The organism is Tenacibaculum mesophilum, assembly GCF_003867075.1.
In the GTDB taxonomy this organism is placed as follows: domain Bacteria; phylum Bacteroidota; class Bacteroidia; order Flavobacteriales; family Flavobacteriaceae; genus Polaribacter; species Polaribacter mesophilus.
Genome location: NZ_CP032544.1, coordinates 1,337,501 through 1,394,546, shown reverse-complemented (window position 1 = coordinate 1,394,546; position 57,046 = coordinate 1,337,501). Strand labels below are relative to the sequence as shown.

Annotated in this window: 63 protein-coding genes, 1 tRNA gene and 1 pseudogene (2 of these 65 cut by a window edge); 29 read left to right on the top strand and 36 right to left on the bottom strand. The window is 30.7% G+C overall.

The annotated features are described in order from the left end of the window. The 9 genes from D6200_RS06440 to D6200_RS06390 form a co-directional block, all read right to left on the bottom strand. Nucleotides 1-257, bottom strand: partial view of a hypothetical protein gene (locus D6200_RS06440; RefSeq protein WP_073184776.1) — the 5' portion only. 241 nt of this gene lie to the left of the window's left edge; 257 of the gene's 498 nt are visible here — the first part of the coding sequence; its start codon is at nucleotides 255-257; its stop codon lies off the left edge, out of view. 145 nt (nucleotides 258-402) lie between these two features. Then, nucleotides 403-1,053: a hypothetical protein gene (locus D6200_RS06435; RefSeq protein ID WP_073184779.1), complete on the bottom strand. Its 651-nt coding sequence runs from the start codon at nucleotides 1,051-1,053 to the stop codon at nucleotides 403-405. A gap of 146 nt (nucleotides 1,054-1,199) precedes the next feature. After that, on the bottom strand, nucleotides 1,200-2,477 hold the full coding sequence (locus tag D6200_RS06430) for a hypothetical protein (protein WP_073184781.1): 1,278 nt from the start codon (nucleotides 2,475-2,477) through the stop codon (nucleotides 1,200-1,202). A 148-nt stretch (nucleotides 2,478-2,625) separates the two neighbouring features. After that, nucleotides 2,626-3,015 (bottom strand): hypothetical protein, encoded by a 390-nt coding sequence (locus tag D6200_RS06420; protein ID WP_073184783.1) that lies wholly within the window; start codon nucleotides 3,013-3,015, stop codon nucleotides 2,626-2,628. 225 nt (nucleotides 3,016-3,240) lie between these two features. Next, entirely contained in the window at nucleotides 3,241-3,699 is a 459-nt protein-coding gene (locus D6200_RS06415) for a hypothetical protein (protein WP_125064383.1), read from the bottom strand. Nucleotides 3,700-3,902: 203 nt separating this feature from the next. Continuing rightward, the gene (locus tag D6200_RS06410) at nucleotides 3,903-4,355 is read right to left on the bottom strand and encodes a hypothetical protein (RefSeq protein ID WP_073184788.1); all 453 of its coding nucleotides are present in this window, start codon (nucleotides 4,353-4,355) and stop codon (nucleotides 3,903-3,905) included. A gap of 494 nt (nucleotides 4,356-4,849) precedes the next feature. After that, on the bottom strand, nucleotides 4,850-5,437 hold the full coding sequence (locus D6200_RS06400; protein WP_073184790.1) for a 2OG-Fe(II) oxygenase: 588 nt from the start codon (nucleotides 5,435-5,437) through the stop codon (nucleotides 4,850-4,852). Between the two features lie 380 nt (nucleotides 5,438-5,817). Then, nucleotides 5,818-7,338 (bottom strand): TlpA family protein disulfide reductase, encoded by a 1,521-nt coding sequence (locus D6200_RS06395; RefSeq protein ID WP_073184792.1) that lies wholly within the window; start codon nucleotides 7,336-7,338, stop codon nucleotides 5,818-5,820. Nucleotides 7,339-7,408: 70 nt separating this feature from the next. After that, a complete protein-coding gene (locus D6200_RS06390) occupies nucleotides 7,409-7,636 on the bottom strand; it encodes a hypothetical protein (protein WP_047790487.1) in 228 nt (75 codons plus the stop codon). A 625-nt stretch (nucleotides 7,637-8,261) separates the two neighbouring features. Between D6200_RS06390 and nadC the strand changes: the two genes are divergently transcribed. From nadC to folE, 7 genes are all read left to right on the top strand, one after another. Continuing rightward, a complete protein-coding gene (gene nadC, locus D6200_RS06385) occupies nucleotides 8,262-9,122 on the top strand; it encodes a carboxylating nicotinate-nucleotide diphosphorylase (protein WP_073184794.1) in 861 nt (286 codons plus the stop codon). A gap of 84 nt (nucleotides 9,123-9,206) precedes the next feature. Further along, nucleotides 9,207-11,309 carry a M3 family metallopeptidase gene (locus D6200_RS06380; RefSeq protein WP_073184797.1) on the top strand — a complete coding sequence of 701 codons (2,103 nt, stop codon included), beginning with the start codon at nucleotides 9,207-9,209 and terminating at the stop codon, nucleotides 11,307-11,309. Next, nucleotides 11,310-11,879 carry a pentapeptide repeat-containing protein gene (locus D6200_RS06375; protein WP_073184799.1) on the top strand — a complete coding sequence of 190 codons (570 nt, stop codon included), beginning with the start codon at nucleotides 11,310-11,312 and terminating at the stop codon, nucleotides 11,877-11,879. 103 nt (nucleotides 11,880-11,982) lie between these two features. Further along, nucleotides 11,983-12,360 carry a four helix bundle protein gene (locus D6200_RS06370; RefSeq protein WP_073184801.1) on the top strand — a complete coding sequence of 126 codons (378 nt, stop codon included), beginning with the start codon at nucleotides 11,983-11,985 and terminating at the stop codon, nucleotides 12,358-12,360. 137 nt (nucleotides 12,361-12,497) lie between these two features. Further along, nucleotides 12,498-13,433, top strand: a complete 936-nt coding sequence (locus D6200_RS06365; protein ID WP_047790482.1) for a YihY/virulence factor BrkB family protein — start codon at nucleotides 12,498-12,500, stop codon at nucleotides 13,431-13,433. A gap of 124 nt (nucleotides 13,434-13,557) precedes the next feature. Then, nucleotides 13,558-15,243 carry a histidine--tRNA ligase gene (gene hisS, locus D6200_RS06360; RefSeq protein ID WP_073184803.1) on the top strand — a complete coding sequence of 562 codons (1,686 nt, stop codon included), beginning with the start codon at nucleotides 13,558-13,560 and terminating at the stop codon, nucleotides 15,241-15,243. 47 nt (nucleotides 15,244-15,290) lie between these two features. Then, nucleotides 15,291-15,983 (top strand): GTP cyclohydrolase I FolE, encoded by a 693-nt coding sequence (folE, locus tag D6200_RS06355; protein ID WP_073184806.1) that lies wholly within the window; start codon nucleotides 15,291-15,293, stop codon nucleotides 15,981-15,983. A 260-nt stretch (nucleotides 15,984-16,243) separates the two neighbouring features. Here folE and D6200_RS06350 read toward each other — a convergent pair whose 3' ends face one another. From D6200_RS06350 to mtaB, 4 genes are read right to left on the bottom strand one after another with little or no spacing between them, the layout of a single operon-like run. Continuing rightward, nucleotides 16,244-17,146, bottom strand: a complete 903-nt coding sequence (locus tag D6200_RS06350; protein WP_073184808.1) for a lytic transglycosylase domain-containing protein — start codon at nucleotides 17,144-17,146, stop codon at nucleotides 16,244-16,246. A 36-nt stretch (nucleotides 17,147-17,182) separates the two neighbouring features. Continuing rightward, nucleotides 17,183-17,848 carry an alpha/beta hydrolase gene (locus D6200_RS06345; RefSeq protein ID WP_073184810.1) on the bottom strand — a complete coding sequence of 222 codons (666 nt, stop codon included), beginning with the start codon at nucleotides 17,846-17,848 and terminating at the stop codon, nucleotides 17,183-17,185. Continuing rightward, nucleotides 17,848-18,594, bottom strand: a complete 747-nt coding sequence (locus D6200_RS06340) for a DUF6438 domain-containing protein (RefSeq protein WP_073184812.1) — start codon at nucleotides 18,592-18,594, stop codon at nucleotides 17,848-17,850. Before D6200_RS06340 ends, D6200_RS06345 begins: the two co-directional genes overlap by 1 nt. Nucleotides 18,595-18,630: 36 nt before the next feature. Beyond that, on the bottom strand, nucleotides 18,631-19,965 hold the full coding sequence (mtaB, locus tag D6200_RS06335; RefSeq protein WP_073184814.1) for a tRNA (N(6)-L-threonylcarbamoyladenosine(37)-C(2))-methylthiotransferase MtaB: 1,335 nt from the start codon (nucleotides 19,963-19,965) through the stop codon (nucleotides 18,631-18,633). Between the two features lie 127 nt (nucleotides 19,966-20,092). Between mtaB and D6200_RS06330 the strand changes: the two genes are divergently transcribed. Genes D6200_RS06330 through D6200_RS06315 form a run of 4 tightly spaced genes read left to right on the top strand, consistent with a single transcriptional unit; the run spans nucleotide 20,093 to nucleotide 23,013 of the window. Beyond that, nucleotides 20,093-20,593, top strand: a complete 501-nt coding sequence (locus tag D6200_RS06330) for a GNAT family N-acetyltransferase (protein WP_073184816.1) — start codon at nucleotides 20,093-20,095, stop codon at nucleotides 20,591-20,593. Further along, nucleotides 20,590-20,910, top strand: a complete 321-nt coding sequence (locus D6200_RS06325) for an antibiotic biosynthesis monooxygenase family protein (protein ID WP_073184818.1) — start codon at nucleotides 20,590-20,592, stop codon at nucleotides 20,908-20,910. The genes D6200_RS06330 and D6200_RS06325 overlap by 4 nt, the downstream gene beginning before the upstream one ends. 2 nt (nucleotides 20,911-20,912) lie before the next feature. Further along, nucleotides 20,913-21,425: a DUF4442 domain-containing protein gene (locus D6200_RS06320; protein ID WP_047790469.1), complete on the top strand. Its 513-nt coding sequence runs from the start codon at nucleotides 20,913-20,915 to the stop codon at nucleotides 21,423-21,425. After that, on the top strand, nucleotides 21,382-23,013 hold the full coding sequence (locus D6200_RS06315; protein ID WP_083574848.1) for an ABC transporter substrate-binding protein: 1,632 nt from the start codon (nucleotides 21,382-21,384) through the stop codon (nucleotides 23,011-23,013). Before D6200_RS06320 ends, D6200_RS06315 begins: the two co-directional genes overlap by 44 nt. Here the strand turns inward: D6200_RS06315 and D6200_RS06310 are convergent. The 5 genes from D6200_RS06310 to D6200_RS06290 all read right to left on the bottom strand — a co-directional run bounded on the left by D6200_RS06310 (nucleotide 23,010) and on the right by D6200_RS06290 (nucleotide 25,723). Then, nucleotides 23,010-23,744, bottom strand: coding sequence for a YggS family pyridoxal phosphate-dependent enzyme (locus D6200_RS06310; protein ID WP_073184820.1), 735 nt, complete (start codon nucleotides 23,742-23,744; stop codon nucleotides 23,010-23,012). The genes D6200_RS06315 and D6200_RS06310 overlap by 4 nt on opposite strands. Further along, on the bottom strand, nucleotides 23,719-24,462 hold the full coding sequence (locus D6200_RS06305) for an AAA family ATPase (protein WP_073184822.1): 744 nt from the start codon (nucleotides 24,460-24,462) through the stop codon (nucleotides 23,719-23,721). Before D6200_RS06305 ends, D6200_RS06310 begins: the two co-directional genes overlap by 26 nt. Before the next feature lie 93 nt (nucleotides 24,463-24,555). Then, the gene (locus tag D6200_RS06300; RefSeq protein ID WP_073184824.1) at nucleotides 24,556-25,158 is read right to left on the bottom strand and encodes a MarR family winged helix-turn-helix transcriptional regulator; all 603 of its coding nucleotides are present in this window, start codon (nucleotides 25,156-25,158) and stop codon (nucleotides 24,556-24,558) included. Further along, nucleotides 25,158-25,421, bottom strand: a complete 264-nt coding sequence (locus tag D6200_RS06295; RefSeq protein WP_047790466.1) for a DUF2024 family protein — start codon at nucleotides 25,419-25,421, stop codon at nucleotides 25,158-25,160. The genes D6200_RS06300 and D6200_RS06295 overlap by 1 nt, the downstream gene beginning before the upstream one ends. 68 nt (nucleotides 25,422-25,489) lie before the next feature. Then, complete coding sequence (locus D6200_RS06290) at nucleotides 25,490-25,723, bottom strand: thioredoxin domain-containing protein (RefSeq protein WP_073184826.1); 234 nt, start codon at nucleotides 25,721-25,723, stop codon at nucleotides 25,490-25,492. 201 nt (nucleotides 25,724-25,924) lie between these two features. On the opposite strand from D6200_RS06290, the gene D6200_RS06285 reads away from it, so the two are divergent. The 5 genes from D6200_RS06285 (at nucleotide 25,925) to D6200_RS06265 (ending at nucleotide 30,068) form a co-directional block, all read left to right on the top strand. Continuing rightward, a complete protein-coding gene (locus D6200_RS06285; protein WP_047790464.1) occupies nucleotides 25,925-27,805 on the top strand; it encodes a sensor histidine kinase in 1,881 nt (626 codons plus the stop codon). A 3-nt stretch (nucleotides 27,806-27,808) separates the two neighbouring features. Continuing rightward, nucleotides 27,809-28,453: a response regulator gene (locus tag D6200_RS06280; RefSeq protein ID WP_047790463.1), complete on the top strand. Its 645-nt coding sequence runs from the start codon at nucleotides 27,809-27,811 to the stop codon at nucleotides 28,451-28,453. 108 nt (nucleotides 28,454-28,561) lie between these two features. Beyond that, a complete protein-coding gene (locus D6200_RS06275) occupies nucleotides 28,562-28,903 on the top strand; it encodes a zinc-ribbon domain-containing protein (protein ID WP_047790462.1) in 342 nt (113 codons plus the stop codon). A gap of 37 nt (nucleotides 28,904-28,940) precedes the next feature. Then, entirely contained in the window at nucleotides 28,941-29,360 is a 420-nt protein-coding gene (locus D6200_RS06270) for a hypothetical protein (RefSeq protein WP_047790461.1), read from the top strand. 165 nt (nucleotides 29,361-29,525) lie between these two features. Beyond that, nucleotides 29,526-30,068, top strand: coding sequence for a hypothetical protein (locus tag D6200_RS06265; protein ID WP_073184828.1), 543 nt, complete (start codon nucleotides 29,526-29,528; stop codon nucleotides 30,066-30,068). Here the strand turns inward: D6200_RS06265 and D6200_RS06260 are convergent. The 12 genes from D6200_RS06260 to D6200_RS06205 form a co-directional block, all read right to left on the bottom strand. Next, nucleotides 30,065-31,060, bottom strand: a complete 996-nt coding sequence (locus D6200_RS06260; protein WP_073184831.1) for an SAM-dependent methyltransferase — start codon at nucleotides 31,058-31,060, stop codon at nucleotides 30,065-30,067. The two genes, D6200_RS06265 and D6200_RS06260, sit on opposite strands and share 4 nt — an antisense overlap. 22 nt (nucleotides 31,061-31,082) lie before the next feature. Further along, complete coding sequence (locus D6200_RS06255; protein ID WP_240627208.1) at nucleotides 31,083-31,808, bottom strand: aspartyl/asparaginyl beta-hydroxylase domain-containing protein; 726 nt, start codon at nucleotides 31,806-31,808, stop codon at nucleotides 31,083-31,085. 157 nt (nucleotides 31,809-31,965) lie between these two features. Further along, nucleotides 31,966-32,718, bottom strand: a complete 753-nt coding sequence (locus D6200_RS06250; protein WP_073184835.1) for a hypothetical protein — start codon at nucleotides 32,716-32,718, stop codon at nucleotides 31,966-31,968. 149 nt (nucleotides 32,719-32,867) lie between these two features. After that, nucleotides 32,868-33,884: a helix-turn-helix domain-containing protein gene (locus D6200_RS06245; RefSeq protein ID WP_159432125.1), complete on the bottom strand. Its 1,017-nt coding sequence runs from the start codon at nucleotides 33,882-33,884 to the stop codon at nucleotides 32,868-32,870. Nucleotides 33,885-34,095: 211 nt separating this feature from the next. Further along, nucleotides 34,096-35,241, bottom strand: a complete 1,146-nt coding sequence (locus D6200_RS06240) for a geranylgeranyl reductase family protein (protein WP_073184840.1) — start codon at nucleotides 35,239-35,241, stop codon at nucleotides 34,096-34,098. A 55-nt stretch (nucleotides 35,242-35,296) separates the two neighbouring features. Further along, entirely contained in the window at nucleotides 35,297-36,310 is a 1,014-nt protein-coding gene (locus tag D6200_RS06235; protein ID WP_073184842.1) for an endonuclease/exonuclease/phosphatase family protein, read from the bottom strand. Further along, the gene (locus tag D6200_RS06230) at nucleotides 36,311-37,171 is read right to left on the bottom strand and encodes a rhomboid family intramembrane serine protease (protein WP_073184844.1); all 861 of its coding nucleotides are present in this window, start codon (nucleotides 37,169-37,171) and stop codon (nucleotides 36,311-36,313) included. Nucleotides 37,172-37,212: 41 nt separating this feature from the next. Then, nucleotides 37,213-37,938: a rhomboid family intramembrane serine protease gene (locus tag D6200_RS06225; RefSeq protein WP_047790454.1), complete on the bottom strand. Its 726-nt coding sequence runs from the start codon at nucleotides 37,936-37,938 to the stop codon at nucleotides 37,213-37,215. A gap of 8 nt (nucleotides 37,939-37,946) precedes the next feature. Next, nucleotides 37,947-39,800, bottom strand: coding sequence for a DNA mismatch repair endonuclease MutL (mutL, locus tag D6200_RS06220; RefSeq protein WP_073184846.1), 1,854 nt, complete (start codon nucleotides 39,798-39,800; stop codon nucleotides 37,947-37,949). Beyond that, nucleotides 39,801-40,082 (bottom strand): riboflavin synthase subunit beta, encoded by a 282-nt coding sequence (locus D6200_RS06215; protein ID WP_047790452.1) that lies wholly within the window; start codon nucleotides 40,080-40,082, stop codon nucleotides 39,801-39,803. It abuts the gene before it with no gap. Nucleotides 40,083-40,259: 177 nt separating this feature from the next. Continuing rightward, nucleotides 40,260-40,766 (bottom strand): 6,7-dimethyl-8-ribityllumazine synthase, encoded by a 507-nt coding sequence (gene ribH / locus D6200_RS06210; RefSeq protein ID WP_073184849.1) that lies wholly within the window; start codon nucleotides 40,764-40,766, stop codon nucleotides 40,260-40,262. Then, nucleotides 40,766-41,548: a tetratricopeptide repeat protein gene (locus D6200_RS06205; protein WP_073184850.1), complete on the bottom strand. Its 783-nt coding sequence runs from the start codon at nucleotides 41,546-41,548 to the stop codon at nucleotides 40,766-40,768. Before D6200_RS06205 ends, ribH begins: the two co-directional genes overlap by 1 nt. Before the next feature lie 113 nt (nucleotides 41,549-41,661). Here D6200_RS06205 and recF point away from each other — a divergent pair, with 113 nt between their 5' ends. Further along, on the top strand, nucleotides 41,662-42,741 hold the full coding sequence (gene recF / locus D6200_RS06200) for a DNA replication/repair protein RecF (protein WP_047790449.1): 1,080 nt from the start codon (nucleotides 41,662-41,664) through the stop codon (nucleotides 42,739-42,741). A gap of 37 nt (nucleotides 42,742-42,778) precedes the next feature. After that, complete coding sequence (locus D6200_RS06195; RefSeq protein WP_047790448.1) at nucleotides 42,779-43,078, top strand: DUF721 domain-containing protein; 300 nt, start codon at nucleotides 42,779-42,781, stop codon at nucleotides 43,076-43,078. A gap of 534 nt (nucleotides 43,079-43,612) precedes the next feature. Here the strand turns inward: D6200_RS06195 and D6200_RS06190 are convergent. The 3 genes from D6200_RS06190 to D6200_RS06180 form a co-directional block, all read right to left on the bottom strand. Continuing rightward, nucleotides 43,613-44,344, bottom strand: a complete 732-nt coding sequence (locus D6200_RS06190) for a hypothetical protein (protein WP_073184855.1) — start codon at nucleotides 44,342-44,344, stop codon at nucleotides 43,613-43,615. A gap of 116 nt (nucleotides 44,345-44,460) precedes the next feature. Next, entirely contained in the window at nucleotides 44,461-45,258 is a 798-nt protein-coding gene (locus D6200_RS06185; protein ID WP_073184857.1) for a HEAT repeat domain-containing protein, read from the bottom strand. Between the two features lie 169 nt (nucleotides 45,259-45,427). Next, on the bottom strand, nucleotides 45,428-46,570 hold the full coding sequence (locus D6200_RS06180; RefSeq protein ID WP_073184859.1) for a Shedu anti-phage system protein SduA domain-containing protein: 1,143 nt from the start codon (nucleotides 46,568-46,570) through the stop codon (nucleotides 45,428-45,430). 603 nt (nucleotides 46,571-47,173) lie between these two features. Here D6200_RS06180 and D6200_RS15595 point away from each other — a divergent pair. The 4 genes and pseudogenes from D6200_RS15595 to D6200_RS06160 form a co-directional block, all read left to right on the top strand. Beyond that, a pseudogene (locus D6200_RS15595) lies at nucleotides 47,174-47,334 on the top strand (IS110 family transposase); the annotation flags it as partial. A 406-nt stretch (nucleotides 47,335-47,740) separates the two neighbouring features. Continuing rightward, nucleotides 47,741-48,217, top strand: coding sequence for an Hsp20/alpha crystallin family protein (locus D6200_RS06170; RefSeq protein ID WP_047790445.1), 477 nt, complete (start codon nucleotides 47,741-47,743; stop codon nucleotides 48,215-48,217). An 86-nt stretch (nucleotides 48,218-48,303) separates the two neighbouring features. Further along, nucleotides 48,304-48,534, top strand: a complete 231-nt coding sequence (locus tag D6200_RS06165; RefSeq protein WP_047790444.1) for a hypothetical protein — start codon at nucleotides 48,304-48,306, stop codon at nucleotides 48,532-48,534. Nucleotides 48,535-48,585: 51 nt separating this feature from the next. Beyond that, nucleotides 48,586-49,053, top strand: a complete 468-nt coding sequence (locus D6200_RS06160; RefSeq protein WP_231128427.1) for a hypothetical protein — start codon at nucleotides 48,586-48,588, stop codon at nucleotides 49,051-49,053. Between the two features lie 138 nt (nucleotides 49,054-49,191). Here the strand turns inward: D6200_RS06160 and D6200_RS06155 are convergent, their stop codons facing one another. Next, nucleotides 49,192-49,611 (bottom strand): nucleoside-diphosphate kinase, encoded by a 420-nt coding sequence (locus D6200_RS06155; protein ID WP_028892988.1) that lies wholly within the window; start codon nucleotides 49,609-49,611, stop codon nucleotides 49,192-49,194. 108 nt (nucleotides 49,612-49,719) lie between these two features. Continuing rightward, nucleotides 49,720-50,727, bottom strand: a complete 1,008-nt coding sequence (locus D6200_RS06150; RefSeq protein ID WP_053056763.1) for an alkaline phosphatase D family protein — start codon at nucleotides 50,725-50,727, stop codon at nucleotides 49,720-49,722. A gap of 81 nt (nucleotides 50,728-50,808) precedes the next feature. Here D6200_RS06150 and D6200_RS06145 point away from each other — a divergent pair, with 81 nt between their 5' ends. The 5 genes from D6200_RS06145 (at nucleotide 50,809) to D6200_RS06125 (ending at nucleotide 54,789) form a co-directional block, all read left to right on the top strand. Further along, on the top strand, nucleotides 50,809-51,837 hold the full coding sequence (locus tag D6200_RS06145; RefSeq protein ID WP_047790443.1) for a DHH family phosphoesterase: 1,029 nt from the start codon (nucleotides 50,809-50,811) through the stop codon (nucleotides 51,835-51,837). After that, entirely contained in the window at nucleotides 51,827-52,366 is a 540-nt protein-coding gene (gldI, locus tag D6200_RS06140) for a gliding motility-associated peptidyl-prolyl isomerase GldI (RefSeq protein WP_047790442.1), read from the top strand. Before D6200_RS06145 ends, gldI begins: the two co-directional genes overlap by 11 nt. Next, nucleotides 52,363-53,088: an FKBP-type peptidyl-prolyl cis-trans isomerase gene (locus D6200_RS06135; RefSeq protein WP_073184864.1), complete on the top strand. Its 726-nt coding sequence runs from the start codon at nucleotides 52,363-52,365 to the stop codon at nucleotides 53,086-53,088. Before gldI ends, D6200_RS06135 begins: the two co-directional genes overlap by 4 nt. 88 nt (nucleotides 53,089-53,176) lie before the next feature. Beyond that, on the top strand, nucleotides 53,177-54,226 hold the full coding sequence (locus D6200_RS06130; RefSeq protein WP_073184866.1) for a peptidylprolyl isomerase: 1,050 nt from the start codon (nucleotides 53,177-53,179) through the stop codon (nucleotides 54,224-54,226). Between the two features lie 2 nt (nucleotides 54,227-54,228). Then, entirely contained in the window at nucleotides 54,229-54,789 is a 561-nt protein-coding gene (locus D6200_RS06125) for a phosphatase PAP2 family protein (protein WP_317039794.1), read from the top strand. 560 nt (nucleotides 54,790-55,349) lie between these two features. On the opposite strand, the gene D6200_RS06120 is transcribed toward D6200_RS06125, so the two are convergent. Further along, nucleotides 55,350-55,434 (bottom strand) — tRNA-Ser (locus D6200_RS06120). 295 nt (nucleotides 55,435-55,729) lie between these two features. On the opposite strand from D6200_RS06120, the gene aroC reads away from it, so the two are divergent. Then, nucleotides 55,730-56,791, top strand: a complete 1,062-nt coding sequence (gene aroC, locus D6200_RS06115; protein ID WP_047790439.1) for a chorismate synthase — start codon at nucleotides 55,730-55,732, stop codon at nucleotides 56,789-56,791. A gap of 211 nt (nucleotides 56,792-57,002) precedes the next feature. Next, nucleotides 57,003-57,046, top strand: the start of a protein-coding gene (locus D6200_RS06110; protein ID WP_083574849.1) for a PA0069 family radical SAM protein. It continues 1,021 nt past the right edge of the window; 44 of the gene's 1,065 nt are visible here — the first part of the coding sequence; it begins with the start codon at nucleotides 57,003-57,005; the stop codon falls past the right edge of the window.

Sequence of the window (57,046 nt, the reverse complement as noted above, 5' to 3'; positions counted from 1 at the left end):
ACATCATTCCAATGATATACAGTATCGTTACTAATTCGGATTTTCATCTCCATTAAGTTATTTTTAAATTTTTGAGAATACAAATAATATTTTTTTCCACCTAGTTCTGTTGAGTCTGTAAAAGATTCCAGGTATTTATCTTTATACCAAGTCAGTTTTTTTTCTTTTCCAATTTCAATCGGAAAATAACTCTCTGAATTTTGCCCAATTAAAATCAGAGGGAAAAATATTAATGTCAATAATACTGTTCTTTTCATATGTTTTATAACGTGTTTGTATAAGATTAGCTACGTGTTTTAAGCACTAAAGTTAGCAAATAAATCACAAATAGAAAGACCGCGAGGATTTTCGTAAGTAAGCTAGAGCTAGCAATGAATTATACAAATTGTTGTAAAACGTTTTTTAATAATTATCCACATCAATAGCATTTAAATTTTCTTTAGGAAAGCCATATTCTTTAATCAAGGTTTCTTCGTCAAATGAGAGGTCATTTGGATTTATAATTTCAAATAATAACTCGTCAATTTTTACTGCTTTTTTATATAAATCATTGTTCAATTCAGCTGTTAGGGTAATTGCAGAGCGAAACCCTAAACTACTTGCTTCTAAAACTACACTATTGTGTCTAAGAACATTATCAATTTCAATTCTATATTTCATCAGATGATTGTAGAATGTATAAACATCTCTTGGTTCGTTAAAAGGATCCGACTCGGATGATTTTCCTTTTTCTATCAATTCTTGAACTCTCGGATATTTTATTGATTCTCTTTTGAGAATGAAATCTCCACGCAAAAAAGGTATTATTTCACTTTTGGTCAATTCATCTTCTTTAGCTATTTTATTACCGCTGAGCATCGTCCATAAACTATTTTTCTGTTTTTTCGTTCTAGTAAGGCCAAATGCTTTTAGTAAGGCATTCAGTCTCCTGAAACGAATCAATCTCGGTTCATTATATTTCAGAGAACTTTCATTCCATTCATTTGAATTAGGAACCATTTCTCTAAATTCAAAAGTTTTATACAGTAAATCTTTAGTTGTCCAAGTCTTCATTTAAATGTTTTACAACGTTTGTGTATAAGGAAAGTTGCGTGTTTGTGTGCGAGGATTTTCCGAAGGAAAATCAGAAGCTAGCAAACGAGCAACTAACTTTGGTTTAGCTAAAACTAGCAATTTTTTTTATACTGTGTTGGGTATAGTTATTTGTTCACAGTTTTTGCTATTCTGTTCAAAGCATTGATATCCACTTTAATTCCAAAAATTCGTTCTAAATCTTTTACTTGATTTTCTAAAGTAGGTGATTTTTGAAATAAGTCCCATAAATTTGTAATTCCTTTATATCGGTTTAGAACTTTTCTATCTTTGAAATACTCCATTATTTTGCCAATTCCTTTTGCCCCTAATTTAGTGAAGCTTAAGTCTCCAATAAAATCGTCAAAGCTTCCAGAATCGACTACATTTTCTATTGAATCTATGATTTTTGATTCTTTACCTAAATCCCAGAAATGAAACATTAGTCTATTAGTATTGATTTTATTTTTTCTACTAAATGCTTCCCAAAACTCTGTATATTCTTTATTAATCTTAAATTGCTCTTTTAGGTTTTTCGCTTCAGAAATATTTTTCTCGTAATTTAAAAATGAATGTCTCAATTCTTGATAATCATTTCTTAATTGTAATAGTTTGTCAGGTATATCATCAATAGTATTACACTGTGAGAGAAGAATTGGAACTAAAGGTGGAATAGGAATTTTTCTATAACCACTAAATTTGACTAATTCTTCGATTTTAATATCGTGTAATTTTTTTAAAGTTTCTATTGTTGATTTAGAAACTCCAAGACCTTTGTTTATTTCTAATTGAGCCTTAAATCCAGTTAAGGGAATAGTTGTTTGAAAGTTAGTATTAGGTAAAGCCTTATAAAGTCCAGATAGCAATTCTGTTGGTGTAGTATTGCTTTCAATCACTACAAATCTTTTCGAATCAGCTTTTTGACTTGTTGAATAGTCAGACATCAAAACTAGATACTTCGTTTCAAAATCTTCAAACTTTTTTGGTTTAAAATATTTTTCGTTTAAGTATTCTTTGTTTTTTTCTTGAAAGTCTACATATAATTCGGATTCGCCTTTTTTGTCTATTGATGATGGAACATCTTCTGCGTATAAAACTTTTCCCATTTCAGCGTAAAATGGAAATCCCATAATTTGCATTCCGTTTTTATGAGTTATAACTAACTCTGTCATTGGTCTGCCTTTTGGAAACGTAGCTTTTGTAGTTAAAAAATGATGATTCCACTCTTGATTAGATAATAAAAAATTTTCATTTAGAATAAATGATTCGACAAAGTTATTGAAGTTGAAAACAAATTCTTGAGTCGCTTTACCATAACCACCAATTACATAGTCCAACTCTCGTAAAAGTTCGAAATTGTAATAGGCTGTATTTTGTTTTATATTAATGTTTCTTGGTTTGGTCATAATTATGCCCAACGTGTTTGGCTATGGTTTCGTTGCGTGAAAATCCGCGAGGATTTTCCGCCGTGAACCGAAAATAGCAAATTTGCGAGGACTTTCCGAAAGGAAAGTCAGAAGCAATGAACTATAGCCGGTGTTGTGTACAGTATTTTTATTCCTCAATTTTATAATATTCAGTTTCTTTACCGTCTGTTATTAAAATCAGTTTTTTAGAATTCAAGTATTTTAATTCCGAAATCCAATTTCCATATAAATAAGTGTATTTGAGTTTAAATCCGTTCTCATATTTTACTATTTCTACGAATGAGTGGTCGTCTTCAACAATTACTTCTTCTCCGTTTTCTACTGGTTCAAAATCTTCTAAATTTCCTTTTCCGTTCTCAAACCAATAGTGATAGACAGTTTTAGAGTCCGAATTTTTTATTTTCCATTTTCCGCTCAGATATGATTCCACTTCTTTTTCTGTTTCACAACATTTTAAATGCTGTCCGAGTAAAGTCAGAGGTAAAAAAGTCAATATTAAAATCAGCGTTTTTTTCATTTTCAGGTTTGAGTGGATATTGTACACAACGGACTTGTGTATGAAACGTAGCGTGTAAAAAGACACTAACTTTTCGGGTTAACACAGAGCCGAATTTTTATATTTTGTTTTTAATTTTTCTATTCTAAAAGCCAAATTAAAAATTTGGCGGTCTTTGTAAATAAACACAAACCTTTCGGTTTAGAATTTATTAGCTATGTTTTATACACCGTGTTAGCGGTATTTTTAATGTATATAATTTCCAAATTCGAACAATATTGATTTAGATTTATCATTGATTAATAAAAATTTCCTGTAACTACCGTCTTTTGTGTCAATAATATATTCGAAAGATTCTGTATTCCAATCTTCTACTAATTGATTTGTCTGATTAGAAATCATTTGAAGCATTTCATTAAATTCAGCATTGCGATATTTTGTTAAAAATATATCTGGAAATGAGTTAAATGATTCAATATGTTTTTTGTTCCAATCTATAAGTTCAGTCAAATATTTTACTGGATTTTCTACTTTTCTCTTTGTCGGTAAAATTGAACTTTTGAAAAACTCTTCTGTGCCTATCCAATTAGGTGAATCATAAATAAATATTTCTTCTTCCGATATTTGAGAATCTAAGTTGAACTTAAAGTCTAATTTCGCAGGATTGTAACCATCAGAAATAATTTCGTAGAAGTAATCAATCATTGTAATTGAATTTTTCAAAACCTCACAAATTATTTTCTTTTCTTCTTTCATTTTGTAATTACCGCTAACGTATTTGTGTATGATTTTTTGCGGGAAAAGGACGCGAGTTCTTTTCCGTTGTAGCGGAAAGATAATTAATAAGATTGAATTTCCGCCGAGGAAATTCAGCCGAAATTAATTATACGCTTTGTTAGCTACTGGCCTTATTTAATTATTTTCATTTCATATCTTCTTGAATTCACACGTTTAAATAAATCAGCAACATTGTCTCTTTCCTTGATTATTCTCGTGTCTTTTCCGTTACGAATAATTCTCAGTTCTTTTAGGTTTTCAGATAATTCTTGTCTTTTGAAATCAGATTTTGGGCTATAATTACCTATCCATCCCAATTTTATAGCTTGTCCTTTTTTCAATATACAAGTAACTATATTCTTGTCAAAATCAACACTTAATTCTGAACTTTCAATTTCTTTGAGTTTTGATAGCCAATTTGATTCCATAATTACTGGATTAGAAACAAACCCTCCGAATATAGTTTCCTCATGAAATTTATATTCAATTGTTACTAATTCATCACTTGTGTTATAAATAAAGAATTCAGTTTTTATTGAGCAACTTATTAAAGTCAGAAATACTAAAAATATTAACTTTCTCATTTTTATTCAGCTTGTAGCTAACTCGTTATATACCAAGTTTTAGTTCTTTTATCCCGATAAAAACATGGGATATCATAAAGTATAGATTTTTTTATACACTGTCAAATATATCAAAACCAACACTTTATTAAAAGTAAAGTTATTGTTATTTGTTAATTAATTATAAAAGCTAATTGCTTTTACAATTCTTGCGAACCTAATACAAACAAAGTATTTATAAACTCTTACGGAATCCCATAAACTCAGCTATTTAGGGAATAAAAGATGTTTTAAGAGTCATTAAAGGTTGCACGGGTCGCTAATATCACGGCATGCTCCGTTGACACCACGGCGCGGGTCGCTGATATCACGGCATACTCCGTTAACACTACGGCGCAGACCTTTTTATGAAAGGCAACTGCCGCAACATCGTAAGAACTTTTATATAGAAATAAATCACGAATTCTTAACAACTAAGGACTAATAACTAAAAACTAACAACTAGCGAGTAACCACTACCTGTACGGAGGCCCCGCAACCCAACCCACAATAGACTTACGAATCCCTTTAGTAATAGGAGTAACACGATGCATCATAAAAGAAGGAAAAACAATGATTGTACCTTTCTCTCTAGGAGCATTTACAATTTTTTGATTCAGCATAAACTGTAAATCACCGCCCTCATACTCATCAGGGTCAGATAATTGCATGGAAATACTCAGTTTTCTATCAGAAATTTCACCCGCACCAAAATCCAAATGCCAATCAAAAAAGTCACCCTCAGTATAACTAGCCAATTGCAAATTGTTATGAAAACCTAACAAATCAAACCAATATCGTTCGTTATTACACTGAATAGCCAACCCCGCCAGTCGGTTGTAAATCCATTCAGTTTCAGGCGTATTTTCAATAAACATTACATCGCTTTTTCTAAGCTCATCATCATAAGTGTCAGATCCGCTAAGCGTAGCCTTAATTTTTTGATTCTCACTCCATAAATTCAAAATTCTATCAGTTTCATGCGGAAGAAATAAACCGTTGTAGTGTACAAACTCAGCAAAATTATGTTTTAACGGAAGACCAAAAGGATAGTTTATAGCCATGATATAAGAGTAGTTATAAGTTGAAAGAAGATTTCTTAATCTTTACAACACGTAAGTTTTAAAATTCAGTTAGTATTTAGATAGCAAAATATAAAAAACAAACAAGAAGGAGTAAAAAACAGTCGTAAAAGCAAAAAAATAAATCAAGAGTGTCCAACCAGTTGATGCTTTTAGAGACAGAAATATGGAAAACTGTCAGTTCGAGTGATTTTGAGGGACGAAAATCATACATCGACTTCGCTCAGTAGAACTATTGAGAACTAATTTAAAGGCTATAGTTCTTTTCCTTAAGAATAATGCATGCAAGGTTTTGATATTTAGTTATTAAAAAAACCGAACTAAAATGTTCGGTTTTTACTTTTATATGTTTAGGTTTAATATTACTTACTTAGGTATTTATTCAAAAAAACAGTTAATTCATCACCTTTAGGACCAGGAGCATTTTCATGAAGGATTTTTCCTTGTTTATCAAGAAGTATATATCTTGGAATATTAACCAGTTTAATTGATTTTAAAAAGTTTGCACTCTCTTGATTTAGCACCATATAACTATGCTGATAACTTTCCATATTTTCAGTTTTTACAGCGCTCAACCAGCTGTCTTTATTTTTGTCAATAGAAAGGTAAAGGAAAGTGATTTTTTCTTTTGAAAATTTATGTATCACCTTTTGATAGTCCGGCATAGATTCCCTACATGGGAAACACCAACTAGCCCAAAAATCGATAAATATGTAATTACCGTTGTTGTTTTTTATTAAATCATTCAAAGAACTTATTTCTTGATTATGATTTATAAGTTTTACATCATTCTTAATATTTTCAAATATATCAATATCAAGTAAATACTTGTCTTCCAGAATAGTATTTAATCTGTCATCTTGGTATTTGTTTTTAAATTCATTAAATTTTGATCTAGTAACATTAAAAGATTCTCCAAAATTAATCATAGCTTCAATACTTAAAAACCGAGCATATTTTGTAAGTGAGTCATTAAAATATAAAGGAGCATTATCAAAAGCCTCTACATAGTTAATGTATTGTCTTGAGCGAGTATAGGTAGGTTTAGATTTAATTACATTCTTTCTTAAGAAAGAAAGCATTAATGTTTTGGAATAGGGGTTTAAAAGAAGGCTGTCGTTTATAAAAATGGTTGAATTGAGTTTGCCTTTAGCAGCTTTTGATTTGAAATAACGATAGAATAATTTTAATTTATTGTTATATTCTATTAAAGACTTATATCTTAAATGCTCTTTTAAATCATTAGGTAGCTCTTGTTTTTTAAAAAAATCAATTTTATACAAGTAAAGTTTGTTCAATAGTTTAAAAAGAATTTTTTCTTCTTCATGTTTAGAAGGATATATACCTCTGTTTACTTTTACAGGATAGCTAACAAATTTTTGATAATCATTATTACCAATCATCGGCCTTTTATTGTGGTTTATAGAATAAAAGATATTAGTTAAGGAATCTATTTGTTTTTTGAAGCTTTGATAGATGCTATCTTGCTTTAATTTTTGTGAAACTTCTTTAAATCGCTTGTTATTTTGGTTGTAGGAGTTAACAATATATTCTATTCTGTCTTCATAAGCTTTAATCTTTATGCTGTCACCTTTACCTAAAAAGAGAGTATCGGGAACAATTTTTTTATGACTTAAATAAATAAATTCACCTTTATTTAATTTTATATTAATAGTATCTATCTTCTTTTTTGATGTATAGAGACTTTTATCAATGTTTTGATAACTAGATTCTTTTCTTAATGCAATTTGATTATTAGAATAGTTTTCTATGCAAACAATTAATTCATTTAAAGGTTTAGGAGTTTCATTATTTTTTTTACTGGTACAAGAGAAGAATAATAAAGTAAAAAGCACAAGTGAAATAGGTTTTATCAGCGTCATTTTTAATTTTAATTATTAAAGGAAAGGTTTTTTTAACCTTTCCTTTAAATTAGTTTAAACTGTGTTCTTTTTAGCAAGAGGCACAACAATACCCAGAAGCATAGCTACCATCGTTATACTCTTGCTGAAGTTGATAAGCAGATTGGGCTTCTTCTACCGAATAAACTTTTGCAGACCAATGTCTAAAAGAACCATCTTCATTTCTTACTGCAATTCTACAAGTTGAACCAGCAATACTGTGAAGTTCTTTCCTGTTAAGTATTGTAACTCCATTTAGATTAACAATTTTGTTTAGCATAATAAAATTTTATAAATTATTTTTTGGGTGAACTATTAAAGACACTCACCTTTGTGTCTATCCTTCGCGAAATGATATTATAATTAAAAGTTTAAAATCAATTGTGTTTTTTAAAAGAGTGGAATCCGTAAAGGAAAAATCTTTTCAAAGGTATCTTATAAAAATATTTTTTTTTTAAAAAAAACCGTAAAAAAAGTAAGGTTTTTCCTTATGTGTTTGTTTTTAATGTTTGATTATTAGTTTTTTAACGTGTTGTTGGAAAGGGGTACTTAATTTGCAGACGTTAATGTATGTTTTAAAATTATAAAAAAACAAAAGTAGTATCGAGAACTAATTTAAGTGTTATAACTCTTATTCTCGACACAAATTTTACTCATTTCAATCATAAAATTCACTCGAATTAACAAAATTTCATCAAAATGTACGATGTAAAAAGTGTAAGATAATACGCTAAAAATAAACTAAACACATACCATACACACAAAGTAGTAGAAAGTGAAAAACAACCTGTAACAGGTTTAGAATTTTGTTAGTAAAGAAACGGTAAAAATTACACAACAATAAGCAGTAAACTCAAAACAGAGAACTAAAAATAATTGTATTTTTACCTCAACAATTCAATACTATGATTTCACAAGAACAATTTAATAAAGAGTTAGATTTAATTATAGCAAATGCTATTAGAGAAGATATAGGAGATGGAGACCATACATCATTATCATGCATCCCTGCCGATGCAACAGGAAAAGCAAAACTATTAGTAAAAGACGAAGGTATAATAGCGGGAGTAGAATTTGCTAAAATGGTGTTTAACTATGTAGATGCCGATTTAAAAGTTGAAACGTTGATTAATGATGGTTCACCCGTAAAGTACGGAGATATTGTTTTTTATGTATCAGGAAAATCACAGTCTATTTTAATGGCAGAACGTTTGGTACTAAACGCAATGCAACGTATGAGTGCTATTGCAACCAAAACTAAGTTTTTTGCCAATTTGTTAGAAGGAACCAAAACCAAGGTGTTAGATACCCGTAAAACAACACCAGGAATTCGTGCTTTGGAAAAATGGGCGGTAAAAATAGGAGGCGGAGAAAACCACCGATTTGCTTTATACGATATGGTAATGATTAAAGACAATCACATCGATTTTGCTGGCGGAATTACACAAGCAATTACCAAAACCAAAAAGTACTTAGCAGAAAAAGGATTGGATATTAAAATAATTGTAGAAGCACGTAGCCTAGAAGAAATCGAAGAGATTTTACAAAACGAAGGTGTGTACAGAATTTTGATAGACAACTTTAACTATGAAGATACCCGTAAGGCGGTAGCTATGATAGGAGAGCAATGTTTAACAGAATCTTCTGGAGGAATCAATGAAAAAACCATTAGAGAATACGCAGAGTGTGGGGTTGATTTTATTTCGTCTGGAGCCTTAACACATTCGGTATACAATATGGATTTAAGCTTAAAAGCTGTTGATTAATTAAGAATCGTCATTACGAGTGAAACGAAGTAATCTTAACAGGTAATTACGTTCACTTTGTTTGAATAATAAAGACCAAAACTCATGAAAAAACAACTATTACTCATAGCAACGCTAGTAGTAGCTATGTCGTGTAAAACAGAGCAAACTAAAAAAGAAACCACTTCAAACATGGTAGAAAATCCATTATTAGTAAAAAGTTCTTTAGACTTTGGAGCACCAGATTTTACTAAAATAAAGAACGAACACTTTATGCCTGCAATTTTAAAAGGTATGGAAGTTCAAAATGAAGAAATAGCTAAAATTATAGCAAACACAGAAGCACCAACATTTGAAAATACCATTGCTGCACTTGAAGAAAGTAGCAAAACGTTAGACAATGCTACGGCTGTTTTTTATGCATTAGCAGGAGCACATACAAACGATACGATTAAAGACAATCAAAAAGAATTAGCACCTAAGTTTTCTAAACACAACGATGAAATTTTATTAAACACCAAGTTGTTTGAAAAAATAAAAGCAGTACATGATAATTTAGAGAATCTAGAATTGGATGCTGAGTCTAAACACTTGGTAAAAGAACAATATAAAAAGTTTGTAAAAGCAGGAGCTAACTTATCTGAAGAAAAGAAAAACGAGTTAAAAGAAATCAATGCAGAATTAGCAAGCTTATCTAATGACTTCGGAAAAAAGTTACTAGACGCGAGTAAAAAAGGAGGGTTAACAGTTACCGATAAAGAACAGTTAAAAGGACTTTCAGAAGAAACAATTAAAGGTTTAGAAAAAGACGGTAAGTACGAAATCCAACTGATTAACACTACACAACAACCTTTATTACAAACTTTAGAAAATAGAGAAGTTCGTAAACAATTGTTCGAAAAATCAATTCACAGAACTGATGCAGGTGAGTATAACACAAGCGACTTAGTAAAAAAGATGGCTTCGTTACGTGCTAAGAAAGCGCAAATCTTAGGTTTTGACAACTTTGCAAGCTGGAGTTTACAAGGAACAATGGCATCTACACCAGATAAAGTATTTGAAATGTTCAACGGATTAATTCCAGGGTCGTTATCAAAAGTAGCTGCTGAAACGAAAGAAATTCAAGCAGAAATCAATAAAGAAGGAAACGATTTTACCTTAGCTCCATACGATTGGAATCATTTTGCTGAAAAAGTACGTAAGTCTAAATACAACTTAAATGAAGACGAGGTAAAACCATACTTTGAGTTAACCAACGTATTAGAAAAAGGTGTGTTTTATGCGGCTACAAAATTATACGGAATCACCTTTAAAAAGCGTACCGATATTCCTACCTATCACCCAGATGTAGTAGTGTATGAAATCTTTGAAGAAGACGGAAGCAAGTTAGGATTGTTCTACGGAGACTTCTTTGCAAGAGACAGTAAACGCGGTGGTGCGTGGATGGGAGCTTTTGTAAAACAATCGAAAATAAGAGGACAAAAACCAGTAATTTACAATGTTTGTAACTACCCTAAACCAGCAGAAGGAGAACCAGCATTAATCAGCTTTGATAATGTAGAAACTACCTTCCATGAGTTCGGACATGCGTTACACGGTTTATTCGGAAATCAAAAATATGCATCAATTTCAGGAACAAGTACTGCAAGAGACTTTGTAGAATTTCCATCGCAGTTCAATGAAAACTGGGCAACACATCCAGAGGTATTAAATAACTATGCTTTACATTATAAAACAGGAGAAGTGATACCAGATGCGTTATTACAAAAAATTAAGAATGCAGGAACGTTCAATCAAGGATATTCAATTATTGAAAACTTAGCATCTTCTAATTTAGATATGCAATGGCACACCATATCAGCAGATACAAACATTGAAGATGTAGCTAAATTTGAAGAAGAAGCATTAGCTAAAATGAAATTGAAGATTGATGAGGTGCCACCAAGATACCGTTCAACATATTTCGCACACATTTTTAGCGGAGGATATGGTGCAGGATACTACTCGTATTTATGGACAGAAATGTTAAGTCACGATGCCTATGATTGGTTTAAAAACAACGGATTGTTAACTAGAGAAAACGGTCAGAAGTTTAGAGAGCAAATCTTATCGAAAGGAAACACGATGGACTATGCAGAAATGTATAAAGTTTTTGCAGGAAGAGATCCACAAGCTGAACCAATGTTAAAAGCGAGAGGATTACAATAAATGAATGATTTCTTTGACAACGAAACATTTACAAAAGTTGATTTTACACTAACAAAAATCAACAAAGGAGAATATGACAGCTGTACGTTCGAGAATTGCAATTTCGAGAACGTACATGCTTCAAATATTGAATTTTTAGAGTGTGAGTTTATCAACTGTAATTTTAGTAATACAGTGGTAAATAACACTTTTTTTAAAGATTGCACTTTTGAAAACTGTAAAATGGTTGGGGTAAAGTTTAATGAATGCAACAACTTTTTGCTAGAAATGAGCTTTCACAACTGCCAATTAAACTTATCTTCTTTTTACCAATTAAAAATTCCTACTACAAAATTTATAAGTTGTAATTTGCAAGAAGTAGATTTTGTTGAAGCTGACCTAAGTAGAAGTCTCTTTAAAGATTGTGATTTAAAAGGAGCAATTTTTGATCAGACGAATTTAGAAAAAGCAGATCTTACAACTGCCACTAATTTTGCGATCGACCCTGAAAATAATAGTATTAAAAAAGCTAAATTTTCCAATGAGAATATTGTAGGATTGTTATATAAATATGATATTGTGGTGGAGTAATGTGGTTGGGGTTATTGAAGTAGCAAAGATGCTGAGAAGTAAAGTTAGAAAGAGGCAAAGTTTCTAAGAGTTATAGAAGCAAAGTGAAAAAGAAAAGTATAAAATGAAAGAGAAAACACGTATAAAAACATTCAGAGATTTATTGGTTTGGCAAAAATCGATGGGTTTTGTAACAGAGGTTTATAAAATATCTAATAATTTTCCTAAGGAAGAAGTTTTTGGACTAACTTCACAAATGAGAAGAAGCGCAGTTTCAGTACCAAGTAATATTTCTGAAGGGTTTGGAAGACAAAGTTTAGGAGATTTTATTCGGTTTTTAAATATTGGAATAGCTTCGTTGTTTGAATTACAAACGCAACTTGAAATTTCTTCAAACTTAGAGTATATTTCAAAAGAATCTTTTGACAGACTTTATGAGGAATCAAGAGAGATAGAAAGAATGCTATCAAGTTTAATAAGAAAGTTAAAGGAAAAACGATAAAAACTATGCAACTTTGATACAGTAACACTATTCAACTTTGAAACTAAAAAAACTTAGCATCTTTAAACCTCAGGAACCAATGACACTTTGCATCTTAGAATCTCTGAAACTAGAAACACTTTGCAACTAAAAAGAAAATGACTAAACAGATAGAAGAAAGCCTTGAGAAAATTCCAGTAATAAACTGGCTCGTAGCCTTTGGAAAGAAAATTAAAATTCCGGGGTTAGAAGGAATGTCTTTGTATGATGTACTCGAAATGTATGTTATCGGTATTGTAAAAGGAGCATTAACAACAAGGGCAGGAGGTATTGCTTTTAGTTTCTTTATGGCAATCTTTCCATTCTTATTATTCATTTTAACACTCATCCCATACATCCCAATTGATGGGTTCCAAGACGGACTACTCTCATTAATGCAAGAGGCGTTACCACCAAAAACCTTTGAAGCGGTAGATTTTGTGATAAAAGATATTATTAACAATCAGTACGGAGGATTGTTATCATTCGGTTTTTTAGCCTCTATTTTTTTAATGACAAATGGTGTAAACGCCATATTTGGTGGATTTGAATATTCTTACCATGTAACAGAAATGAGAAGCGTTTTTAGAGCTTATTTTGTTTCCTTAGCGGTATCATTACTCATGTCTTTCTTCTTAATTGTAACGGTAACATTGATTATTTTTTATCAAATAGCGCTAACAAGAATCCATAAAATAGGATGGCTAAACACAGGAGATTTAGATTTGTTTTACTACGGAAGAGGTTTCTTGTTTTTAGTAATGATTTTTACCATTGTATCGCTACTTTTTAGATACGGAACTAAACAAGGGAAAGAAGTAAAATTCTTTTCACCAGGTGCTATTTTAACTACCGTAGTATCTATGTTTACTTTTTACTTATTTGGAATTTATGTAGTAAAGTTTGCGCAATACAATCAGCTATACGGTTCAATTGGTACGCTGTTAATCTTAATGCTTTTTGTGTGGTTAAACGCAATTATTCTTCTCTTAGGCTTTGAGCTAAACGCTACAATTTACCGTTTAAAACGCAAAAATAAAGCGAGAGCTAAATAACATTTTTCTTCATAATTTTTCGGATATTTGCAGGCTAAAACGCAAATCAAATTACGAATTAATAATTACGAATTATCAATAAATTCATAATTAAAAATTCATAATTCATAATTAACAAAAAAAAATGAAACCAGGAATCCCAAAAGGAACAAGAGATTTTTCATCAACAGAAGTAGCAAAGAGAAACTATATTTTTAATACGATAAAACATTCGTTTGAAAATTTCGGATTTCAACCTATTGAAACGCCAAGTTTTGAAAACTCTTCTACATTAATGGGGAAGTATGGAGAAGAAGGGGATAGATTGATTTTTAAAATCTTGAATTCTGGTGATTATTTAAGTAAGGTAAAAACAGACTTTAATAGTTTTGAATTTTTTCAAAGTACTTTAAAAGGAATTCTAAAGAAAGTCGTTAAACGTGTAAGAGTAATAAAAGAGAATGGTGAAGTATGGAAATTAACAACTGAAGAGAGTAAAAAAGAGGATATTAAAAGATATTTGTCAGATTCTTTAAATGAAACTACTACAAGTTTTAACAATAATAAACTTTTTAAGAATCTCAAGAATGATTTTAAAAACTTTTTTAAAGAAAAAAATGAAGTTTTAGCAATAATAATAATTGATGATATAGAAAAAGGAATTAAAAGCAATGTTTTCTTTGACTCAAATATTTTTGATTTTTATATTAAGAAAGTTATAAATAAGGATACAAGTTTAATTTCTGATAAAGCCTTACGTTACGACTTAACAGTACCGTTTGCACGTTACGTAGTACAACACCAAAACGAAATTACGTTTCCGTTTAAACGTTACCAAATTCAACCAGTTTGGAGAGCAGATAGACCTCAAAAAGGACGTTTCCGTGAGTTTTATCAATGTGATGCCGATGTGGTAGGAAGTACTTCATTATGGCAAGAAGTTGAATTCGTTCAATTATATGATACAGTTTTTAGTAAGTTAGGATTAAATGGTACGACTATCAAAATCAATAACCGAAAAATCTTGTCTGGAATTGCTGAGGTAATTGGAGCATCAGACAAACTGATTGATTTTACAGTTGCTTTAGATAAGTTAGATAAAATAGGAAAAGACGGTGTGGTTAAGGAGATGTTGGAGAAAGGAATTTCTGCTGAAGCCATTGAAAAAGTTGATCCGTTATTTAACTTTTCAGGAAGTAATCAAGATAAGTTAGCTTCTTTAGAGGCTATGTTACAAGAATCGGAAGAAGGATTACAAGGTGTAGCTGATGTAAGAACTGTGGTTGATAATGTAGAAAGCATCGGGCTAGATTCAGCTAGTTTAGAATTAGATGTAACCTTAGCTAGAGGATTGAACTATTATACAGGAGCTATTTATGAAGTAGCCGCTCCAGAAGGTGTAAAAATGGGTTCTATCGGAGGTGGAGGTCGTTATGACGACTTGACAGGTATTTTCGGTTTAAAAGATGTTTCTGGAGTAGGAATATCTTTCGGGTTGGATAGAATTTACTTGGTGATGGAAGAATTAGGACTGTTTGAAGCAGTAGAATTACCAAAACCTAAAGTATTGTTCTTAAACTTTGACGAAAACGAGAGTTTAGATAAAATAAAAGCCATAAAAACATTAAGACAAAATAATATCAAGTCAGAAATGTATCCAGATGTGGCAAGCAGTAACAATCAGCAAAAGAAGCAATGGAAATACGCTACAAATAGAGAAATTGAGTTTGTAGTGACAACCGTTGAAAATGGTACGCTTGTTGTTAAAAATATGTCGACAGGAGAGCAAACTACTTGTTCTTTAGACGAATTGATAAATAAAGTGCAGTAAATTACCAACAATGTTGTAAATTTGCGCCCTACTAATTTTAGATAGAAATGTTTGAAGTGAACAACAACAAAATGAATGACGATAGCATAGATGAAATAGGAGAGAACCACATTGGTACATCGGCTAAAACGCCTTTACGTGCAGATGCTTTCGATATTTCTGACAAGGAAAAAATTGAAAAAATTCAAGAGAGCGTTAGAGAAATTCTTGAAACCTTAGGAATGGATTTAACAGACGATAGTATGCAAGGTACTCCTAAAAGAGTAGCTAAAGCTTTCGTGAATGAGTTGTTTATGGGATTAAATCCTGAAAACAAACCAGAGCCTTCTACATTTGACAATACGTACAAGTACGGTGAAATGTTAGTTGAAAAAAACATTATTGTATATTCAACATGTGAGCATCATTTATTACCAATTATTGGTAGAGCACATGTGGCGTATATTTCAAATGGTAAAGTAATCGGTTTATCTAAGATGAATCGTATTGTAGAGTATTATGCTAAGCGTCCGCAAGTACAAGAGCGTTTAACAATGCAAGTAGTACAAGCAATGCAAGAAGCATTAGGAACGCAAGATGTTGCCTGTGTTATAGATGCTAAACATTTATGTGTTAACTCACGTGGTATTAAAGATATTGAAAGTAGTACAGTAACTGCTGAGTTTGGTGGAGCATTTAAAAACAAAGAAACCAAGCGTGAATTCTTAGATTACATAAAATTAAACACCGATTTTCAATAGAAAATAAATAGTAAATAAACAAAAAGCGCATTCGAAAGAATGCGCTTTTTTGTTTTATGCTTTTGCTTTAAACCTCTTATATCCAGTAAAAAAGAAGAATAAACTAAAGATAATTTTTATACCTAAGTAAAAATATTTATCCGTCGTTGTCCAAGAGAAAAGCAACTTGTATATCTCTTTGTTTTCTAAAAATTGAGTAACACCATCAAATAGTATTACCAAACCAAAAACAAGATAAAAATAGGGCATTACTTTACTCATTACTGAACAGGAATTTTAATTTCGTATAATTTTCTACTCTTATTATTTAATTTGTTTTCTCTCAACCAAGAGTTGTGTAGTTTTAAATCTTTATAGGTAGTACCAAACTTTTTAGCAAACAAAGCAATATCAGTAATGGCTGTATCTACTTTTACAGTGTAAGTTTCAGGTAACGTGTACAAATCTTCTTTATCGAATGTGAAACCGTATTTTTCTGGATTTGAGATGATTTCTTTTAAGGCTAAAATTCTGAATACATATCGTTCAGTCTCATCAGGTAATAAAGCATCATAATAACTGGTTACACCTTGAGCATCTAATCTTTTTGAAATACCGTAGTTGCCTGCATTGTAAGCTGCTGCCGCAAGTGTCCAAGAACCGAAACGCTCTTTTGATTTCTTTAAATATTCAGCAGCTACTTTAGTAGATTTTTCAATATGGTAACGTTCATCAACATTACTATTAATTTCTAATCCATATTCTCTTCCTGTTTGTTTCATAAAATGCCACATACCAGCAGCTCCTACATGTGATGTTTCATCAATAAATCCACTTTCAGCCAAGGCTAAAAACTTAAAATCGTCAGGTAAGCCATATTTTTCTAGTAGAGGTTCTAAAATAGGAAAGTATTTATTAGCACGTTTTATTAATAACAATCCATTAGACTGCCAATAGGTGTTTACTAAAAGCTCGCGATCCATTCGTTCTTTAATGTCGGGTTTTTCAATAGGAACTCGTTCTCCAGCTAAATTTAAATCGTTAGGTAGTTTTAAAGCCTTAACCTCATAGCTTTCTGCCACATTTTTAATGGTAGGTTCGTTTGATTTACTTATAGTATTGGTAAATAAAATTCCAACAAATACTATAGTTAAGATAGATAAGAAACGGATTGATTTGTTCATTTGTTCTTTTAGTTTTTGTCAAGTTGTGTAATGGTATTAATCCATCAAAAAACATTCCTTTTTTAATATTTCAGAAATAGTTTTTGACTTGGTCAGTATCATCACATGTGTACCATTTTCAACTTCAATTGCGTTTTTGATATACTTTATAGGAAAAACCTCGTCTTTTTTTCCATGAATATGTACTATTCCAGGAATTGATTTTTCTTGCTTCCAATGTAATACGTTGTATATAGCCCATTGCAAATACTTTTTATCTCTTATGGATAAATATATTTTATATAGCTCAGCTCGTTTTTTTAAATAATCATTAAAAAAGTAGCGTTCGTAACTTTCAATATTTGAAATAACTTTTGAAGGGAAAAGTTTATAGGCTTTTGTTACTTGTACTAATTTAAAACGTTTGGGAAACTCTTTATTGTTTTTAACGCTAGAAATTATAATTATTTTTTTACAATCAATAATTTTACTCATCTCTTGTACGATAATTCCCCCAAAAGAGACCCCAATTAAGATAGGGTTTTTATGTTGGATTTTAGCACATAATCGTTCGGCATATTCTTCAATACTTTCATCGATAGATGTTGGAAGCATCCAATCTAAAAAGTGTAATTCAAAATGTTCTTCTGGTAAAGAAATACGCTCAAATATTTTGGTATTGGCAGCTAAACCAGGAACAAAATATAAGTGAGTTTTAGGCATTATTCAATAAACTTTTTGTCTAATAAAATACCATCTATATATTCATGTATATCAATAAGTTCATCAGGAATATCTTTCCATAAACGAATTAAAATTTGTTTTCCATCATGAACTATGTAAGTGCTAGATAAATCAGGTATTCTAGGATTGTTATAAGCGTCTTTAAAATTTTTAAAATCCTTTTTAGTAAGTTTTTCGTTTAACTCCTGTAGTTGTTTTTCAGAAAGCGTAAATTTCTGAATACCTTTTACAAGTACATATTCTACTCCGTTGTAAACAACGTTTCCTTCTTTATCAATGGAAACAGTATATACTGGACAGTCACCAAAACATTGAGTTTTAGTAATTCTTAAAAGATTGTTTTTTTCTTCGGAAATAATGTTAGTTAATTTTTCATCGGTGTTGGCATCAATCAATCTGAACTCACCACTTTCTTGTAATTTATCAATCCAAAAATCACGTTTCCCTTCTGGAACTTCAACAATACCTATTTTTGAAGCACCTGTTTCATAAGCCATTTTACTCCAAGTTAAACCGCTATTTTTTATAAGTGATTTTACATCATCAATACTTTTAGCGTTTTTAAGAACAACAATCAGTTGATTTTGAGAAGCCATAGGTTTAGTAGCTTCTTCTTTAGCAATTATTACTTTTTCAGTTGGCTCTGTTAATTTGGTTTCAGAACCTTTTTTAGGAATACCACAAGAGATTCCTAAGGCTAAAAAAGAGTATAATAAATACTTCATAGGTAGTTTTTTTGATTGAGTGAACTAGTTGACAAGTTAAGCAATAACTTCAGTATCTACAAAATCAAAACGAACTAAACCATCTTCATCAATTTTTGTTAACGTAACTGTATGTAATGTATTCACTAATTCAGGATTCCAAGGAGCTTTAACCTTTACATAGTTTTCTGTAAACCCGTGGATATACCCTTCTTTGTTCTCACTTTCAAATAAAACAGTTAACGTGTTACTTAACTGACTTTCATAAAAAGCTCTACGTTTTTTAACAGATAATCCACGCAGCATTTTACTTCGTTTTGCACGTGTTTTCTTTGGAACCACACCATCCATTTCGTTAGCTTCAGTATTTGGTCTTTCAGAATACGTGAAAACGTGTAAGTAAGAAATATCTAAATCAGCTAAATAGTTATAGGTTTCTAAAAACAATTCATCTGTTTCACCAGGGAACCCAACAATAACATCTACACCAATACAAGCGTTAGGCATTACTTCCTTAATTTTTGCAACTCTATCAGTATATACTTTACGTAAATAGCGACGCTTCATTTTCTTTAAAAGTGTGTCACTTCCTGATTGTAGAGGAATGTGAAAATGAGGAACAAACGTATTTGAGTTGGAAACAAAATCAATTGTTTCATCTTTTAATAAGTTAGGTTCAATTGAAGAGATTCGTAAACGGTTAATTCCTTCTACTTTATCAAGAGCTTGTACCAACTCTAAAAAGGTATGTTCGTGTTTTTTATTACCGAATTCACCTTTTCCGTAGTCACCAATATTTACTCCTGTTAAAACAATTTCTTTAATCCCTTTTTCAGAAATTTCTTTGGCATTTTTCAATACGTTTTCTAACGTATCACTTCGAGAAATTCCACGTGCTAACGGTATCGTACAGTAAGTACATTTGTAGTCACAACCATCTTGCACTTTTAAGAAAGCACGGGTACGATCTCCAATAGAATACGAACCTACATAAAAATCGGCATCTTCAATTTCACAAGAATGTACTTCACCAATGTCATTTTTGGTTAAGTCGTTAATATAGCTAGTTACATTAAACTTTTCCGTAGCACCCAATACTAAATCTACACCATCAACAGCAGCTAATTCTTCAGGTTTTAATTGCGCATAACATCCTACACCAATAACAAAAGCCTCTTCATTTTTCTTTAAGGCAGATTTTACAATGCTTTTAAAGCGCTTATCAGCATTGTCTGTTACCGAACAAGTATTAATTACATATATATCTGCTTCCTCTTCAAACTCAACACGCTCAAACCCTTCATTAACAAAGTTTCTGGCAATGGTTGAGGTTTCTGAAAAATTTAATTTACAACCTAAGGTGTAAAAAGCTACTTTCTTATCTACATTCATCTTTTCTCTATCCTAAATAAAAAACAAAAGCCTTGTACAAGTCTTTAATTTTTTAGAAGTTCGTATAGTTTATTTAATCTACGACTGCTTAAAGCAGTTTTGGGTTTGCAAAAGTACGATAATATTCATGATTTTTGAAACGAAAAGATTACTTATTCGAAAGCTTCAAGTTGTTGATATAGAACCTTTTTATGAGCTAGAAAGCAATCCGAAAGTATTGCAATACGCCACTGGGGAACCTAAAGATTTAGAAGAAAGTAAAGAGGATTTAGAACAGCTTATAGCACGATACACTAATAAAGAAAATGATTTTTGGATATATGCCATAGAACGTAAGTCAGACAATAATTTTGTAGGCACGGTTGCTTTGGTAAAAGATGAAGAAGGAAATGATGAAATAGGATATCGGTTTATAGAACGATACTGGGGAAATGGTTTTGCAACTGAACTTTGTGAAGGATTAATACAGTACTGTAAATCTATTGGAATGAAAAAACTTATAGGGTGTGTGGTGGATGAAAATGTTGCTTCCGCTAAAATATTAGAACGATTCAACTTTGTTGCGGTAGAGAAATTTATAAGTGATGATATTGGTCTACCAGAAACAAAATATGAACTAATTTTATGATAGTAGATAATTTAAAACCTCCATATTACGCAGTAATTTTCACGACAACTCTTTCAGATGATACAGAAGGATATTATGAGATGGCTGAAAAAATGGACAATTTAGCTAAAGAACAAGATGGGTATTTAGGTGTTGAGTCGACAAGGAGCAATGTAGGCATTACGGTTTCTTATTGGGAAAGTTTGGATGCTATTGTAAAATGGAGAAATAATGTAGAGCATACTGAAGCTAGAAATAAAGGAAGAGAAAGGTGGTATAAAAAATATCAACTACGTATATGTAAAGTAGAACGAGAGTATGGTTTTGAAAAAGGATAGGTATGTACGCAACAATTTCTAATTTTTTAAAAAGGTTTTTTAAACAAAGTACTATTTTTAAGTATGGATTCAATATTTCTCCCATGTATAGAAGATCTACTGGGAAAATAAATTATGTTTCTGAAGATTTGTTAAAAGCGCAAGTAAAAATTCCTATTACTTATAAGAATAAGAATTACGTAGGATCTATTTTTGGAGGGAGCTTATTTTCTGCAACCGATCCTATTTTTATGATTCAGTTAATAAATATTCTTGGAGATACTTATGTAGTTTGGGATAAAGCTGCAACAATATTATTTAAAAGACCTGTAAAGCAAGATGCTTATGTAGATTTTATTTTTTCTGAAGATGAAATAAAACAAATAAAAAAGCAGGTTAAAAATGAACAGGAAATCAATTTAATAAAAGATATTAAAATAACGAACCAAGATAAAACTGTTGTTTTTGCAGAAGTTTCTAAAACCATATACATTGCAGATAAAACCTACTATAAAAATAAACGTAAAAAGAAATAAATTAGTTGTATTAATAGCCTTATTGTTTCTTTTTTCTTGTACTAAAAAGAAATCAAAATATACAAACAATCAGGTTTTTCGTTATAATGAGCACTCAAATATTACTTCATTAGATCCTGCTTTTGCAAAAGATCAGCGAAATATTTGGGGAGTCAACCAACTATATAACGGATTGGTAGAATTAGATGATAGTTTACAAGTACAACCTTCGATAGCAAAAAACTGGACAGTTTCTGAAGATGGAAAAACCTATCAGTTTGAGTTAAGAAATGACGTGTTATTTCATAAGCATGAATTATTTGGAAAAGATTCTACGAGAAATGTAATAGCCCAAGACTTTGAATATTCTTTTAATAGATTACTTGATAAGAATGTAGCGTCTCCAGGAGGTTGGGTATTACAAAATGTAGAAAAATTCAAAGCAGAGAACGATTCTGTTTTTACCATCAATTTAAAGCAACCTTTTCCACCTTTTTTAGGGCTGCTGGCTATGAAATATTGCTCGGTTGTACCAAAAGAAGCTATTGATTATTTTGGGAATGAGTTTAGAGCAAATCCGATTGGAACAGGACCTTTTCATTTTAAACTTTGGGTTGAAAATACTAAGTTGGTATTGAGAAAAAATCCACTCTATTTTGAAAAGGATGAAAATGGAAAACAACTTCCGTATTTAGAGTCGGTTGCTGTTACTTTTTTACCAGACAAACAAAGTGAGTTTTTACAGTTTATCCAAGGAAATATTGACTTTATGAAGAGTTTGGACGCTTCGTATAAAGATGATATTCTAAACACTGATGGAACTTTAAAAGAGAAATATGCTTCTACAATCAATATGCAAACAGGAGCGTATTTAAACACAGAATATTTAGGAATTTACTTAGATGGAGAAGAGAAACATCCAACAAAATCAAAATTGATACGACAAGCCATCAATTATGGTTTTGATAGGGAGAAGATGATTAAGTTCTTAAGAAACGGAATTGGGAGTCCTGCTACAAGTGGATTCATCCCGAAAGGATTGCCTTCATTCAATAACCAACAAGGATATTCATACAAACCTGAAGAAGCGAAGAGGTTAGTAGCACAATACAAAGAAGAGACAGGAGATGAGAATCCACAAATAGCCATTACAACGAACAGCAATTATTTAGATTTGTGCGAGTTTATTCAACGTGAATTACAAAAAATAGGAGTAGCTACCAAAGTAGATGTGATTCCGCCTTCAACCTTGCGTCAAGGAAAAGCAAATGGAAAGTTGCCTATTTTTAGAGCAAGTTGGATTGCTGATTACCCTGATGCGGAAAACTATGTATCGCTATTTTACAGCAAAAATTTTACTCCTAATGGGCCTAACTATACACATTTTAAAAATGACTTTTTTGATACTTTGTATGAACAATCTATCAAAGAAGTAGCTATAAAAAGACGTTATAAGTTATACCAAAAAATGGATAGTATTATTATTGCTGAAGCACCAATTGTACCGTTATATTACGATGAGGTAATTCGCTTTACACAAAATAATGTTACCGGTTTAGGAATTAATCCGATTGATTTGTTAAACCTAAAAAGAGTACAGAAAAACTAAGTGTTACTTTTTGTTTCGTTCCAGTAATAGCTGTCAGGGTATATTCGTTCTCCAAAAATAGCTGTTCCAACACGTACAATAGTAGCGCCCTCTTCTATAGCAATTTCTAAATCACCACTCATTCCCATAGAGAGTTCATTCATTTCTACATTAGGAATTTGTAGTGCTTTGATTTCTTCTTGAAGTTGCTTTAAAAGTTGGAAACATTTTCGAACTTCATCTGATTCCGAGCTCAGCAAACCAATGGTCATTAATCCTTTTATATGAATATTTTTGAATTCAGATATCTTTTTTACTAATTCAATAGTTTCCTCTGGTTTAGCTCCAAACTTACTTTCTTCAAAAGACGTGTTTACTTGTATGTATACATCAATTTCTTTTTCCTCAAAAGTTAAGCGTTGATGCAATTTTTGAGCGACAGATAAGCGATCGATAGATTCAATACAACTAGCCCATTTTATAACTTCTTTAATCTTGTTACTTTGTAAATGACCTATAAAATGAACTTCAGGTTGCAGGTGTTTTATTGCATTACATTTTTGTTTTAGCTCTTGTACTTTGTTTTCACCAACTAGGTTTTCTCCTTGTTCTAAAGCAAAGTTTATTTTATCTGTATCTACCGTTTTAGTAGCTAACAATAAACGAACATCTTCTGGGTTTCTATTAGCTTTCTTACAAGCAAATTGTATTCTTTGATGAATAATGCTAAGGTTGTTTTGAATAGTATCCATTTACTAATTGATTGTTTAGTTCTTCTTTTTCAATAATTTTATTCTTTACAGCTCGAAGAGTAATGTCTTTAGCTTCTGCATACGATATATCATATATACGATTTACTTCTCTAAACTCTTCCGGGAATTGTTGCAGCAAAGTCTCATAATAGTTATCTAAATCCGATTCACTAGGTGCTTCGAATTTTAGTTTTAATTGAAAACGTCTTAAAAGAGCAGTGTCAATAACACTAGAGTGATTTGTGGCAGCAATTAATAAAACGTCATTTGGAAGTTGATCTACAAGTTGAATAATAGTATTTACCAATCGTTTCATCTCGCTAGAATCTTTGCTGTCATAATCACGAGCTTTACCTATGTAGTCAAATTCATCTAAAAATAAAACAGCGCTTTCTCTAGTAGCTTTTTTAAAAACTTCGGAAATGTTTTTAGCTGTTTCTCCTAGTTTTGAAGAAACAATGCTACCCAAATTAAGTATGATAATTTTTTTATCAAGCTTTTTGGCAATAGCCTTAGCGGTGGTAGTTTTACCACAACCAGTATGACCAAATAATAAGACTTTATTATCAACAGGCAGTTTGTATCTATCTAAAACAGCAACGTGTTTAAATTCTTTTAATAGTTGATGTAGCGTATTTTTGTTTTCATCGCTAAGATGAATTTTATCTAGTTCTATAGTTGTTTCTTTCGATTGAAGAATCAAGTTATGTATAGCCATTTTGTATTTTTTTGTCAAAAATAAAATGTTGTATGCAATAAAATAAGCTTTTTAACATACCCTTAGGAAGTATAGAGTTGATGCTTTAAAGTATTAACTCTTAAATTCATGTTCAGGACAATCAATTCTTAACTCTTTAGAGGCTAGTTTAGATTGTAAAAGTTTACAAAAATGCTCATTATTTTCATGTTGGTAAAAAGAGCAAGTATAGCACATTCTTTGAATAGTTATAACTCCTGCTTGATTTAGCTGGTATATTACTTTTAAGAGTCCTGTTAGTATGTCTTTTTTTTGATCTTCAGGTAATGAACTCAAAGGTTTTTCAATATTGAAAGTGAAGTTAGCTGATTTCTCAGCTATTTGTTTTCCTTGTTCAGTTAGACCAATAATATAACTTCTAGTATCGTTGGGGTTATGAAACTTTTGAACTAATTCTTTTTTTAATAAAACCCTAATACTATCACTAACAGTAGCTTTAGTCATGTTAAACTCTTCAGCTAAATAACTCACTTTACATTTTTCTTCAGAGTGAAATAGTAAAAAAATTAGGATTTGAATTTGGATAGGGCTTAAAGAATTCTCCTTGCTTTCGCTCCAAAGAAGTACTCTAAAAGCTTCAGAAATTCGTTCTAAAGCTACAACTATTTTACTTTCAATTTTAGTGTTTTGCTGGTTTAAGTCAAAAGGAGATTTCATTAATTACAGTTTTCCATTTCGTATATAAAATACCCTTTTTTATGTATAGCATCTTCCCATTCGGGTTTGAGTATTTCAATATGGCAAAATACACATTCTTTTGAAGATAGTTCAAGGTTTTCTAATCCTTTAGTTTTTAAATATTCCTTACCATAGTTGAAAATTATGTTAGTGTCTTTATTGCTAGAAGGCACAATAATATCAAAATGCATTATTGTATTATCTTTTTTAGTTACGTAGGTATCCCAAACAGCTGCTTTCATTTTATTATATATTTATAATATTAAAAGCTCTACAAAATTAGGAATCCTAACTTTATAGAGCAAAAAAATTATCCTTTTACTTCGTCCATTGATGCTCCAAAATTAATATGGAGAACATTACCAGTAGGAGTTACCAAAGCAGGGACAGATTTTACACCAGCATTTTCTGCTTCTAAAATTCGACTTTTGTCTTCTCCAAAATGAACTACTTCAACATTATCAGAACCAATTAAGTTAATAATGTCTTGTTCTGCGCTTACACAAACAGGGCAACCTGCGTGATAAAAAATAGATTTACTCATAATTATATTGATTTTAAATTTTGATACAAATATAGTTAGGTTTCCTAACTATAAAAAATAATTTTTGTTTTTTTTATAAAAACTGCTTCTGTTTTGGAAATGAAGAGTATATAATAAAGTTGTTAATAGTTAATTAAGAAATAAAAATGTTATGTAATTTTAGCGGTTCTTATTGTTTATAGAAAAGATTTAATAATTGAGATGAGAACAGGTAACTTAAAAAAAGAAATGAGGTTGTTATTTGCAAAACAAGTTATAATCACAGTTCTTTTGTTTTTTGCTTTAGAAGGAATGTCGCAGTCGGTGGGAGTACAAGGATTTAAGGCTTTTGGTGTAAACCCCACAATACCTAATGATTCTCTTTTTTCAAAAATAAATAAGGCAAAAGACTTCAAAGCTAAATATGATGCGACATTTGATCTTATAGAGTTTCATCGAGAAAAAGGAAATTTAGATTCCATTATATACTATGGAAATAAACTGTATACGGAAACAACTAAGAATAAATTGATAGATAAAGAAAATCATTTATCAAAGGTTTCTAGTATAGTGGCTGAAGGAAAGTTAGAAAAGGGACTTTTTGATGAAGCTTTGAAATGGTATTTTAAAGGAATAGAGCACTCAAATAATAAACCGGACGATGAATTATTTGTTAAAAATAGAATAGGATTAGGAGCTGTAAAGTATGTTAGAGGAAAAGAAGAGGAAGGAAAGGCAATTATAGAAGAATGCATTGAAAATGCTCCAAACGAAAAATTAAAACACGATGCTTTTTATGAACTAGGGTTTATTTATTATACTCAAAGAGAGTATGAGAAAGCAAAAGAAAATTATAATAAAGCTAGATTACACTACGTGGCCGAGGGGTTTGTTAAAGAAGCTTTAGAAACTGATTTGTGGCTAGGAAAAGTATTGAAAGAAGAAGGTAAAATAACAGAAGCTCTAGATGTTTGTTATTATGTTTTTAATGAGTCGTTATCTAAAGGTTTTTTTACATTGTATGCCAAGACAGGAAATACATTAGGCATTCTTTATTTAAAAGAAAAAGACTATGAAAATGCTAAAAAAATACTATCTACAGTATATATAAACTCCATACAATGGGCAAATTTAGAGATAGAAAGAAGAGCTATTTTAGGACTTCAAAACGCCTATGCTTCAACAGGAGATTATAAAAATGCACATGCTTTAATGACGCAATTAAATCGTGTTAATAATGAAATTTTAGTAAGTCAAAATAAACAGCAAGTAAATGAGCTTGAAGTACAGTATAAAACACTGGAGCAAAAGCAAGAGATTGAGCGACAAAAAACAATGAAAGCATACATACTAATAGCCTTTCTTCTTGTATTAATACCTGTACTTGCTTTATTATATGTGTACTATCAAAAGCTTCAAACACAAAGTAAACTTAATAAGACTTTAGAAGAAGTAAACCAACAAAAAATAACTACGTTACTTAAAGACCAAGAATTAAAGTTAGTAAAAGCATCATTAGAAGGGCAGAATAATGAAAGAAAACGTATTGCCAGAGAGCTACACGATAGTATTGGAGGAAATTTAGCAACCATAAAGTTACAACTATCAAACAAGAGTAAATTAGAGGAAGAAAGCATAATTAAACAAGTAGATGAAACCTATAATCAGGTAAGAGAGTTATCTCATAATTTAATGCCTAAAAAGTTTAAAGATTCTGCTTTTACAACAATAATAACAGAATATATAAATAATGTAAAAGCGCTATCTAAAGAACAAATAACGTTACAAATCCATCCAACGGAAGAGGTAGATAAAATAAATGAGAATTTAAAAGTAGAGCTTTATAAAATAATTCAAGAATTATTAACCAATGCATTAAAACATGCGAAGGCAACACAAATAGATATTCAGCTTTCTCTGTTTAATAACACGATACAACTACTTTTTGAAGATGATGGTGTTGGATTTGATCAAGAAAAAGTAAAATACGGATTAGGATTTCAAAATTTAAAAGACAGATTAAAAACAGTTAAGGGAAATATTTTAATTAACTCTTTTCCAAGTAGAGGAACAGTGATAGATATTAATGTACCTTTAAATTAATATATGATGACTTACAATATTATTTTAGTTGACGACCATAAAATGTTTTTAGATGGGTTGGTAAATATTTTTAAAAATGAAGATGTGTACAATATCTTGCTTACAGCAAATAATGGTGAAAATGTAATAAAGTACATAAAAACAAATCCGAATCAACATATAGATATTGTTATTAGTGATATTTCTATGCCAGATATAGATGGTATTACGTTAAACGATTATATAAAAAAAGAACGCTCGGATATTAAAACATTAATTGTTAGTATGCATACAGATGCAGGAATGATAGATACATTAATTAAAAATAATGTAGACGGATATTTATCTAAAAATGCAACTCAATCTGAACTATTAAAAGCAGTACAAACTATTCTTGGTGGTGAAAAATACTTCTCACAATCTGTACGAGAAGCTTACATGGAAAATGTTTTTAATAAAAAAAAGGAAACGTCAATAATGTTAACAGCTAGAGAGAAAGATGTACTTAAATTAATTGCAGAAGAATATACTACACAAGAAATTGCAGATAAACTCTTTTTAAGTAAGCATACTATTGAGAGTTATAGAAAAAACTTAATATCTAAGCTTAACGTAAAAAACCTTGCAGGATTAACAAAATACGCAATAAAACTGGGCTTAGTAGAGTAGTAATTTTACCACCCCCTGAAAACAGGGTAGTAACTTTCACTAGTTTCAGTCTATTTTAAGAATCACATCTAACGCATCTTTGTACCATAATTATTAAGTAATAAAGTTATGGTCATTTTTGGATGGCGAGAAGCCAAAATAAGTATACAGCCAGTAAACAATCATAGTTGTAGTTATTGCAATACACCAGAACGTTTATTTATTCAAGTAAATAGATTGTATGTACATGTATTTTGGATTCCTGTTATTCCTTTATACAAAAAAACATATAGTATTTGTGGTCATTGTAAACTGGAAATGAGCAAAAGCCAAATGCCACCAGACTTACAACGAAAGGCGAAAGAATATAAGCAAACAAGTAAAACTCCTTGGTGGATGTTTTCGGGGCTTATCATCGTAACTTTTTTAATGCTGTTTATATTTTCTTCAGCACTTTTAATACATAAATAATAAAAATCAATATAAACCATTTAAATTTTAATCAAACATGATTTACGGAATCTCATTAGTATTTTTAAGTATTGTAGCGGTACCATCTTTAATTTTATCAAAAAAGCCTAATGCTAAAGAATTATTAGAAAAAATAGAGCCTTACCAAGGATGGATTGGTCTTATTTTCTGTATTTGGGGAATTTGGGGAATTATTTCAGCTATTTTAAACTTAGGTTGGTTAACTACAGCACCAATATGGTGGGGAACCTTTTTAGCAGGAAGCATTGTAGAAGCAGGATTAGGTTTTATGTTAGGATACGGAATGATAAACAAATTATTATTATCAAAAAATCCAGAAGCTAGAGAAAAAGCAGAAATATTGAGAGGGAAGATTGCACCGAAACAAGGAAAATTAGGATTATTAGGAATCGTTGTTGGAATATGGATGATTGTAGCTTCATTCATTTTCATATAAACTAACAAAATAAAGAAAGAGAAAACATAAAATATAACATTGTAAACGAAGGCTTAAATAAGGTAGGGGTGTGGGGTTTCTATCAAAAAATCAAAAAAAAGCCTTGTTTGCAATGTTTTTGTATAAAACTGAAATTATTTTTTAGAACAATAAAAGGTAGTTGAAATGAAAAATATAAAAAATATTCTAGGAATTATTGTAGTATGTATCTTATTAACAGGGTGTGAGAAAGAAACTCCGGAAAAGGTAGTTGAAAAAACAGTACTCAAAGCCAATTTATTAACTGTTAACTATGGCATAGGATATTTTAAACAACTTAAAGAATTACAAAAAAATGAATATTTAAAGTATTATGATAATGATGGAGAAGAATATTCCGCAACATACTCTCAATACCTTCACAGAGTAACAATACCAAACCTTGAAAGAAGTTTAATAGACATTCAGAAGTTAGAAGTAAACGAAGATTCAAAAGATTTAATAAATGCTTCAATTGAATTGTTTGAGTTTTGTATAGACTTTTATAAAAAAGACTATGCAGAAATAGCATATATGTACGATGAAGGAAAAACTCAACAAGAAATTAATCAGTTAATAAAAGAGTTTAAAGTAAGAAGTTTTGAAGAGTTTAAAGAAAAAAACTTGGAGCTAGAAGAAGCAGCAAAAAAATATGCTGAGAAAAAAGGAGTAAACTTAAAGTTTGTTTAAATAATTTTTAACTCAAGTTTAGGATTAGAGCCAATTATATATCTAGACTTGATAGTTAAGAATCCTTTTTCGTTGTTGGAAACATCCTGAATGTACTTAGGAACAGTTAAGCCACTTTCATTTATCATAAGCTTCTCATTTTTATAAATTGTAATTTCTGTCATCACCACAATTTCACTAGCTGTAGAAAGTTCTTTCTCTCTTAAAACTGTACGTTTTTCAATAAAATTTAAATTGTTTGAATTTTTTTCAAACAACCACTCACTCGAATTCAGTGCTTTTTTACTAACTTCAAAAACCTTATGATGTTCACGATAATATTTTTGTTGAATGTTAGGTTCATCGTTTTTGTGTGAGCTAGTACCAATAGCTAATGTAATTTTCTCAGGAATAAAAACAGTATTTGAATTAGACTGCTTCATTAAATTATAAAAAACAGAAACTTGTTGCTCACTATCCAACGCACGTTGCATCGTCTCACTTAAAATAATATCTGGAGAAAAGTTTTTAGGGAATTTATATTTTGTAGCGTCTTGATTTATAAAGTTGATATTATGGTTTTCTAAATCTAGTTTTTTAATTGTACTTTTTAAAGTTTCAAAACTCAGAGGGTTTATCTCTAAAAGTGAGTATGTTATATTCAAATCAGCATACTTTAATATAAAAGGAAGTATAAGCGAAGCAAAAGGACCAGTACCAGCATAAAGTATATGTAATGAGTCTTTTTGATAGATTTTCTCTTGAATAGCAATATCAATTCCTTTGATAAATTTTAGAGTTCTTTCTAAATCATCAAGGCAATTAGCTGCCCATAAAGTACCTATTGCTACACCATTTTCAAGTTGAACATTATTTTGATGCTCTTCATGATTTATAGCTTCATTTGAAATTCTAAAGAGTAATTGTTTATAATCTTTTAAAGAAGAAGAATAATTAGATGTTTCATCAAAGAATTTAGAAGTAATATGTAGTAACTCTTTTTTTAAATTCATTACAAGCTATTATAAGAGTTGTTTATTTTGATGTAAGCTTTGATAACTTCTGTTCCATTTCATTAATAAGTTTTTTCGAAGCAGGTTCATTGCTACGTTTTAGCTCGTTTAGGATAAGGTGTATTGTTTCTGGTGAATCAATTTCTTCTTGTTTAGGTTGAAAACTTTCTTTTGGAGCAAGAGAAAAAAATAAAGTATCAGACCATTCGTTCCTTTCAGCATCGATAACTAAATGAATACGGTCTTCATTTCCTTTATTAGTAACTGAATGTATATAATTTACATTCGTATACCAACACTCACCAGGTAACATTTTCAATTGTTCATCATCTAAAATAAATTCAACTTTATTATTCGTAATAATCGGAATATGTAAGCGAAAGTTGCCATCTTCATAGCCTAGTTTGTAGTCACGATGAGGTTTAATTTCTGCACCAACATTCAAACGTAGTAAGCGAGCAGATGAAATAGGGCATTGAAAAGAGTTGATAACCTCTTTAAAATAATTGCAATCATTCATTATCGGAGTTTCCTTAATAGTACTATTATCATTTTGAAAAGCAAAAATATTAGAAGCATCACCATTGCCAGCGTACAAAGAGATTGCTTTCCACTCACCTTGATATCCAGATGTGTTGAAATGAGGAATCCAATGTTGATTTACAACTAAAGAATAATCATGTAATAGTTTATCTGTATCAAACAGAAAAGGAAGTTTTAAAAAAATAGTAGTTTTAATTTCTTTCACTTGTATGTGTAATTGTTCTATAGCAAGTTACTAGAAAAATTGTAGATTAAATCGTTTTTAGAATAGGTGTTTATTTTTTTGGCATAAATGAAAAAATAACGACCAGTACTAAATAACTATAATAATTATTTAGTACTAGTCAGAAAATACTTTTTAATTAAAATGCTTTATTTGTTTTAAAAGAAGCAACACTAGTTCCTCCATTTGTAACACTACCATCATTGTATTTAGCATAAGGTCTAAAGTAATAAGTGGTTTCAGGTGTTAATTCTTCAATAAATTCAGTATAAATATTTTTAAAAATATTACCAGATACATCAGTATCTAAGGCTATAGAGCTGTTAGAAAAATCTTCATTTAAACTATATTCAAAACCAATTTCTTTAGGAGATTCTTTTTCTATAGAAATTACTTCTAATTCTGGGGTAATACCTTCTGAATTTTTAAAGAATAGTTTCGGTTTGATTATCATGTTAATTGACCTACTTTCACTAGCGTCTATACTAGTGTTTATTTTAATTTCATTTCCATAGAAATATGTGTTATCACTTAGTTTAAAATAACCTCTAATATAATAAGTTGTTTCCTTTTGTAAATTGTCGACTATACCTGTAATATTGTCAGCAGGACCTGCGGCAACCACAGTATTGTTGCCATTAGGAATAGGGTTTGATGATTTTCCATATACAAATCCTCTATCAGTTACATCAGCTAAATCATTACCATCTTTAAAAGTGCCTTTTAAATATATTTTAAGAGTATTATTGTGGTTAATAAAATAATTAAAATCATTACTAGTATTGAAACTAGTTGGTATTATTTCTATTTCGTTTTCTTCACTAGAGCAGTTAGTAAGTATAATAGAGATAAATAAAAAAAATAGAGGTTTTAAAAAATGTTTAATTTTCATGTAGTTTTAATTTTTAATTTTTTGCAAAACTCAATATTTTAAATCATTTAAATATGAAAGATAAAGATATAATGAGTTCGAAAATCAGAAAATAGAACTTTAATTAACTCTTTTTTAAATGAAAGAAACAGGTTTTTATAGGTTAAATATTATAAAAAGCTATTTTTATAATTAGTAGGAGTAGTACCAGTTTCTTTCTTGAAGGCACTATAAAAAGCACTTTTACTTTTAAAACCAACCTCTAAACTAATACCTTCAATACTATAGTTTTTTGAATTATTACTTTTTAAAATTTCTATAGCTTCATTAACTCTAAAACCATTTATAAAAGTTTTAAAGTTTTTATTTGAAATTTCATTAATAACAAAAGAAATTCTTTTAGGGTGTTGATTTGTAATATTAGCTACATCAGCAATGGTTAAATCTGGATCTTTATATTTTTTATGTAAAATTATAGTTTGTTGAATATGGTTAAATAAATCTGTATCAACTTTACTTATTTTATTCTCGCTATTAAAATTGTTCTTCTTTTCAATCTTAGAGTCTTTTTGTTGAGTCAAGTTTTTAATTGTTTGTTGTTGTAGCCCATAAATACTAATCCAGTATAAAAGCCCAACATCAATTAAAATAATAAATAAATTGAGAGTTTTATTTGTTATTTCAGGTAAAAAATGAAGTGTGAGCGTAAAAAAGAGACCAATTGACATAAATGTTTTAGCCCATTGTAGCTCTTTACCTGTAGTAGAAGTGTATTGATTGTTAGTTTCTTCGGTATGTTTTTTTATAAAAGTATAAGTTTTGTAGTATATAAAAATATCATATAAATGCCCACCTATATGATTTACAAAACGAAATTCTTTTGAAAGTTTTAACTGTTCTAACCCTGATGATAAATTAAGATAAACCAATATATCTATAATTAACATTAACAAACCTGGTAATAAATAAAAATAGACTTTATTAGATTTAGGTAGTATAGAAATATTTCTTATATAAACATAAAAAAGAGGGAATAGTAACCAAGTAAAATCAACAGGAAGATTATTTAAAAAAGAGTAATTTTTATCTAAATCTAAAAGTTTAGCTATTGGTTTAAGGTAATTTATGGAGTAAGCAAAAATAAATAACCCTAAAAGTAATGTAGGGCGATTATTTTTTTTATCCAAGTAAATTAAAAGTATACTAAATATAATTCCTTGAATAAGGCCGAGTAAATAAATTATAGGAATTAAGTAACTATCTAGATTCATAATACTGTTCTAATTAAACACAAAATTAGATATTCTTCTTTACAAATAAGAAGTGTAAATAATAGTATTTAAATTTTAAAACTGTATTGCTAATCAAAAATGATAGTAGCTATAAGCAATCTCTTTGTTAATATGAAACTAAATCTTTAATTCGATTCGTAATTGTTTTTTTAATGTCTTTAGGATAACTTCTATCCCCGTGAAAAACATCGGCCATCGCTTCACTAAACTGCTGACCATATTTTTTTAATACAATATTTCGGATATTCTTTTGCTCGTAAAACCATTTTGAAAGCCATAAGCCAGTTTTTATTTCAGGAATTAGGCTTTCTGATATTTTTTCTAAATATAATTTAGTAGCTAATTCAGGCTCTTTTTCACTCTCAATGATAGCTTCAGCAGCCAATTTACCACTGTAAATAGCGTTAGAAATTCCTTCAGCAGTAATAGGATCAGCAAAACCAGCAGCGTCACCAATTAAAAACACATTATTTTTAACAAAACCATCTGTACGAGGAGCAACAGGAATTTGAAAACCATGTTGTGATTCGCTAACAATATTTGTAATTCCTAATGTTTTTAAGTATTCTTGATAATATTCTTTCAAGTTAATTTTAGTTCTTCTAGCAGAGGCAACCCCAATAGATAAATGCTTTTTCTTTGGGAAGTTCCAAGCATAACCGTAAGGAATAGCATCAATATCAAAACGAACTTCTTTTGATAAACGTTTAAAGTCTTCGTCAGAAACTTCTACTTCATATTCTAAAGCAGGAATTAATTTACGAGTATCTTCTTTCCACCCAGCCATTTTAGCTGTAGGACTCAAAGCACCATCGGCAGCGATAACAAAATTAGCAGTAAAATTACCTTGAGAAGTTTCAAGAGTAATAATATCATTAGAAAAAGTTAGTCCTTTTAGCTTATGGTTTTCTAGTAAAGTAGCACCAAACTCCTTTGCTTTTTGCGTGATAAGATTGTCAAAAGAATCACGCATAATCATAGAAATAGTTGGTTCTTCTCTATGCGTTTTAAAGTGAAGTTTCTCTCCCAAATAAATATCAACAGTATGAAACTCTTTTTCAACGACCTCTTTAATATCAAAAGGTAAGTTTTTGCGACCTCTAAAAACAAAACCTCCACCGCATGTTTTATAGCGTGGTAAAGTTTCTTTTTCAATAATAACTGTTGAAATTCCTTTTTGAGCTAAGTAAAAAGCTGTTGAAGCTCCTGATGGTCCGCTGCCAATAATAGCAACATGGTAATGCTGTTTCATAGTATTATTTTTAGTTCGGTTAAAAATACACTTTTATACCGAATTAAAAATTAATTTACCAATGTAAACGAGTCATAACAGGGTAGTGGTCAGATAGTTTTATGTCTCCGTAGGTTTTAAATTGATTCACAGTAGCTTTTTTATCTGTTAAAATAAAATCAATTCGCATAGGATAAATGTACCTAAAAGACTTGCCTAAACCAATTCCACATTCAATAAAAGCATCTTTTTTATCAGAAGCCAATTGTTTATAAGCCCAAGAATAAGCGGTGTTATTAAAGTCGCCACAAACAATTTTTTTACCTTTCCATGAATACTCATGCTGTTGAATTAATTCAACCTGACTTACTTGTTTTACAAAACCATTTTCTAAACGTTTAAATAAACGCTCAGAACTTTTTTCTCCAAAATTTTCTTTTTTCGGATTTAGTTTTAATGATTCTAAATGCACATTATAAACACGAACGGTGTCATCTTTTACAAGAATATCGGCAAAAATGGTGTTGTTAGCACTTTGTTTAAAATCAAGAGAACCAGAGTTTATAATTGGGTGTTTGGAATAAATAGCTAATCCAAATTTATTCGTTTTCGTTTTCGTTTTGATGTATTTATAAGGAAGTTTAATATCTAACATTTTAGAATTGTAAAATTCCTGTACAGCAATAACGTCTGGATTTTCATTATTGATGAACTCATAAATCTTTTGTTCAGTAGTAACATCTTCTTCATGTTTATAATGATTAAACAAGTGGACATTGTAGCTCATTATTTTTAAATCATCATTTAAAATTACCTCCTTATTAGAAAACTTAACTAATGGAGTAGAAACAAACCATCCTATGGCTAAAACAAGTAATGATAAAAAAGCATTTTTATGCATTTTAATAAGCCAATACACAAAAAAAGCAATGTTTACGATAACTAAAAACGGAACAAACAACCCAAAAACAGAAAGGAAAGGAATTGTTTGTGGAGATACGTACGGAAGTGCATATGATAGCAATAAAACAGCTGCAAAAACTGAATTGATAAAGAATATAAACTTATGAGCTATCGAAAACTTTTTCATCTAATTTTTTCCTTGTTTAAATAAAAACTCTTTTTCACTTTTACTTAAAGTATCGTATCCAGATTTACTAATTTTATCTAAAATAGCGTCAACTTCTTCTTGGTTTCTAGTCTTATCAACGTTAGGTTTTGGTGTTTTATTACCAGATTTATAAACTGTTTTGAGTTTTCTTTCTTTTTTAGAAAAAAGTTTGTTTACCGATTTAAAAATGTCCAACTCCTTATTACTAGCACTACGAACATAGAAAAAGCCTAGTAAGGCACCACCTAAATGTGCTAAATGCCCACCAGCATTACCAGCAGGAATTTGAATAATATCAATAGCAATCCAAATACAAGCTAACACCCATAGTTTCACAAAACCAATTAACGGGAACTTTAATTCATAATTAGGTATGTAGGTAGCAATACCAATAAAGATAGCAGAAATACCAGCTGAAGCACCTAACAAAACACTATTATGAGCAACATTTTGTAGGGCAGGAAAAAAATTATAACTAGCAACAAAAACAATTCCTCCAAATAATGTTCCTAGTAAATAAAAGGTAAGTAACTGTTTAGGGGTGAAATATTGTTGAAATAAATGCCCGATATAAAATAAAGCAATTAGGTTGAATAGAATATGCAAAAAACTAGTGTGTAAAAAACCATAGGTAATAATAGTCCAAGGTTTAACAATAAAATCATCAAAGTTGGCAGGTAACGCAAGCCATTCTACTAAAAAGTTTGTTTTTGATTGAAAAAGAAACCCAAAAGTATTGGTTACAAAAACAAGTAAGAAAACAGCTAAGTTTACGTAAATTAATTGCTCAACAATTCCAGCATGTTTAAATCTATATTTTAAGTTTTCAAGTACATTCATGATGTATGACTTCAGTAAGAATAAAAATTTTAGTTACTAAATTAACGAAATTTAAATTGATTTTTTTTCCAGTACCAAGCAATGATAAAACCGATAATAGCACCACCAATATGCGCAAAATGCGCAATGTTACCAATAGAATAACTAGTCATACCAAAGAATAAATCACTTAAAATAATTAAAGGAATAAAGTATTTGGCAGCAATAGGAACAGGGAAGAAAATCAATGCTAGTTTAGCGTCAGGATAAGTTAACCCAAATGCAACTAAAATTCCATAAATAGCACCAGAAGCACCAACGGCAGGCGTGTGGTATAAACTATAAAACTCACTCATAGTTTTATTAGACAAAGTTATTAAGCTATCGTTATACTGACCTGAACTTAAAATATTTTGAATTTCAGCAGGAGAAACTCCCATACCAATTAGCTGTTCGTATATTCCATTGAATTGATAGTAATTCACGAAAGTGTAAATTAAACCTGCACCAATTCCTGCAGAAAAATAGAAGAATAAAAATTTATTTCGTCCCCACATTTGTTCAAGTGGGGTACCAAATGCCCATAAACCATACATGTTAAAAAGTAAATGTGCTGGTCCGCCATGCATAAATATGTGTGTAACATATTGCCAAACCCCAAAATGTTCGTTTTTTGGATAATGTAAAGCAAATAGATTAGTTAAATCCATGTTTAATAACTGCGGAGCAAAATACATAATCACGTTAATGATTATTAAATGCTTTATGGCTTGTGTTAATCTAGGCATATTACTTTTTATTTATTAAAAATGGCATCAATTTCATTTAAAGCTAATGTTTTAAATGTAGGTTTGCCAAAGGGTGAAATATTAGGTTCTTTGCAAGAGAATAAGTTGTTTACTAAATTTTCTTGTTCTTTTGCACTTAAAGAAGTTCCTGTTTTTATAGCTAATGATTTAGCAAATGATTTTGCCATCACGTCAAAGTGACTAAAACTACTATCAGGTACTTCGAGTTTAATATCGTCTAATAACTGTTCTAAAATAAGGGTGATTTGACTTTCACTTATTGAAGTAGGAATTCCGGCAATTACTACACTTTCTTTGGTGAACTCGTCAAACATAAAACCAGCACTCTCTAAATCAGATTTTATACTGTATATCATTTCAATATCTGATGAAGAAAAAGAAATATTTACAGGAAACAGCAGTTGCTGACTGCTAGCTTCTTTAACAGTAATATTCTCTAAAAATTCTTCATATAAAACACGTTGGTGTGCTAAAGATTGATGAATTAATACCACGCCTGATTTTATAGAACTCAATAAGTATTTTTTTTGAATTTGGAAGGTTTTTCCAGTTTCAGTTTCTTGCTCAGATTCAAAAAGTTGTTCTTGTTGAATAGGTTCAATGGTTTCAGTATTTGTATATAAAGCTTCCCAACTTCCAGTATCTTTTTTAAAGTTAGATTGATAACTGTGCGTTGTGCTACTTTTAGGAGAGCTATTTGTATTAGACGGCTCTTTGTAATTAGTTTCCGTTTTAAAAGGATTAAATGTAGGATCAACAGTTATTGGAGGAACAGATGAGTTACTCTTTTTGCTATAATCGTAAGGAGTATCTAAAGTAGCATCTCTGTCAAAATCCAATACAGGAGCTACATTATATTGCCCCAAACTATGTTTTACAGTAGCACGTAAAATAGCGTATAATGCTTTTTCGTTATCAAACTTAATTTCCGTTTTTGTCGGGTGAATATTAATATCAATTGTATTAGGAGGTACCTCTAAATACAAGAAATAAGAAGGATGCGAACCACTTTCTAATAAACCTTCAAAAGCATTTACCACAGCGTGGTTTAAATAAGAGCTTTTTATAAAGCGGTTATTTACAAAAAAGAACTGTTCGCCACGTTTTTTCTTTGCGAATTCAGGTTTAGCAACAAATCCGTTAACAGTTATAATATCTGTTTGTTCATTAATAGGAACTAATTTTTCGTTCATTTTAGTTCCAAAAATAGCCACAATACGTTTGCGTAAGTTGCTCTTTTTTAAATGATAAACCTCGTTGTTGTTATGGTGTAATAAAAAAGAAATAGTAGGATGCGCTAAGGCTACACGTTGAAATTCATCAACAATATGACGCGTTTCAACAGTGTCAGATTTTAAAAAGTTACGACGTGCAGGAATATTAAAAAATAAATTTTTAACAGCGATACTAGTTCCTTTCGCAGTTGAAACTACTTCTTGAGAAGTTATTTCACTACCTTCAATTTTTATTTGCGTTCCTAACTCGTCATCTTCTTGTTTCGTTTTTAATTCAACATGCGCAATGGCAGCAATAGAAGCTAAAGCTTCTCCACGAAAACCTTTAGTATTTAGGTTGAATAAATCTTGTGCATCTTTAATTTTTGAAGTGGCATGACGTTCAAAACTTAAACGAGCATCCGTAGCACTCATTCCCTTACCATCATCAATTACTTGAATTAAAGTTTTTCCAGCATCTTTTAACAATAAGGTGATAGAAGTAGCACCAGCATCAATAGAGTTCTCAATCAATTCTTTTACTACAGAAGCAGGGCGTTGCACAACTTCTCCAGCAGCAATTTGGTTTGCAACATGATCAGGTAGTAACTGTATAATATCTGACATTTAATTATTTTTTGGGAAAAAGATTGTAAGATCAAAGTCGATAATAAACAAGAAAATAAGCGTTAAAACTAACGCTATAATAACTATAGTTTTATTCAGTTTGTAACCAGACTCTTTAAATTCGTCAAAAGCAGCATTAAACTTTCCCTTTAAACTTTTTCTTTTTCCAACAGTAGTTCTGTATTCATCAAACTTTTGTTTTATCTTATAAGGATTTCCTTCTCCTTGATAATAACGAGGTTTGTAATCGAACTTTTTATTTTCTCTTTTGATAAATCCCATAAAATTGTTGCTTCTTTAATAGCTTAAGTGGAACAAAAATCACACCAAATAAGACGAATTCCAAAGTTACTGAATTATAGAGAGGTGGTCAAAAAATGTGTATAAATTAAAGTTAAAAAGCGTTTAGATTCCAAAATCTAAACGCTTTTTAATAATATTTAACTATAACAGAATTAATTAAAAACCTAATGATTTTGATGGACGTTCTTGATTTTTAATTGCTGCCATTTTAACTGCAGCTACTGCACATTCAATTCCTTTGTTACCTAGTTTACCGCCTGAACGATCAATAGATTGTTGTTTGGTGTTATCGGTCAATACACAGAAAATTACAGGAACATCGTACTTAATGTTTAAATCTACAATTCCTTGAGTAACTCCTTCACATACAAAATCGAAATGCTTGGTTTCACCTTGGATAACATTTCCAATGGCGATAATAGCATCTAATTTTTGTGTTTCGATCATTTTTTTACATCCGTACACTAATTCAAAACTACCAGGAACATTCCAAGAAACAATATTTTCCTCTGTAGCTCCACAATCTAATAAAGTTTCAATAGCACCTTTATGAAGGTTTTTAGTGATTTCAGGATTCCATTCTGAAACAACAATCCCAAATCGAAAAGACTTCGCATTTGGGATTGTTGCTTTATCGTAATAAGATAAATTTGTTGTTGCCATTATTGAGCGTATTTTGCACTGTTGATATACTTTTCAATATCTCTTCCTTGATCAGAATCAGCGTATTTTTCTTTAATGGTTGTGTATAATTTTTCAGCTTTACTGTATTCTTTTAAATCCATTGCAATTTGAGCTGCTTTGAATAAAAATAAAGGCGTAGTAAATTGATTATCTTTTTTATTAGCTGCCTGTTGATAATAGTCTAAAGCGTCTTCTGGCTGATTGATATCAGCAAAAGCATCACCAATAGCTCCTAAAGCAGTAGGCCCTAATAGCTCATCATCTGAACTAAAGCTGCTTAAATACTCTATAGCCTCTTCGTATTTTTTTATTTTTAAGTAAGAAATACCTGCATAATAGTTTGCTAAGTTTCCTGCTTTTGTGCCACTAAATTGATCGGCAATATCAATAAAACCATATTTTCCATCACCACCTTCTAAACCTAAAGTGTATAATGAATCAGCAATAGCACCAGCAGAGGTATTTGCCTTTTCAAAGAAAGTACGAGGATATGCTAATTCGTTTGAAGCTTCTTGTTGTGTTGGCTCAGCAATAAACTTGTTATAAGCTAAGTACACTAAAATTAAAGCTGCAACAGCTACCAATCCGTAAAATAATGGCTTGCTATTTTTTTCAATCCATTCTTCTGATTTATTCGCCGTATCATCTAGAGTATTAAATACTTCAGCAGTAGTACTTTGAGATTCATCAAATGTTTCTTCTACTTCTTGTGTAACCTTTTCTTTCTTAGGTTTGTAACCTCTTTTCTTGTATGTAGCCATAATTGCTTAAAAAATTAGTGGCGACAAAAATAGTTTTTTTAATTGGATTTTAAAAGTCGTTTTTTCGTAAATTTTCGATAATTTGCGCTTTCTTTTAGTAACAGGGCTCATTCATGTATTTACAAAAACTTTCTTTGGTAAACTTTAAGAATATTGAATCTCAAACTTTTGATTTTCAAAAGAAAATTAACTGCTTTGTTGGGAATAATGGTATTGGAAAAACCAATGTGTTAGATGCAATTTATTACCTGTCATTTGCTAAAAGTTACTTCAATTCGATTGCAGGACAGAATATTCGACACGGTCAAGATTTTTTTATGGTTGAAGGAGATTATTTGTTAAACGATCGACAAGAAAAAATTATCTGTTCCTTAAAAAGAGGTCAGAAAAAAGTATTGAAACGCAATGGAAAAGCCTACGAAAAATTTTCTGAACATATAGGGCAGCTACCGTTGGTGATTATTTCTCCTGCGGATAGGGATTTAATTGTTGAAGGAAGCGAAACTCGTCGTAAATTTATTGACGGAGTAATTTCTCAACAAGATAAAAAGTATTTACAAACGTTAATTTCGTATACTAAAACGGTGAGTCAGCGAAATGCATTGTTGAAGTATTTTGCTGCCAATAGAACATTTGATGCGTTAAATTTAAAAGTATACGATGAGCAATTAATTGAGTATGGAACGGTTATTTATAACAAAAGAAAAGCTTTTTTAGAAGAGTTTGTGCCCATTTTTAACGATAAGCATAAAATTATTTCTGGAGCAAACGAAGAGGTAAATTTGCGTTATAAAAGTCAGTTACACGAGGTGTCTTTAGAAGTTTTGTTACAACAAAACTTAGAGAAAGATAAGATGCTGCAGTATACATCTGTTGGAATTCATAAGGATGATTTAAATTTTGAAATAGAGGAACATCCTATTAAAAAGTTTGGTTCACAAGGACAACAAAAATCGTATTTAATAGCATTAAAGTTGGCACAGTTTGAGTTTATTAAAAAGCAATCTAACGTAACTCCTATTTTGTTATTGGATGATATTTTTGATAAGTTAGATGAAAATAGGGTTGCTCAAATCGTTGATTTGGTAAATAGTGATGAATTTGGACAAATTTTTATTACAGATACACATGCCGATAGAACAGAGGAAGTGATAAAAAAGAGTAATCAAGAGTATCAGATTTTTAAATTATAATCTTAGTTGCAAGAAAACAAGGCAAAAAGCAAATCAAATGGCTAAAAGAGAAAACGATAGTTTTTCAATCAAAGATTTAATGGGAAGCTTTATTCAAGAGAATAATAAGTTGAAAAAAGGATTTCAAAAAATTCATATTGACGAAGCTTGGGAAAAATTGATGGGTGCAGGAGTGGCTTCGTATACCAGTGAAGTAAAACTACAAAACGGAACCTTAATTGTTCGTTTGTCTTCCTCGGTACTACGAGAAGAGTTAAGTTACGGTAAAGATAAGATTATACGCATGATTAATGAGGAAATAGGAGAGGAGCTTGTTAAAAAACTGATGTTGGTATAGGGTATAGTGTGTATTACAGCTAACGTGATTGTATAAGCGTAGTGCGAGGTTAGGAGCACTTCACTTTTGTTTAACCTTGAGGTTATAATAGTCTATTTTTCGTATTTAGCACTCTACTCCGCATTACGCTTATACTTTGTTGGTAGTAGTTTTTTTCCAATTATCATTTGAGAATAATAAACCGAAATAGAAATTACCATACTTGGCACTATAAATAACAGTAGGTCATATAAAATTATTTCAAAACCATATTTAAAAGAGCTTATTAAAATTATGACCGCTAATAATATATTTATTGTAATAAAAAGTAATAAATGTTTTAAGTAATTTTTTATTAAAAGTATTGAAAGTGGTGCAAGCCACCAAAACACAAAAAAATAGAAATAGTAACTATAATTTACGTAACTACTGATTTCGGTAAATTTTTTTATGTGATTACTAACTATTCCTTCGATTAAAGGAAAAACAAACTGTCCAACTAAAAACAGTATTAGAAAATTAGACAAACAAGATAAAAAATAAAATTTTCGCATTCTATATATAAAAGTATGTATGATTGCTATTATTTAGTTCTCTTTTTCCTGAAAGTGTTAATGCCCCATCACATTCTATACTTCCCATATAAGATCTACCCCTACCTCTGCCTGCGCCGATAGAGCAAAACCCATCATCAGCAACCCAATATTTTTGAATACTTGTAATAATTTCTACATGTCCTTTTCCAAAAACAACAATATCTCCAACTTTAACATCTTTATAATTTTTTCTTTTTCTTAAAGAAGATTTACCCATATAGATTTGTTCTGGGTCATAATAATGATTATTTGATGAAGTAAAGTTATTTAAACCGTATAAATAAATAGCATCACCAACAAAAACATTACAAAGCCAACGTTTTCCGTTTCCTAAATCACTCCAGAACACACTGTATAAGTTTATTTTCCATTTACTCATACAAGCTTCTCTTAATCTAGAAAAGTGAGATATATTGTCTAAGTTAATTCCTCTCCCTTCATATCCAAACCCAGCAAGAGTTGAAATTGTCATTCGTTGCTTCATACTAAGGTTATTCCATTTTCGTTTTCTCTCAGATGATTTTAATTTTTTCCAATCTATAAGACTTGGAAACATAGGTCTTCTTGTAGCTCCATCTAAATTTGGATTTGGAGAAAAAAACCAATTCTGTTTTCTTTCATGGTATTCCCAGTATGAATCCATTATTTCTTTATTTGTTCCTAATTGTCTTGCTATTTCTGCTAATCGCATCTTTTTCTCTTTATTTTTTAATTACAGCAAACGGTTTGAAGCTACGCTTTCGTGCCGACTCTCGAATATAACACTTTTCGGCATGAAGTGTAGGTTGTGTTAGCAGCATTCCTTTTCTAGTAGATTCCCCACATCTCGTACTTAAACCCTTTTCCTTTAAGCATTGATTGGCTATTTGGGTCAGTAATTTTTCTAATTGAATCTGCAACCGCATTTTTAGCGCGCTCATCCCATTTTTCACTACTGTCTTTTATTTCGTAATGTAAAGACCTTTCAAGTTGAGGTAATAGATGTTTAGCGAGTAATCCAAAATCACCAATGGCGATAGCTGCAGCCCCTCTAGGAACCCAAAATTTTTGTTCGTCCTGTAAAACATTCACTAGTGGTTCTAACGCTACAGGATCTTTTATCCTTGATAGTGCCTTACAAGCGCAAACACAAAGGTAGTTATGGTGATGTAGTTTTTCTAGTAAAGCAGGAACAGCTTCCTTAATGTTATATAGTCCTAGGATATTTATTGCATCCGATTGTATGCTTTCTTTTTCTTGTCGTTTATGGAAATTGCTTTCCGTTATTTCATAGTCAATGGTTACAAGTTCGATTAGGTGCTGGAATGATATTTTGGGATTCAACAACTTGTGCATGTGGGCAAGATAAATTAGAGAGCGGAATACAGGTCTTCTAATTTCTGTCGTTTCAATTTCAGCATTTAAAGCAGGGAGTGCATCTATACCAATTCCAGCAAGTGTAATAACGGCTGATGAAGCATGTTCTGTCCTCAGCGCTTCTATTAGATACGGAATAACTTGTTTACCTTGCTTTACTAATTCTGGATTAGGAATTTTCGATGGCCAATGAGGATGTCCGTCATCCTGTGTCATCTCGAGTATCCTGTAGAATTCTGTTCTATCCATCTATTGCTTGCTTTGAATACCAGTTATTTTATTATTGCTGCTAACGGTCTCGGCTATGAGTAGTTGCGTGGTTTAGTACATAACTTTGCAAGTACACACCAAGTTGGAAATTCCGCAGGAATTTCCAAAGTAGGCGAGAACAAGCAATTACTTATAGCCATTGTTGTAGCTAGTTTTTTTCAGTTTTTAAAATATCTCTCAAGCTTTTAGCTTTTCTTAAAACATCATCGTAAGTCATAATCGTAATGTTTCCATTAAATGCTTTGTTTCTTCTAATTAGACTTGCTTTTGTTTTTTCGGTTAAACTTGAACTTCTACCAATTATTACAAAACCTTTAGGGGATATTAGTCCTTCTAGTCCAATTCTGGCATAAGCATTATTTTTCTCAGTCCAATCTAGCCAATCAATAACTTGCTGTTCTGCGTGAACTAAATAACTAGACGGATTACCTTGTTTTGTAAAAATACTTAGGTTACTAGATTCAATTTCCATTAAGTCAATTAAGCCGTTGAATTTTTCTAATGCATAATCTACTTCAAATTCAGAGCCTAATTTATGTTTAGGGATAATTTTTGCATAGTCAAGTCCTAAAAGAATTGGATTTTCGGTAATACATTTTTGTAAACTATTCTCATTCCTTTTTGATGTATCCAAAAGTTTTTCTAGTTGTTCAATGGCTATTTCTAGCATTGTTAATGTGCGATGCGCATTGTTCAACTTTAAAAATTCATCTTTAACAACTTGTTTTAGCATTAGTAAATCGGTAGGTGACCAAAACTTTGTCAAATCAATTTTCGATAATTTGTCAACTTTAAAGTCGTCCATTTTCTTTGAATTTACGGGTCTGATTTTTACATCATTGCCATCTTCATCAGGTGCGGTAAATCCATTTTGAATCAATTTTCGATAGTAATTTGAAAGTTCAATTTCAACTTTGTCATTATTTGGATAAACAGGAACTTCAAGTGCTGTAGCTAAACCAAGAGTGTTTATAACCTCACGTTCAATATCGACATCATCGCCTTCGATTACACTATCCAAAAGATGATGATACGATAATTCCAATTCTTTCGTGTCAAGCATTGGACAGATATAATGAAAGACTGGAACTCCGTTTTTAATATCAAAGACCAATTCTCTAGTCATTTTCATTAAGTCATAATTTGAGTTAAAAGGATTTTTTTCTTCTGAAGTATTGCGACTATTCCTTTTTTCAAGAAATTCTTCGAAATCAGAATCAACGGGACTTTCAAATCCTAGAGGATGTTTTTCCTCTTTTTTCCATTTTGAAAGTCTATCTTTTTTCTTCATCCGTTAGTTTCTTCAAATTAGCTACAACTAGTTTATATACGTAATGAAATTACTGTTACATTCTCTTAACGGTAGTATAAACGGAACTTTTAGCAATTTTTATACGTTTTCAAATATATTAAAATCAATAGGTTACTTAAAATAAAGTTATTAACGAGTTATTGTTGTTTGTTAATTAATTATATAACTCCAACGAACTTACTACAAGATGGGCACAAATTCTTACGGAATATCATAAGCTCAATTATTTAGGGAATAAAAGATGTTTTACGGAGTAGCAACGGTGCTATGTATCGCTATTGACACACTTTATTGAATAGTCTCCCAACGAAACCATCAGCGCGTCACGCTGAGCTTTCCTCAAGGCAACGAAACCATCAGCGCGTCACGCTGAGCTTTCCTCAAGGCAACGAAACCGTCAGCGCGTCACGTTGAGCTTTCCTCAAGACAACGAAACCATCAGCGCGTCACGCTGGTCTTTCCTCAAGGCAACGAAACCATCAGCGCGTCACGCTGGTCTTTCCTCAACACAACGAAACCATCAGCGCGTTACGCTGAGCTTTCCTCAAGGCAACGAAACCATCAGCGAGCTTCGTTGAGCTTTCCTCATCAATATGTAAGTACAATAAAGAGTGTAGAGAGCTTTATGATCGAATTATTGCTAGGGTAAAAGTGAAATCTGCTTTAATAGCAGTGTGTAATAAGTTACTAAAATAATAGTGAAAAGTGGTTTACATTATGATGCAAATTATAAAGTGCTTTGAGTTAAAAAAGTATAAAATACACTTGTTTTTACTTCAGTTCTTCCTAATAATACTATAGTAATATTTTTCTCACACTATTTTTTAAATTAATGACAATTTTTTAAGAACCCGAATCCGTTTTAATGATTTATGCTCAATACTAACGAAGTTATTGTGAATTAAATTAAAAATGAACTAAGTTTTTGTTTTTGAGTGTGTTGATGAGTTTTTTAATATGACAAAATGACCTTTTTTTGATGAAAAACAATAGGTGACTGTAAAAATAACAGTCGTATGTTAAAGAAAATTAAAAGTTAATAAAAGAAGTTGTCTCGTTTTTTATTTTGGCTCATTATTTGCAAAATAGGTGATTGAAATCACTTAAGGTTTCGTATTTGAAATAATGTTTAATTAAAATTTTGTAATTATGAGCAATTTAATTAATGTTCCTAAAAACGGAAGTTTAACAAGCACTAATTCAAACGTAAACTTCCCTAACTTGTCTAGTTGGCTAGATGATGTGTTTAATAGAGATCTTCCAGCTGTGTTTACATCAAACTTTAATACAGGAATTACTTTACCTAAAGTAAACATTAAAGAAACAGCAGATAGTTATATTGTAGAAATGGCTGTTCCTGGTTTAAGCAAATCTGATTTTCATATAAATATTGATAATCAAATATTATCTATTAGCACAGAAATAAAAGAAACAAATGAAGAAAAACAAGAAAACTATACTCGTAGAGAGTTTGGATATTCTTCGTTTAAAAGAACATTTACGCTACCAGAAAGCGTGAATGATGATAAGATTAATGCTAGCTACAAGGATGGTATCTTAAACATCTTTTTACCTAAAAAAGATGAAGCAAAACAAAAACCAGCAAGAACAATTAAAATTTCATAATGATTTTTTATCCTTAAAGGAGGTAAGGAGGCTGAATTATCAGCCTCCTTTATAAATATTTTCCTATTAATTTAATATACAATCATATGCCTAGAAAATTTAAATCAGGAGATTGGGTGAGATTAAAAGGTAGTAATAAAACTCCAAAGATGGAAGTGCTCAAATACATCCTAAAGAAGGATGCCTTATTAGGGGTGAATAATAATGATACTTATTTAGAGTGTGTTTGGTATAAAGAAGGTGAACGAAAATCAAAAATATTTCATCAAAACAATTTAGTGAAGTCACCAGAAACAGGAGGTTTATATAAGGTGTAGAAGTTTAATTAACCTTATTAAGTTTACGAATTGTTTAACAAAAAATTAAAAATGATGAGAAAGTATATGTTATGTATGGTCTTGGCTTTGTTAACTATTAGTTGCAATGGTCAAAAACACAGACAAAAAGAAAGTGTTGAGCGTATAGAAAAACAACCTAAAGGAAGTTGGAAAGTAGATAAAGAGTTTGATGAAAATGGAAACTTGATACGTTATGATAGTATTTATACCTGGTCACTTAACAACAATGAAACAAATCTTTCTTCTATAGACAGAGATAGTTTGTTAAAATCATTTAAATCTAAATTTTTTACAAACTTTTCAGAATTTCAAACGCAAGGATTTGAAGATGTCTTTTCTGAAGACTCTCTTTTTAGTAAACATTATTTTAGTAATGATTTTTTTAAAAGTAATTTTGGTAGAGAGTTTATGGAGATAGATAAAATAATGAAACAAATGGAAGATAGGCAGAAGAAGTTTTTAGAAAAATATCAGTCTGAATTTATAAACCCTAAATAAGCTAATTTAAATTAGCTAAAAGGATGCATTTTGCTTAGTAAAGGGAAAATAATTAGAGAAATATTTATAAAAAAAACTCGCTACAAAACTGTAGCGAGCCTTTATAATATCTATAAATTCAGTAATCTAAATTAAAGATTAAAACATTTCTCTACCAGAAAAGTGGAAAGCTCCTTCGATAGCTGCGTTTTCATCAGAATCAGAACCGTGTACTGCATTTTCTCCAATAGAAGTAGCATATAACTGACGGATAGTTCCTTCAGCAGCTTCAGCTGGGTTTGTAGCACCAATTAAAGTTCTAAAATCTTCAACAGCGTTGTCTTTTTCTAAGATAGCAGCGATGATTGGTCCGCGAGTCATAAACTCAACTAACTCACCAAAGAAAGGACGCTCGCTGTGTACCCCGTAAAAAGTCTCAGCATCACGCTTCGTCATTTGTGTTTTTTTCATAGCTACGATTCTGAAACCTGCAGCATTAATTTTTTCTAAAATTGCACCAGTATGTCCGTTTTCAACAGCATCTGGTTTAATCATTGTAAAAGTTCTATTTGTTGCCATTATTAAATGTAATAAATATCAGTATATGATAAATTTCTTAATTGTTGTTGATTATGCAAACTTTGCATAAATCGGCGCAAAAATACACTTTTTAATGTTATTAGCAAGTTAAGGGTATACTTGGTTGATTTCTTGTAAGATAGATTTGTTTTTACCACGCATTTGAAAGGTTACTTTTTTAGTTTTTAAATCTAAAAGCAACGTTCCATAGCTTAAAGAATTTACAACATTTCCTATTCTGAAGTTGTTTTCTTCTGAAGAAAATGAAGAATAAGCATGTGTTAACCCACTTGAAGTGAAATCTATAAGAGGATAAGCAAGTCCTTCAATAGTTGTTTTAGAAAACTCAGAAATATGTCTATCTCCAGAAAGAAGAATTACGTTGGTGTTTTTAGCTTTTTTAATTAAACTGAATAAATTAGCTACTTCATGAGGAAAGTTACCCCATTTTTCAAAACCATGTTCTTTTGATAAGATTTGAATACTGCTTACAATTATAGTAAAAGTAGCAGTAGAGTTTGTAAGTTCATTTGTAAGCCATTTCCATTGTGTATCGCCTAAAATAGTACCTTCGTTATATTTGTTAGGTTGAAAACGTTGTCCGTTAGTACCTCTAGTAAGTGAAGTTCTAAAATAGCGAGTATCTAAAACAATAATTTTAACACTACCATCTTTTGTGTTGAAAGTTTTAGAGTGGTAAACGCCTCGTTGTTTTCTTCTAGGAGAGTTTTTGGGAACATCTAAGAAATCTAAAAATAATTGTTGACTTTCGTCTTTCATTTCAAATTCTACACCTGCATCATTTTTACCATAATCATGATCATCCCATGTAGCAAGAATTGGAACTTTGGTAGTTAGTTCTTTATATCCTTTAACCTTTTTTTGACTTTTATACATACGTTTCATTTTACGCATGTTATTAGTATCTGCATAAATATTATCTCCACCCCAAATCCATACATCGGGTTGAAGTGATAGAATGTTTTCCCAAAAAGGATTGTTAAGTTTTTGGTTATTACAAGATCCAAAAGCAATGGAAAATGTATCTTGACTAAAAGATAGAAAAGGGATACTTAGCAAAAAGGTTAATAGGGTAATAAATTTAGTAGATTTCATTAAGTTTTAATTTTATAGCAAAGAAACAAAAAGCAATACATAAAAAGGTTAATATAGCATTAATTTGTATCTTCGCGACTTATGATTTTAAAGCATTTTACAGAATTAAAAGAGTTCTTATCTAAACCTAGGAATATTGTAATAATTGGGCATAGAAACCCAGATGGAGATGCAATTGGTTCAACATTAGGTTTAAAACATTATTTAGATAAAAAAGGACATACGGCACAAGTGTTAATGCCAAACGAATATCCTGATTTTTTGCATTGGGTTCCTGGGTCAAAAACTGTTAAGCGTTTTGATCGTCAAAACAACCAATCTGTCAAAGCTTTAGCGAAGTCTAACATTGTTTTCTTACTAGACTTTAATGCGTTACATAGAGTAGGAAGTGATATGCAAAACACTTTAGAGCAATACGAAAACGATTTTGCTTTAATAGATCACCATCAACAACCAGACGATTTCATGTATATGTATTCAGATACTTCCATGTCTTCAACTTGTCAAATGGTATACAACTTTATTGAAATGATGGGAGATGTAGAGTTAATAGATAAAAATATAGCAACTTGCTTATATACGGGTATTATGACCGATACAGGTTCTTTCCGTTTTAGATCTACAACAAGTACCACTCATAGAATTATAGCAAATTTAATAGATAAAGGAGCTGAAAATGATAAGATTCACAGTAATGTACACGATGCAAACTCTTACAATAGATTATTGTTGTTAGGGCAAGCACTTAGTAATATGAAAGTTTTACCAGAATATAAAACAGCATTTATAACACTTACTGAGGAAGAAAAGAGAAAATTTAATTACGAAAAAGGAGATACTGAAGGGGTAGTAAACTATGCATTATCTTTGAAAGGAATTGTATTTGCTGCCATTTTTATTGAAGATGAAGAACAAGGAATTGTGAAAATATCTTTTCGTTCAAAAGGAAAATTCTCTGTAAACCAGTTTGCACGTAATTATTTTAATGGAGGAGGACATGATAATGCAGCTGGAGGTAGAAGTGATGATAGCTTGGAAAATACGATAGCAAGATTTAAGTCGTTATTACCTACATACCAACAAGAGTTAGAAAAATCGTATGAAGCATAAAATAATACTTTTTGTTTTTACAGCTATACTTATAGTGTCTTGTAAAGAGCCGCAAGCAAGAAGACCAAAGCAACACGGTACAACAAATTTTTATAAAGAAGTTCTTAAAGAGAATAAGAAACTAAACGCTTTAGAAAAAAAACGTTTAGAAGAATGGGTGGCTAAAGATACTCTTAAAGAATATAAAACTTCACCTAACGGTTTTTGGTATACATATATTACTAAAGATACATTAAACTCAAGTTCTCCGAAGTTTGAAGATTTAGTTATGTTGTCTTACAATATAGTAAGTCTGAATGGAGATGTTCTTTATGAAACAAAGGAGAGAAGTTACAAAGTAGATAAAGAAGATTTTATTCCTGCATTACAAGATGGAATAAAGTTGATGAAAAAAGGAGAAACTATTACATTTGTCATTCCATCATACAGAGCTTTTGGAGTTACTGGAGATGGAAATAAAATAGCTGTAAATCAGCCAATACAAAGTACAGTAACATTAATCGATATAAAATCAAAAATAGAAGAATGAAATTAACCAACATTTTAGCAGCTACAGTTGTAGGTTTATCAATTGTTTCATGCAGTAACGGTCAGTTTAAACAAAAAAGTTCATTAGCAACAGAAGTAGACTCTGTAAGCTACGCTTTAGGCTTAGATATGGCTAATAAAATAAAAATGAATTTTGATGATATGGATCAGGATTTATTTGTGCAAGGTTTTAAAAATGGTATGGATTCTACAAACCTATTAGTAGAGTCAAAAGATATAAACAATATTTTAAGAGCATTTTTTCAAAAGAAGCAACAAGAAAAAATGAAACAAATGCAAGAAGAGCAAGCTAAAAAAGCAGAAGCTGAATTTGGAGATAACAAAAAAGCAGGAGAAGAGTTTTTAGCAATAAATAAAGCTAAAGAAGGAGTAAAAACTACAGAGAGTGGTTTACAGTATGTAGTTTTAAAAGAAGGAGAAGGCGAAGTTCCAACAGCAAACTCTAGAGTAAAAGTTCATTATCATGGAACTTTAATTGATGGAACTGTGTTTGATAGCTCAGTAGAAAGAGGTGAACCAACTGAATTTGGAGTAGGACAAGTGATTAAAGGATGGACAGAAGGTTTACAGTTAATGAAGCCAGGAGCAAAATATAAATTCTTTATTCCTCAAGAATTAGCCTATGGAGCACAACAAAGAGGGCAACATATTAAGCCTTTTTCAGCTTTAGTTTTTGAAGTAGAGTTATTAGAGATAAAATAAATAAAACTTAAATAGTTGATAATTAATTAGGTTAGCACTTGTTGTTAACCTAATTAATTGTTTATATGAGAAAATAAAAACGAAATAAATGAAATTATTTAAAATTGTATTTGTTGTATTGATAATGTTTGTATCATGTAAATCAGCGAAATACCCTAATTTAGAAAACGGGTTGTATGCAGATATCCAAACAAACAGAGGAGATATCTTAGTAAAGTTTTTTTATGATAAAGTTCCAATGACAGTAGCGAATTTTGTAGCCTTGAGTGAAGGAACACATCCTAAAATGATAGATTCGTTAAAAGGAACACCGTTTTATGATGGAACGAAGTTTCATAGGGTTATTAAAGATTTTATGATACAAGGAGGGGATAGAACAGGAACAGGTGCTGGTGATGCGGGTTATACATTTGCCGATGAATTCCCAATGGATGAAGAAGGAAAACTGTTGTATAAGCACGACGGACCAGGGGTGTTGTCTATGGCAAACTACTCAAGACCAGTTACCAATTCTAGTCAATTTTTTATTACACACAAAGCAACACCTTGGTTAGATGGTGGACATTCGGTTTTTGGTCGTGTTTTGCAAGGTCAGTCAGTAGTAGATACCATTCAGAAAAATGACTATATAAAACAGATAGAAATTTTAAGAATAGGAGAAGAGGCGGCTAAGTTTGATGCTCCAGTAGTTTTTGAAAATGAATTAGCAAACGTTGAAAAGAAAGAAGAAGAGAGAAAGAAAAAGCTAGAAGAGTTAAAACAAAAGTATCAAGAAGAACAAGGAATTAATGATGCAATTACAACTGATTCTGGTTTGAAAATTTTGTCATTACAAAAAGGAAGTGGAAAAAAAGTAAATCCAGCATTACCAACAACAGCGCATTATACGCTGTATTTAGCAGATGGAAGAAAAATAGATTCTAGTTTAGATAAAGGAGAAGCTTTTGTTTTTACTGTAGATGACGAAAACTTTCCATTAATAGCAGGTTGGAAAGAAGGAGTGAGAACAATGAGAGAAGGAGATAAAGTACGATTGTTTATACCTTCTTATCTAGGATATGGAGACCGTAGAGTAGGACCGATACCTCCAAAATCGGATTTAATTTTTGAAATAGAAGTATTAAAAGTAGGAAAGTAATCGTGATAGAAAATATTATACAAAAAGATAAAGAGCTTTTAATTTATCTTAATAGTTTAGGAAATGAGCAATGGGATAGTTTTTGGTTAATAATAACGAATCAGTTCTATTGGGCGCCATTGTTTGCTTTTCTGTTGTTTTTAGTGTTTAAACAGTTTGGGTGGAAAAAAGGATTATTTACAGTGGTTTTTATAGCTGTTTTAGTAACCTTTTCAGACCAATTCACAAATTTCATAAGAGGAGTTTTTGAGAGATTACGTCCTAATAATGACCCAGAAATAAAAGATGTTTTAAGAACGCTAATTAGGCCTCAAAGTTATAGTTTTGTTTCAGGTCACGCAACCACTTCTACAGTAGTTACAGTGTTTATAATTCTTCTTTTAAAGAAGTATGTAAGATATATAAAAATTCTAGTTCTTTTTCCTTTGATTTTTGCCTATAGCAGATTGTACTTAGGAGTACATTTTCCTACAGATATTTTGGTAGGTTTTGTTAATGGAGGTATCATAGGAAGCTTGGCTTATAAGCTATATACTTTTATAGATAGTAAGTTTAATTTTTAACTATTATTTTGTTATTCTAGTGTAAAATTTAGTGCTATTATGTACATTATTTAATAAACTGTCTAACCTTTATGTAGTATATAGGTGGGCAGTTTTTTCGTGTTGTTATAAATTTATATAATAGTTTCTCTTAGAATATATTATTTAGTTTTTCTTAAGGTGGATAACAAAAGGTGTTTTCCAATACTTAATTTTTAATAGTTCGGTAATGTCCTTGCTCACGCTTTCTACAAGTATCTCATAGGTAAATGAGATGTTCTCTCTAAATATGTTTTAAGTGTAATCTAAATAGCCTTAAACTTTAGGTCTATATATCATACTCGTGACATATTTGAGAAGAAGTAAGTTAACCTATTTAAACTTCTAAAGTTATTTATAATTTGAAACAAAGTGTACAGTCTTTTAGGTATGCTTTACATAGTTTGTTCTTGTTACACTTAATTTTTTGTGTAATGTTATTTTTAGGCGTGATAATTGTAAAATAAAAAAAGCTTACAAATTTGTAAGCTTTTTTTCTTTAATCCCCTAAAAAAAAATCCGAAGCTTTCGCTTCGGACTTGCGGAGAAAGAGGGATTCGAACCCCCGGTCCTGTTACAGACAACGGTTTTCAAGACCGCCGCATTCGACCACTCTGCCATTTCTCCTGAGTGCCTCATCAGATATATTTCCTGATTGCGGGTGCAAATATATGACCTTTTTTCAATTCTAAAAAAGTTTTTTGATACTTTTTTTAATAAAATTTAAGCTTTAAAAGTGTTGTGAAGCGTAATGCTTTTGCTATCAATAAGTTTGGTGTGAAATAAAATTTTAAAAAATTTAAATAAAAAAATAAACTGAATACATAATAGGATGAGGTAATGGATTAATCGATAATTATAAGAATGAAAATTATCGTTTTTAGTAAATAAATTCTACCTTCGTCTTATTAAATAGTAAGGTATGTTTAATTCATTCGGAAATATTTTAAAGTTAACTACATTTGGTGAATCTCATGGAATAGCGATTGGAGGTGTGATTGATGGATTCCCTGCAGGAGTAAAAGTTAATTTTGATGCTATTCAGCAAGAATTAGATCGTCGTAAGCCAGGGCAATCTAAAATAGTAACACAGCGTAAAGAACCAGATACAGTTGAGTTTTTGTCGGGTATTTTTGATGGAGTGACTACAGGAGCCTCAATAGGTTTTGCAATAAAGAATACAAATCAAAAAAGTAAAGATTATAACCATAATACAGATGTGTACCGTCCTTCACATGCCGATTACACGTATGATAAAAAATACGGAATTAGAGATCATAGAGGTGGTGGACGAACATCAGCAAGAGAAACAGCCAATTGGGTTGTGGCAGGAGCGCTAGCAAAGCAATTAATCAATCACATTAATATAAATGCATTTACATCATCAGTAGGAGACGTTTTTATGGTAAAGCCATATCAAGATTTAGACTTTTCTAAAATTGAAAGTAACATTGTCCGTTGTCCTGATGAAGTATCAGCAGAAAAGATGATTGCTAAAATTCATGAAATACGTAAAGCAGGTGATACTGTTGGAGGAACAATAACATGTGTAGCACAAAATGTACCTGTAGGTTTAGGAGAACCTATTTTTCATAAATTACATGCAGAGTTAGGAAAAGCCATGTTATCTATAAACGCTGTAAAAGGATTTGAGTTTGGAAGTGGTTTCTGTGGAGCAAAAATGCAAGGTTCTGAGCATAACGATATTTTTAATCCAGACGGAACAACACGAACTAACTTGTCAGGAGGAATTCAAGGAGGGATTTCTAACGGGATGGATATCTATTTTCGGGTAGCATTCAAACCCGTAGCAACAATAATGCAAAATCAAGCAACAACAAACTCAAAAGGAGAGGCTACTGAGATACACGGAAAAGGGAGACACGACCCTTGTGTAGTACCAAGAGCAGTACCTATTGTAGAGGCATTAACAGCTTTAGTACTCGCCGATTTTTGGTTAATGAATAAAACTAGAAGAATTTAAAATTAAAAACACCATTTTTTTAAAATGGTGTTTTTTGTTTATAACAATTTTACCTATTGTTAAATAAATCATTTTATTTTAAAGTAACTTTACAAAGTCACTTCGGATGATTTCGGTGCTCTATCGAAATTGTATCGAGAAGTTTATACGAACCTGTTCTCGATAAAGTCATTCTAAAGACAATTTTATAATATTTTATTTAGATATGATTATGGACTATATTAAAGGGCGTGGTGCACAACACAACACGCACAA

Coding starts and splice junctions, on each gene's coding strand:
- nadC (WP_073184794.1), top strand. CDS start 8,262: ATGATTTCACAAGAACAATTTAATAAAGAGTTAGATTTAATTATAGCA.
- D6200_RS06280 (WP_047790463.1), top strand. CDS start 27,809: ATGATGACTTACAATATTATTTTAGTTGACGACCATAAAATGTTTTTA.
- D6200_RS06420 (WP_073184783.1), bottom strand. CDS start 3,015: ATGAAAAAAACGCTGATTTTAATATTGACTTTTTTACCTCTGACTTTA.
- D6200_RS06215 (WP_047790452.1), bottom strand. CDS start 40,082: ATGGGATTTATCAAAAGAGAAAATAAAAAGTTCGATTACAAACCTCGT.
- D6200_RS06375 (WP_073184799.1), top strand. CDS start 11,310: ATGAATGATTTCTTTGACAACGAAACATTTACAAAAGTTGATTTTACA.
- D6200_RS06415 (WP_125064383.1), bottom strand. CDS start 3,699: ATGATTGATTACTTCTACGAAATTATTTCTGATGGTTACAATCCTGCG.
- D6200_RS06135 (WP_073184864.1), top strand. CDS start 52,363: ATGAAATTAACCAACATTTTAGCAGCTACAGTTGTAGGTTTATCAATT.
- D6200_RS06275 (WP_047790462.1), top strand. CDS start 28,562: ATGGTCATTTTTGGATGGCGAGAAGCCAAAATAAGTATACAGCCAGTA.
- D6200_RS06165 (WP_047790444.1), top strand. CDS start 48,304: ATGCCTAGAAAATTTAAATCAGGAGATTGGGTGAGATTAAAAGGTAGT.
- D6200_RS06390 (WP_047790487.1), bottom strand. CDS start 7,636: ATGCTAAACAAAATTGTTAATCTAAATGGAGTTACAATACTTAACAGG.
- D6200_RS06305 (WP_073184822.1), bottom strand. CDS start 24,462: ATGGCTATACATAACTTGATTCTTCAATCGAAAGAAACAACTATAGAA.
- D6200_RS06290 (WP_073184826.1), bottom strand. CDS start 25,723: ATGAGTAAATCTATTTTTTATCACGCAGGTTGCCCTGTTTGTGTAAGC.
- D6200_RS06350 (WP_073184808.1), bottom strand. CDS start 17,146: ATGAACAAATCAATCCGTTTCTTATCTATCTTAACTATAGTATTTGTT.
- D6200_RS06180 (WP_073184859.1), bottom strand. CDS start 46,570: ATGAAGAAAAAAGATAGACTTTCAAAATGGAAAAAAGAGGAAAAACAT.
- D6200_RS06410 (WP_073184788.1), bottom strand. CDS start 4,355: ATGAGAAAGTTAATATTTTTAGTATTTCTGACTTTAATAAGTTGCTCA.
- D6200_RS06330 (WP_073184816.1), top strand. CDS start 20,093: ATGATTTTTGAAACGAAAAGATTACTTATTCGAAAGCTTCAAGTTGTT.
- D6200_RS06270 (WP_047790461.1), top strand. CDS start 28,941: ATGATTTACGGAATCTCATTAGTATTTTTAAGTATTGTAGCGGTACCA.
- D6200_RS06225 (WP_047790454.1), bottom strand. CDS start 37,938: ATGCCTAGATTAACACAAGCCATAAAGCATTTAATAATCATTAACGTG.
- D6200_RS06365 (WP_047790482.1), top strand. CDS start 12,498: ATGACTAAACAGATAGAAGAAAGCCTTGAGAAAATTCCAGTAATAAAC.
- D6200_RS06130 (WP_073184866.1), top strand. CDS start 53,177: ATGAAATTATTTAAAATTGTATTTGTTGTATTGATAATGTTTGTATCA.
- D6200_RS06285 (WP_047790464.1), top strand. CDS start 25,925: ATGAGAACAGGTAACTTAAAAAAAGAAATGAGGTTGTTATTTGCAAAA.
- D6200_RS06250 (WP_073184835.1), bottom strand. CDS start 32,718: ATGAAAATTAAACATTTTTTAAAACCTCTATTTTTTTTATTTATCTCT.
- recF (WP_047790449.1), top strand. CDS start 41,662: ATGTATTTACAAAAACTTTCTTTGGTAAACTTTAAGAATATTGAATCT.
- D6200_RS06205 (WP_073184850.1), bottom strand. CDS start 41,548: ATGGCTACATACAAGAAAAGAGGTTACAAACCTAAGAAAGAAAAGGTT.
- D6200_RS06340 (WP_073184812.1), bottom strand. CDS start 18,594: ATGAAGTATTTATTATACTCTTTTTTAGCCTTAGGAATCTCTTGTGGT.
- mutL (WP_073184846.1), bottom strand. CDS start 39,800: ATGTCAGATATTATACAGTTACTACCTGATCATGTTGCAAACCAAATT.
- D6200_RS06400 (WP_073184790.1), bottom strand. CDS start 5,437: ATGGCTATAAACTATCCTTTTGGTCTTCCGTTAAAACATAATTTTGCT.
- D6200_RS06235 (WP_073184842.1), bottom strand. CDS start 36,310: ATGAAAAAGTTTTCGATAGCTCATAAGTTTATATTCTTTATCAATTCA.
- D6200_RS06320 (WP_047790469.1), top strand. CDS start 20,913: ATGTACGCAACAATTTCTAATTTTTTAAAAAGGTTTTTTAAACAAAGT.
- D6200_RS06145 (WP_047790443.1), top strand. CDS start 50,809: ATGATTTTAAAGCATTTTACAGAATTAAAAGAGTTCTTATCTAAACCT.
- D6200_RS06435 (WP_073184779.1), bottom strand. CDS start 1,053: ATGAAGACTTGGACAACTAAAGATTTACTGTATAAAACTTTTGAATTT.
- D6200_RS06170 (WP_047790445.1), top strand. CDS start 47,741: ATGAGCAATTTAATTAATGTTCCTAAAAACGGAAGTTTAACAAGCACT.
- D6200_RS06190 (WP_073184855.1), bottom strand. CDS start 44,344: ATGCGATTAGCAGAAATAGCAAGACAATTAGGAACAAATAAAGAAATA.
- D6200_RS06150 (WP_053056763.1), bottom strand. CDS start 50,727: ATGAAATCTACTAAATTTATTACCCTATTAACCTTTTTGCTAAGTATC.
- D6200_RS06185 (WP_073184857.1), bottom strand. CDS start 45,258: ATGGATAGAACAGAATTCTACAGGATACTCGAGATGACACAGGATGAC.
- D6200_RS06260 (WP_073184831.1), bottom strand. CDS start 31,060: ATGAATTTAAAAAAAGAGTTACTACATATTACTTCTAAATTCTTTGAT.
- hisS (WP_073184803.1), top strand. CDS start 13,558: ATGAAACCAGGAATCCCAAAAGGAACAAGAGATTTTTCATCAACAGAA.
- D6200_RS06380 (WP_073184797.1), top strand. CDS start 9,207: ATGAAAAAACAACTATTACTCATAGCAACGCTAGTAGTAGCTATGTCG.
- D6200_RS06155 (WP_028892988.1), bottom strand. CDS start 49,611: ATGGCAACAAATAGAACTTTTACAATGATTAAACCAGATGCTGTTGAA.
- gldI (WP_047790442.1), top strand. CDS start 51,827: ATGAAGCATAAAATAATACTTTTTGTTTTTACAGCTATACTTATAGTG.
- D6200_RS06160 (WP_231128427.1), top strand. CDS start 48,586: ATGATGAGAAAGTATATGTTATGTATGGTCTTGGCTTTGTTAACTATT.
- D6200_RS06230 (WP_073184844.1), bottom strand. CDS start 37,171: ATGAATGTACTTGAAAACTTAAAATATAGATTTAAACATGCTGGAATT.
- D6200_RS06300 (WP_073184824.1), bottom strand. CDS start 25,158: ATGAAATCTCCTTTTGACTTAAACCAGCAAAACACTAAAATTGAAAGT.
- D6200_RS06310 (WP_073184820.1), bottom strand. CDS start 23,744: ATGGATACTATTCAAAACAACCTTAGCATTATTCATCAAAGAATACAA.
- D6200_RS06240 (WP_073184840.1), bottom strand. CDS start 35,241: ATGAAACAGCATTACCATGTTGCTATTATTGGCAGCGGACCATCAGGA.
- D6200_RS06345 (WP_073184810.1), bottom strand. CDS start 17,848: ATGCCTAAAACTCACTTATATTTTGTTCCTGGTTTAGCTGCCAATACC.
- D6200_RS06295 (WP_047790466.1), bottom strand. CDS start 25,421: ATGAAAGCAGCTGTTTGGGATACCTACGTAACTAAAAAAGATAATACA.
- folE (WP_073184806.1), top strand. CDS start 15,291: ATGTTTGAAGTGAACAACAACAAAATGAATGACGATAGCATAGATGAA.
- D6200_RS06430 (WP_073184781.1), bottom strand. CDS start 2,477: ATGACCAAACCAAGAAACATTAATATAAAACAAAATACAGCCTATTAC.
- D6200_RS06265 (WP_073184828.1), top strand. CDS start 29,526: ATGAAAAATATAAAAAATATTCTAGGAATTATTGTAGTATGTATCTTA.
- D6200_RS06325 (WP_073184818.1), top strand. CDS start 20,590: ATGATAGTAGATAATTTAAAACCTCCATATTACGCAGTAATTTTCACG.
- ribH (WP_073184849.1), bottom strand. CDS start 40,766: ATGGCAACAACAAATTTATCTTATTACGATAAAGCAACAATCCCAAAT.
- D6200_RS06395 (WP_073184792.1), bottom strand. CDS start 7,338: ATGACGCTGATAAAACCTATTTCACTTGTGCTTTTTACTTTATTATTC.
- D6200_RS06370 (WP_073184801.1), top strand. CDS start 11,983: ATGAAAGAGAAAACACGTATAAAAACATTCAGAGATTTATTGGTTTGG.
- aroC (WP_047790439.1), top strand. CDS start 55,730: ATGTTTAATTCATTCGGAAATATTTTAAAGTTAACTACATTTGGTGAA.
- D6200_RS06195 (WP_047790448.1), top strand. CDS start 42,779: ATGGCTAAAAGAGAAAACGATAGTTTTTCAATCAAAGATTTAATGGGA.
- mtaB (WP_073184814.1), bottom strand. CDS start 19,965: ATGAATGTAGATAAGAAAGTAGCTTTTTACACCTTAGGTTGTAAATTA.